Origin of the sequence: Acidobacterium sp. S8 (genome assembly GCF_009765985.1) — a bacterium.
Classification (GTDB): domain Bacteria; phylum Acidobacteriota; class Terriglobia; order Terriglobales; family Acidobacteriaceae; genus Alloacidobacterium.
This window is the reverse complement of sequence record NZ_LMUM01000037.1, coordinates 572,960-630,630: the sequence shown is the minus strand read 5'-3', so window position 1 is coordinate 630,630 and position 57,671 is coordinate 572,960. Positions and strand designations below refer to the sequence as shown.

The 57,671-nt window shown below is 53.9% G+C and carries 44 protein-coding genes, 1 tRNA gene and 1 pseudogene (1 of these 46 cut by a window edge); 23 read left to right on the top strand and 23 right to left on the bottom strand.

The annotated features are described in order from the left end of the window. On the bottom strand, positions 1-881 hold the 5' portion of the coding sequence (locus tag GSQ86_RS21395; RefSeq protein WP_158752184.1) for an ROK family transcriptional regulator. It extends 334 nt beyond the left edge of the window; only the first 881 of its 1,215 coding nucleotides appear in the window; the start codon lies at positions 879-881; its stop codon lies beyond the left edge, outside the window. Between the two features lie 191 nt (positions 882-1,072). Here GSQ86_RS21395 and GSQ86_RS21390 point away from each other — a divergent pair, with 191 nt between their 5' ends. From GSQ86_RS21390 to GSQ86_RS21380, 3 genes are read left to right on the top strand one after another with little or no spacing between them, the layout of a single operon-like run. After that, positions 1,073-2,176, top strand: coding sequence for an SIS domain-containing protein (locus tag GSQ86_RS21390; RefSeq protein ID WP_158752183.1), 1,104 nt, complete (start codon positions 1,073-1,075; stop codon positions 2,174-2,176). Between the two features lie 31 nt (positions 2,177-2,207). Then, positions 2,208-3,584 (top strand): sugar porter family MFS transporter, encoded by a 1,377-nt coding sequence (locus tag GSQ86_RS21385; RefSeq protein ID WP_158752182.1) that lies wholly within the window; start codon positions 2,208-2,210, stop codon positions 3,582-3,584. 60 nt (positions 3,585-3,644) lie between these two features. Beyond that, the gene (locus tag GSQ86_RS21380; protein ID WP_158752181.1) at positions 3,645-4,664 is read left to right on the top strand and encodes an ROK family protein; all 1,020 of its coding nucleotides are present in this window, start codon (positions 3,645-3,647) and stop codon (positions 4,662-4,664) included. Positions 4,665-4,724: 60 nt separating this feature from the next. Here GSQ86_RS21380 and GSQ86_RS21375 read toward each other — a convergent pair whose 3' ends face one another. Then, the gene (locus tag GSQ86_RS21375) at positions 4,725-6,206 is read right to left on the bottom strand and encodes a sugar ABC transporter ATP-binding protein (RefSeq protein WP_158752180.1); all 1,482 of its coding nucleotides are present in this window, start codon (positions 6,204-6,206) and stop codon (positions 4,725-4,727) included. A 150-nt stretch (positions 6,207-6,356) separates the two neighbouring features. Between GSQ86_RS21375 and GSQ86_RS21370 the strand changes: the two genes are divergently transcribed. Together GSQ86_RS21370 and GSQ86_RS21365 are read left to right on the top strand one after the other, a co-directional pair. Continuing rightward, positions 6,357-7,367 (top strand): ABC transporter permease, encoded by a 1,011-nt coding sequence (locus GSQ86_RS21370; protein ID WP_158752179.1) that lies wholly within the window; start codon positions 6,357-6,359, stop codon positions 7,365-7,367. 2 nt (positions 7,368-7,369) lie between these two features. Then, the gene (locus GSQ86_RS21365; protein ID WP_158752178.1) at positions 7,370-8,341 is read left to right on the top strand and encodes a substrate-binding domain-containing protein; all 972 of its coding nucleotides are present in this window, start codon (positions 7,370-7,372) and stop codon (positions 8,339-8,341) included. A 102-nt stretch (positions 8,342-8,443) separates the two neighbouring features. Here GSQ86_RS21365 and GSQ86_RS21360 read toward each other — a convergent pair whose 3' ends face one another. Next, positions 8,444-11,971 (bottom strand): TonB-dependent receptor, encoded by a 3,528-nt coding sequence (locus GSQ86_RS21360; RefSeq protein ID WP_158752177.1) that lies wholly within the window; start codon positions 11,969-11,971, stop codon positions 8,444-8,446. Between the two features lie 386 nt (positions 11,972-12,357). Between GSQ86_RS21360 and GSQ86_RS21355 the strand changes: the two genes are divergently transcribed. From GSQ86_RS21355 to GSQ86_RS21345, 3 genes are read left to right on the top strand one after another with little or no spacing between them, the layout of a single operon-like run. Beyond that, positions 12,358-15,096 carry a GH116 family glycosyl-hydrolase gene (locus tag GSQ86_RS21355; RefSeq protein ID WP_158752176.1) on the top strand — a complete coding sequence of 913 codons (2,739 nt, stop codon included), beginning with the start codon at positions 12,358-12,360 and terminating at the stop codon, positions 15,094-15,096. Continuing rightward, on the top strand, positions 15,093-16,178 hold the full coding sequence (locus GSQ86_RS21350; RefSeq protein ID WP_158752175.1) for a GTP-binding protein: 1,086 nt from the start codon (positions 15,093-15,095) through the stop codon (positions 16,176-16,178). Before GSQ86_RS21355 ends, GSQ86_RS21350 begins: the two co-directional genes overlap by 4 nt. 35 nt (positions 16,179-16,213) lie before the next feature. Then, entirely contained in the window at positions 16,214-16,921 is a 708-nt protein-coding gene (locus GSQ86_RS21345) for an MIP/aquaporin family protein (protein WP_254062536.1), read from the top strand. A gap of 30 nt (positions 16,922-16,951) precedes the next feature. Here GSQ86_RS21345 and GSQ86_RS21340 read toward each other — a convergent pair whose 3' ends face one another. The 6 genes from GSQ86_RS21340 to GSQ86_RS22890 form a co-directional block, all read right to left on the bottom strand. Further along, the gene (locus tag GSQ86_RS21340; RefSeq protein WP_216841245.1) at positions 16,952-18,145 is read right to left on the bottom strand and encodes a glycoside hydrolase family 172 protein; all 1,194 of its coding nucleotides are present in this window, start codon (positions 18,143-18,145) and stop codon (positions 16,952-16,954) included. 122 nt (positions 18,146-18,267) lie between these two features. Continuing rightward, complete coding sequence (locus tag GSQ86_RS21335) at positions 18,268-19,023, bottom strand: DeoR/GlpR family DNA-binding transcription regulator (RefSeq protein WP_158752174.1); 756 nt, start codon at positions 19,021-19,023, stop codon at positions 18,268-18,270. Between the two features lie 259 nt (positions 19,024-19,282). Beyond that, complete coding sequence (locus GSQ86_RS21330) at positions 19,283-20,923, bottom strand: fucose isomerase (RefSeq protein WP_158752173.1); 1,641 nt, start codon at positions 20,921-20,923, stop codon at positions 19,283-19,285. Positions 20,924-20,933: 10 nt separating this feature from the next. Beyond that, positions 20,934-22,433 carry a rhamnulokinase family protein gene (locus GSQ86_RS21325; protein ID WP_158752172.1) on the bottom strand — a complete coding sequence of 500 codons (1,500 nt, stop codon included), beginning with the start codon at positions 22,431-22,433 and terminating at the stop codon, positions 20,934-20,936. Then, on the bottom strand, positions 22,430-23,353 hold the full coding sequence (locus tag GSQ86_RS21320; RefSeq protein WP_158752171.1) for a class II aldolase/adducin family protein: 924 nt from the start codon (positions 23,351-23,353) through the stop codon (positions 22,430-22,432). Before GSQ86_RS21320 ends, GSQ86_RS21325 begins: the two co-directional genes overlap by 4 nt. A 44-nt stretch (positions 23,354-23,397) precedes the next feature. Beyond that, the gene (locus GSQ86_RS22890) at positions 23,398-23,649 is read right to left on the bottom strand and encodes a hypothetical protein (protein WP_174239995.1); all 252 of its coding nucleotides are present in this window, start codon (positions 23,647-23,649) and stop codon (positions 23,398-23,400) included. Here GSQ86_RS22890 and GSQ86_RS24030 point away from each other — a divergent pair. The 6 genes from GSQ86_RS24030 (at position 23,594) to GSQ86_RS21290 (ending at position 34,877) form a co-directional block, all read left to right on the top strand. Then, positions 23,594-24,469 carry a sensor histidine kinase gene (locus tag GSQ86_RS24030; RefSeq protein ID WP_371720729.1) on the top strand — a complete coding sequence of 292 codons (876 nt, stop codon included), beginning with the start codon at positions 23,594-23,596 and terminating at the stop codon, positions 24,467-24,469. The genes GSQ86_RS22890 and GSQ86_RS24030 overlap by 56 nt on opposite strands. Continuing rightward, on the top strand, positions 24,466-27,222 hold the full coding sequence (locus GSQ86_RS21310) for a glucosidase (RefSeq protein ID WP_158752169.1): 2,757 nt from the start codon (positions 24,466-24,468) through the stop codon (positions 27,220-27,222). The genes GSQ86_RS24030 and GSQ86_RS21310 overlap by 4 nt, the downstream gene beginning before the upstream one ends. Before the next feature lie 142 nt (positions 27,223-27,364). Next, entirely contained in the window at positions 27,365-28,576 is a 1,212-nt protein-coding gene (locus GSQ86_RS21305; RefSeq protein ID WP_158752168.1) for a DegT/DnrJ/EryC1/StrS aminotransferase family protein, read from the top strand. A 447-nt stretch (positions 28,577-29,023) separates the two neighbouring features. Continuing rightward, a complete protein-coding gene (locus GSQ86_RS21300; RefSeq protein WP_158752167.1) occupies positions 29,024-30,292 on the top strand; it encodes an efflux RND transporter periplasmic adaptor subunit in 1,269 nt (422 codons plus the stop codon). A gap of 2 nt (positions 30,293-30,294) precedes the next feature. Next, the gene (locus GSQ86_RS21295; RefSeq protein WP_158752166.1) at positions 30,295-33,480 is read left to right on the top strand and encodes an efflux RND transporter permease subunit; all 3,186 of its coding nucleotides are present in this window, start codon (positions 30,295-30,297) and stop codon (positions 33,478-33,480) included. Positions 33,481-33,482: 2 nt separating this feature from the next. After that, positions 33,483-34,877, top strand: coding sequence for an efflux transporter outer membrane subunit (locus tag GSQ86_RS21290; RefSeq protein ID WP_158752165.1), 1,395 nt, complete (start codon positions 33,483-33,485; stop codon positions 34,875-34,877). A gap of 198 nt (positions 34,878-35,075) precedes the next feature. On the opposite strand, the gene nhaA is transcribed toward GSQ86_RS21290, so the two are convergent. Then, a complete protein-coding gene (gene nhaA, locus GSQ86_RS21285) occupies positions 35,076-36,440 on the bottom strand; it encodes a Na+/H+ antiporter NhaA (protein WP_158752164.1) in 1,365 nt (454 codons plus the stop codon). A gap of 543 nt (positions 36,441-36,983) precedes the next feature. Between nhaA and GSQ86_RS21280 the strand changes: the two genes are divergently transcribed. The 6 genes from GSQ86_RS21280 to GSQ86_RS21255 all read left to right on the top strand — a co-directional run bounded on the left by GSQ86_RS21280 (position 36,984) and on the right by GSQ86_RS21255 (position 41,164). Next, entirely contained in the window at positions 36,984-37,466 is a 483-nt protein-coding gene (locus GSQ86_RS21280) for an ATP-binding protein (RefSeq protein WP_158752163.1), read from the top strand. Then, the gene (locus tag GSQ86_RS21275; RefSeq protein ID WP_158752162.1) at positions 37,457-37,789 is read left to right on the top strand and encodes an STAS domain-containing protein; all 333 of its coding nucleotides are present in this window, start codon (positions 37,457-37,459) and stop codon (positions 37,787-37,789) included. The genes GSQ86_RS21280 and GSQ86_RS21275 overlap by 10 nt, the downstream gene beginning before the upstream one ends. 42 nt (positions 37,790-37,831) lie before the next feature. Further along, the gene (locus tag GSQ86_RS21270; protein WP_216841244.1) at positions 37,832-38,632 is read left to right on the top strand and encodes an ABC transporter permease; all 801 of its coding nucleotides are present in this window, start codon (positions 37,832-37,834) and stop codon (positions 38,630-38,632) included. Positions 38,633-38,649: 17 nt separating this feature from the next. Further along, the gene (locus GSQ86_RS21265) at positions 38,650-39,504 is read left to right on the top strand and encodes an ABC transporter ATP-binding protein (RefSeq protein WP_158752160.1); all 855 of its coding nucleotides are present in this window, start codon (positions 38,650-38,652) and stop codon (positions 39,502-39,504) included. Then, positions 39,501-40,472 carry an MlaD family protein gene (locus GSQ86_RS21260; RefSeq protein WP_158752159.1) on the top strand — a complete coding sequence of 324 codons (972 nt, stop codon included), beginning with the start codon at positions 39,501-39,503 and terminating at the stop codon, positions 40,470-40,472. The genes GSQ86_RS21265 and GSQ86_RS21260 overlap by 4 nt, the downstream gene beginning before the upstream one ends. Positions 40,473-40,534: 62 nt before the next feature. Then, positions 40,535-41,164: an ABC-type transport auxiliary lipoprotein family protein gene (locus tag GSQ86_RS21255; RefSeq protein WP_216841243.1), complete on the top strand. Its 630-nt coding sequence runs from the start codon at positions 40,535-40,537 to the stop codon at positions 41,162-41,164. Positions 41,165-41,531: 367 nt separating this feature from the next. Here GSQ86_RS21255 and GSQ86_RS21250 read toward each other — a convergent pair whose 3' ends face one another. From GSQ86_RS21250 to GSQ86_RS21210, 9 genes and pseudogenes are all read right to left on the bottom strand, one after another. Beyond that, entirely contained in the window at positions 41,532-41,777 is a 246-nt protein-coding gene (locus GSQ86_RS21250; protein WP_216841242.1) for a hypothetical protein, read from the bottom strand. A gap of 383 nt (positions 41,778-42,160) precedes the next feature. Continuing rightward, entirely contained in the window at positions 42,161-42,442 is a 282-nt protein-coding gene (locus tag GSQ86_RS21245; protein ID WP_158752156.1) for a hypothetical protein, read from the bottom strand. Between the two features lie 99 nt (positions 42,443-42,541). Next, a complete protein-coding gene (locus GSQ86_RS21240) occupies positions 42,542-43,483 on the bottom strand; it encodes an HD domain-containing protein (protein WP_158752155.1) in 942 nt (313 codons plus the stop codon). Positions 43,484-43,626: 143 nt separating this feature from the next. Next, positions 43,627-44,421: a formate dehydrogenase accessory protein FdhE gene (gene fdhE, locus GSQ86_RS21235; RefSeq protein ID WP_158752154.1), complete on the bottom strand. Its 795-nt coding sequence runs from the start codon at positions 44,419-44,421 to the stop codon at positions 43,627-43,629. Then, complete coding sequence (locus GSQ86_RS21230; protein WP_158752153.1) at positions 44,414-45,073, bottom strand: formate dehydrogenase subunit gamma; 660 nt, start codon at positions 45,071-45,073, stop codon at positions 44,414-44,416. The genes fdhE and GSQ86_RS21230 overlap by 8 nt, the downstream gene beginning before the upstream one ends. Further along, positions 45,066-45,965 (bottom strand): formate dehydrogenase subunit beta, encoded by a 900-nt coding sequence (gene fdxH / locus GSQ86_RS21225; protein WP_158752152.1) that lies wholly within the window; start codon positions 45,963-45,965, stop codon positions 45,066-45,068. Before fdxH ends, GSQ86_RS21230 begins: the two co-directional genes overlap by 8 nt. After that, positions 45,962-48,481, bottom strand: a pseudogene (gene fdnG / locus GSQ86_RS21220) (formate dehydrogenase-N subunit alpha); the annotation flags it as partial. The gene fdxH and the pseudogene fdnG, both read right to left, overlap by 4 nt. A 12-nt stretch (positions 48,482-48,493) precedes the next feature. Then, on the bottom strand, positions 48,494-49,069 hold the full coding sequence (locus tag GSQ86_RS21215; protein ID WP_158752151.1) for a hypothetical protein: 576 nt from the start codon (positions 49,067-49,069) through the stop codon (positions 48,494-48,496). Between the two features lie 147 nt (positions 49,070-49,216). Beyond that, a tRNA-Sec gene (locus GSQ86_RS21210) sits at positions 49,217-49,310 on the bottom strand. Positions 49,311-49,372: 62 nt separating this feature from the next. Between GSQ86_RS21210 and selD the strand changes: the two genes are divergently transcribed. From selD to selB, 3 genes are read left to right on the top strand one after another with little or no spacing between them, the layout of a single operon-like run. Further along, on the top strand, positions 49,373-50,440 hold the full coding sequence (gene selD / locus GSQ86_RS21205) for a selenide, water dikinase SelD (protein ID WP_371720728.1): 1,068 nt from the start codon (positions 49,373-49,375) through the stop codon (positions 50,438-50,440). Further along, positions 50,437-51,900 carry an L-seryl-tRNA(Sec) selenium transferase gene (gene selA, locus GSQ86_RS21200; protein ID WP_158752150.1) on the top strand — a complete coding sequence of 488 codons (1,464 nt, stop codon included), beginning with the start codon at positions 50,437-50,439 and terminating at the stop codon, positions 51,898-51,900. The genes selD and selA overlap by 4 nt, the downstream gene beginning before the upstream one ends. 4 nt (positions 51,901-51,904) lie before the next feature. Beyond that, on the top strand, positions 51,905-53,827 hold the full coding sequence (selB, locus tag GSQ86_RS21195; protein ID WP_158752149.1) for a selenocysteine-specific translation elongation factor: 1,923 nt from the start codon (positions 51,905-51,907) through the stop codon (positions 53,825-53,827). 110 nt (positions 53,828-53,937) lie between these two features. Here selB and GSQ86_RS21190 read toward each other — a convergent pair whose 3' ends face one another. The 4 genes from GSQ86_RS21190 to GSQ86_RS23200 all read right to left on the bottom strand — a co-directional run. After that, a complete protein-coding gene (locus GSQ86_RS21190) occupies positions 53,938-54,507 on the bottom strand; it encodes a YSC84-related protein (protein WP_254062534.1) in 570 nt (189 codons plus the stop codon). Positions 54,508-54,779: 272 nt separating this feature from the next. Beyond that, positions 54,780-56,237, bottom strand: coding sequence for a DUF3011 domain-containing protein (locus GSQ86_RS21185; protein ID WP_158752148.1), 1,458 nt, complete (start codon positions 56,235-56,237; stop codon positions 54,780-54,782). 376 nt (positions 56,238-56,613) lie between these two features. Further along, complete coding sequence (locus GSQ86_RS21180; protein ID WP_158752147.1) at positions 56,614-57,177, bottom strand: hypothetical protein; 564 nt, start codon at positions 57,175-57,177, stop codon at positions 56,614-56,616. A 259-nt stretch (positions 57,178-57,436) separates the two neighbouring features. Beyond that, on the bottom strand, positions 57,437-57,671 hold a 235-nt coding region (locus GSQ86_RS23200), incomplete at its 5' end, for a hypothetical protein (protein ID WP_216841241.1).

The following is a 57,671-nucleotide window of genomic DNA, read 5'->3' as shown; positions in this document are numbered from 1 at the left end:
GGTTTCGTGCCATGCAGCACTTTTCCGTTCCGCTCATACCAACTCTTCAGAATTCCTGAGCTGGTAAGAACCGTTTCGAGTTCTCCAAACTCATGAATGGTGGGTTGTCTTCGCGAGATCGAAGGAAGTCGAAGATAAGCAATCTCTCCGGCAGACCATTGAGAGCCATGATGAATTTTGCCGCCGAGGAAAATACCCGCGCCGACATTGGTCCCAATATTGATGAGGACAAAATCTTTTTCTTGCTGCGCGGCACCGCAATATTGTTCGCCCTGTGCAGCAAGGTTCACGTCATTTTCCACGATAACCAGACAATTCGTGATCTTTGTGAGCATCGCGCGCAAAGGCACGGAACGCCAGCCCTCCAACGTGCTGATCGAGAGTATATTGCCGGCCTCGACGTTCGTGATCGCCGGCACACCGACCACCACAGCCAGTAGTTGTTCCTTGGTTTTTTTCTGTTTTCGGAAAAGAACTCTCAACTCTTCCGCGATGTAAGCGCAGATGGCCTCCGGCGTAGTCCGGCGTTTTGCGAGTGAGAATTTGTGTGTAGCGAGTTCGCTTCCGTTCAGATCGGTGAGGAGAAAGGAAATATTCTCCGCAGAAATTTCCAAAGCTAACAGACATCCCCGTTCCGCCTTGAAACGGATCATATCCGGCGGCCGTCCACCGCTGGACTCACCTTCCCCCAAGTGTTCGATAAGGTTATTTGACAGCAAGTCTTTTACTACGTTTGTGACTGTCGGTGCGCTGAGCCCGGACGCACGCACGAGGTCGGCCCTGGAACAGGAGCCGCACTCGCGCAGCAGCTTCAGAATGCTCTGTGCATTAGTGTGGCGCAGTACGGAGGGCCTGCCAATTGGAATGTTTTTTTTCTTCACTGAATACTTGGAAACAGCAGCAGTCTCACGGTTACTATAAGCTAGCCACGCTCACACAGTCACCTAAGATTGCCGCAGCAGATCATCGTTCTCCAAAGCCTTTTCTGTGTAAACAAGCTCTTGCTCCGACATACTTCTGGATGATAGTAAATAAACATTAGGAAGTAGAGCCCCTCCACGGCTCAGACAGAATGAGCGAAACAAATCAGCAAGCGCCCCGCTGGATTGGCGGAATCGAGCCTCCGAAAGAACTGCTCAAAGCCAGCGGAACGCAGATCCTCGAAATTGAATGCCGTGAACAGCCTCAAAAACTTCACGAACTGCTCCAGGCTTATCGCAGCGATCCGGTGATTCGCGCAGAGCTGAAGAAGCTCAGCGAGCTCGCCAGGAGAAAGGGACCCGTCCTCTTCATCGGTATGGGGGCGTCCTATTGCTCTTCCTTTGGCGGATCTGTTCTCTTGCAGACACACGGGAGGCTTTCATTCTCGGAAGATGCCGGGGAATGGCTCCATTATGCTAGGCCAATATGGGCAGATGCGGCATTGTCCGTGCTTCTCACTACCTCTGGCGAGAGCGCAGAACTGGTAGAGCTATTCAAAGCAGGCGATGATGAGCCGCGCGGATTGATCTGCAATAATCTGGCAAGCACCTGCTGGAAGCTGGCAGAAAATAAGCTTCCGATCATGGCTGGCCCTGAATATGGCAACGCGACGAAGACTTACACGAACGCCACGGCCGCCGCCATTATTCTGTCATCCGAAATACTCGGTCGCCCCTGGCAGGAAGAAGCTGATCGTGCGGCGGAGGCTTTCACGGCTAATCTTGATCCGGTCTTCGCTTTGCGCGGTGAGATTGAGGCTTTTTGCAGGGGTGCAGCCAACATAGAGATCATCGGCCGTGGCGCAGCGTACGGCGGGGCTATCATGAGCGCGCTCTGTATCCGCGAAATGAGCGGCCACCGCGCCGCGGCGCATACGGGCGCGGGTTTCCGTCATGGCCCGAACCTGGATGTGGATGCTTCACATGTAGCGATCATCTTCGCTCTAGGAAGAGTTGCCGGGCTCGGAGTCAAACTCGCTGAAGAGTGTAATCGCCGTGGCGGAAAGGTCGTCCTCGTTTCTACTGAGGATCACAAAGCGACCAGCCAGTTATTTCCTGTCCGCATCACTACGGTCCCCGAGCCTTGGGAAGGCATCACTTCCCTGCTGGTGCCGCAGGCACTCACACTTGGCATGGTAGAGAAGTCAGGATGCCGTCTGCCGCCGCGGTTTCAATATGGAGTGATGGAACAATGAGCATGAGAATTTTTGCCGACTGAGAGGGAACTTGTCCGATTCGGAAACTGTTCCACAAACACACGTTAGACGAGGCTTTATTGGGAGAGTGTCCCTCATCGCAGGGCTTGGTGGCATTCTCTACGGATTCGATATGGGGATCATCGCGGCCGCGCTGATTTTCGTGCGCGAATCCTTTGCGCTTTCCACGCAAATGGAAGAGTTAGTTGTGAGCGTGGTGCTCGTCGGCGCAATGTCTGGAGCGCTTGCTGGCGGCAGTATCGCGGATCGTATCGGTAGGCGCGCCACATTGTTATGGGGCGGTTGTATCTTTCTCGTCGGCTCACTTCTTGCTCCCCTATCGCCGAATGTTGCCACATTGATCGTGGCCCGTGGGCTATTAGGAATCGCTATCGGCTTCACCTCTGTCACCGCACCCGTTTATGTATCCGAACTGGCGCCGCCGGCATCCCGAGGCATGCTCATCGGGCTATATCAATTCGCGCTTACGTTAGGTATTGCCTTCGCGGATCTGGCAGGTTACTGGCTGGCCGGGCAACATGCATGGCGATGGATGTTTGGCATCGGAGCCGTTCCTGCCGCTCTGTTCGTCGTGCTTATTCTCACTCTTCCCGAAAGCCCCCGATGGCTCTTTGCACAGAATCGAATCGCTGAGGCACAGTCCGTACTGCGCGCCTACACCGATGAAGCCGGCGCGGCACTCCTTCTCGAAGATATCCGCTTCGCTTTGCAGATAAAGATGGAACGCCGCTGGAGCGTGCTATGGAGTCCCACAGTTCGCAAGTCTCTCGTGATCGCTGTCGGCTTCACGGTCCTGCAGCAGGTCACCGGCATCAACACCATCATTTATTACGGACCGCAGATTTTTTCGCGCGCTGGCATCGCCTCGGATAAGAATGCCATCTTTGCCACTCTGCTAGTTGCGGTCACCAATGTGCTGGCAACTATCATTGCGCTGGTGCTGGTGGACCGAGTAGGGCGCAAACCGTTGCTTTACGTCGGAGTCGGAGGTATGACTGTTTCGCTCTTCCTGCTGGCATATTCATTCCATAATCAAGCAGCATTCGGAGCGGCGCCGGGGGTTGTAGCCACCATCTGTCTCATGATCTACATTACGTGCTTTGCATTCAGCATGGGGCCCATCGCGTGGATTCTTGTTTCCGAGGTCTTTCCTCTGCGAGTGCGTGGCCGCGGCGTGGCTGCGGCATCAATTGGTTCCGGCGCATCCAACTTTCTCGTCTCGCTTACCTTTCTGTCTCTCATCAAAGCCGCGGGGAACAGCTGGACCTTCATCATCTATGGAATCTTTTGCATCATAACGTTGCTCTTCGTACGCTTTGTCGTTCCCGAAACCAAGGGCCGTGAACTGGAAAGCATTAGTTCCGTACCCAATGCGATTGCGCAATAGCTGAGACAACAAAAGAGCTACGATCAGAACACCTCTAACGATCAGGGATAGCGTTTAAGAATGAACCAGCAACAGAACGGCGGCATACTCACTGTGAACCAAAAGACCTTATCAACGACGGATACTGGCTATGTCGTCGGCGTGGATATTGGAGGAACAAATCTGCGCCTCGCACTCGCCGATCTGAACGGCATGATTGTGGCAAAGCAGTCATCCTCCGTCGCCGGATTCAACAGCCTAGATGCTGTCATGCGTCTCGTTTGCGATGGCGTGGAGCAGCTACTTCAAGAGGTCTCTGCACCACGCCATGCGCTTAAGTCTATTGCCGCTGGCGCGCCCGGAATTACTGACGTCAGCGAAGGCATCGTCATTGCAACTTCTTATCTCCTGGGCTGGCGCGATGTTCCTCTGCGTGCTCTGCTTGAAGATGCGCTCAATGTACCGTCAGCAGTAGACAACGATGTAAACCTCGCCGCCATCGGGGAAAACTGGGCAGGCGCGGCAAGAGATGTGCAGGATTTTGTATTTCTGGCCATTGGTACCGGCCTTGGATCCGGTATTGTGCTGAATGGTCGTCCTTTTCGCGGGAACAATTGGGCTGCTGGCGAAATCGGCTACATGCGAGTGCCTGGAACACCAGATACTCCACGTGAACCTGGCAAACCTGGATCTCTCGAGAGCATGATCGGGGGCAACGGCATTAAAGTGCAGTGGCAGAATCTGTGGAGCGCGCAAAATACCCCTCTCGCCAGGGATCTGAATGCAACACAGATATTTGATCACGCGCTGGAAGGCGATCCTCTGGCAAAGGCCCTTCTCCAGCAATCCGCGCACATGCTGTCACTTGTCATCCACAACATGTTCCTGGTGCTGAATTGTCCGCTTTTTGTACTGGGAGGTGGAGTAGGCTCGCATCCAGCACTCTGCCATGCCACTCGTATCATGCTGGAGCAGTTGAACATGCGGAGACCGCCCCAAGTGGTGCTCAGCATGTTGGGACCGGATGCACAATTGATAGGTGCGGTGCGCTTTGCCCTCGATATTGCAGAATCCCTTCGAATAAAAGTCGAAGCAACATAAAGGTGCAGTTCACTCGTCGCTCTTGCCACGACTACTGTGGGCGCGCCTGGGCGATTATGTCTATCTTTGCGTGGCGGCGGTCATAATACACTCCTGTGTTGTCGCTGCCGGCAGCGTGGCCGTGAGCCTTCCGTTATTCAGCACGAGAATGCGGTCGCAGCAGCGCAGGAGTTCAGGCAACTCGGAACTTACCAACAGCACCCCCTTACCGCGTGCAGCCAGCTCATCGATCATGCGATAAATATCCTGCTTCGCAGCAACATCGATGCCACGCGCAGGATCATCCAAAAAGAGCACATCGGGATTCAACAGTAGCCATCGCGCAAGCAAGGTCTTCTGCTGATTTCCTCCACTCAGGCTCGCAACCGGATCGGTCAAAGAGGTGAACTTTAGCGCGAGTCGCGTATGGATCGATTGCATCTCCCGCTCTTCCAGCTTCTTATCGATAAATCCCAGGCTCTGCATACGCGGTAGAACCGCCATCGTACCGTTCTCGAGGATGCTCATCTGCATCATGAGCCCTTCGAGCTTGCGGTCTTCAGGAACCAGTCCCATCCCGCGACGCATCGCATCCGTCGCCGAACGCGGATGGAACGCTCTGCCGTCCAGCTCCACTGTTCCAGCCGAAAGGCGATCAAGCCCGAATAGAGCTGCGCCCAGCTCGCTTCTGCCCGCTCCAACTAAACCGGCTATTCCTAAAACCTCACCACGGTACAGATCAAAGGAGATTCCTTTTAGTTTTTTCGTTGTCAGGCCCGAGACAGACATCAATACCGAATCGGAAAGATGACGATGCGACCGTGCACTCGGGTCGACCTTGCGGCCAACCATCATCTCAATGACTTCCTGAACGTTTGTTTCGGCGATCTCTCGCGTGTCGATCGTTACCCCATCGCGCAGCACAGTGATGCGATCACAGATACGAAAGATCTCATCCATCTTGTGAGAGACATAGACAATCGCAACGCCACTTGCTTTGAGCTTTTCGATCAGAGCAAAGAGCCGCTCGACTGCATCGTCCATCAGCGAGCTTGTCGGTTCATCCATCAGAATAATGCGGGCTTCCATGCTGAGCGCTCGGGCAATTGCAAGAAGCTGCATTTCTCCGATCGATAGAGAAGAAACCATGCGCCCGGTATCCAGGTGATCCAGCCCGACCTGCCGCAGATAAGGAAGGCAGAACACCTTCATCCTGCTTTTGCTGGTAAAGGCGTCTTCACGAAAGCGCGTATTCCTAACCACCATATTCTCGGCGATGGTTTGGTGCTGAAAGAGATCCAGCTCTTGATAGATGATGCCGATGCCGAGCGTTTGCGCGTCGAGCGGCGTTCGAATGGCCACGGGCTGGCCTTCTATCTTTATAGTTGCCGTGTTCGCGCGCGTCGCGCCGGCAACCACCCGGGCAAGGGTGCTTTTTCCCGCGCCATTCTCCCCCATCAAGGCATGAACTTCTCCGGCTCGCAGAGAAAAACAGGCATTTTTCAGTGCGTAGATGCCCCCGTAATGCTTGCTGACACCTTCGACGTTTAATAGATCAGTCATCGCTAAGTGATCTCCACGGTATCAAGAACGGCGCGCGATGAGCAACGGTGAATCAATATAAAACTATATAAATCAATTTGCACCGAAACAGGTATACTGAGTGCCGAAAGAGGCTTCCATCAACGTGCAGCGCTTCCAGGAGCAAGATACGTGCCAGAGATAAAATCCCTGGTCCAGAGGATGAATCCATTCGGCCCGCGGTCCAGTTTTGAGGCACGGAGTTTTCTCGCCCTGCTGGGAATCGTGGCATTAGCGGGTATCACCAGTCCCGTCACTTTCAGCGGTTCAAATATCTTTTTCCAACTAGGAAACCTGACCGACGTTTTGCGACAGATTTCGCTGATTGGAATTATCTCGCTGTCAATGACTTTCGTCATTCTGACTGCCGGCATCGATCTCAGCGTCGGCAGTCTACTCGCCTTTTCGAGTGCGGCAACTGCGATGTGCCTGACACGTTATTGGGTTGGCACGTCATTCGCTCTGCATCTGTTTCTTGCTATTGGGACCGCAATCGCATTGACGACAGCTTTAGGCGCACTGAATGGACTGGCAATTGCGAAGCTTCGAGTGCAGCCATTCATCGTGACACTTGCTTCGATGATCGGTGTGCGTGGCCTGGCAAAGTGGGGAAGCAATAACGAGAACATCGACCTCGGCTTCGGTACGGATGCTGCATCCCGATTCGCCGCCATCTTTCGCACAAAGACACTGGTCATTGGTTCCTATGCAGTGTTGGCCGGAATCTTTGGCATCCTTCTCACGCGAACGGTTTTTGGTAGATATGTACGTGCGATCGGAGACAACGAGAAGGCGGCTCATTACACTGGGTTGCCGATTCAGTCGGTGAAGATATGGGTTTATGCCCTTTCTGGGCTGCTCACTGGGTATGCCGGCGTCCTGTATGCCGCAGCCAATCATCAGGGAAACCCAAATGCCGGCACGGCGTATGAGTTGGACGCGATCGCCGCAGTTGTCATCGGGGGTACGCGTCTTTCAGGGGGCAAAGGATCAATCCTGGGAACAGTTCTTGGCACATTGATCATGGGTGTGCTGACAAATATGCTGCGCCTGAACAATGTAGACAGCAATGTCGAAATGATGATCAAGGCCATCATCATTGTGCTTGCCGTAGTGGTGCAGAGAGAAGGAAAAGCTGCCTAGTGATGAATCGTAGAGAGTTTACTACGGCCTTCGTCTCCTCTTTGTTGATCAGCGGATGTCGTACAGCGAAGCTGAAGGGCAAACGTGTCGTCGCGTTCAGTAACGCCAACAACGCCGAGCCGTATCGTGCCGCCCAAAGATCGCTTATGCAACGTCTGGTTGCGCAGCATTCTGACATGGCACTTGTCGTTGCAGACGCGCAGCAGGATAACAATAGGCAGATTGCGCAGGTAGAAACATTTATTAGGCAAAGGCCAGACATACTTATCGTTGCGCCCAATGAACGCGCCGCCCTGACGGCAGTCATGGGCGATGCCATGGATGCGAAGATCCCCGTCATCTGTCTGGAACGCGATATTATGCAGCCAAACTATACGACCTACATTCGCGCGGACAACGAAGAGATCGGCAGAATGGCGGGAGATTTCATTGTTAAAAGCCTTACTCATCGGTATGGGACGCCTAAGGGGAACATCGTTGCCCTTAGAGGATTGCTCGGCGTCGAAGGCGAGATACATAGAGACAGCGGGGCGTGTGAGATATTCAAGTCTTATCCGGAAATTAAAATTGTGGCAGATCCGGTGGCAAATTGGAATCAGTCTGAAGCGAAAGACCGAATGACTGAAGTATTGCGCGTCGAACCGCAGGTCGATGTGGTCTATGGACACAATGACCCTATGGCAATAGGTGGCTATCTTGCTGCAAGAGAGTTGGGCCGCGATAAAGGTATTACGTTTGTCGGCGTCGACGGTCTAGGCGGTCCATCCGGTGGAATTAAGAAAGTGATGGATGGCATTCTGCAAGCGACCTTCATTTATCCACTTTGTGTAGATAAAGCGATAGAAATTTCGCTGCGTATTCTCCATGAGCCTGGCTTTACGCCAGACAAAACTTACACGATGAAGTCGACGATGGTAACTCCGGAGAACGCTCCCACACTGTACAAGCAGGCGATCGATCCCGAAGCGCTCTAATATTAAGAATGCTTTTTCAGAAAAGCAAAATTGGTAGTCTGCAAGAGAATTCCAGAAAAGAAAGCGGGTTAGCATGCGTTAACTAACCCGCCGCGGAGTGCGTTACCAGATCAGCTTGAGCGCCAGCTGTATCTGTCTGGGAAGGTTTACCTGGCTGTTGACGATTCCTGTAGTTCCGTCCCCCAACGTGGTGTCGGGAGGACCAAACACTGGATGGTTGAAGATATTGAATGCCTCTGCGCGAAATTCACCTGAAAGATTTTCATAGATAGGAATTTTTTTGATTCCTGACAGATCAGTTGAAACAGTGCCTGGAGACAGGAGTCCGCTAAACAGGCGAGGCGAGTTGCCATAGGTAAACGGAGCTGGCTGACTGAAGGCGCTGACGTTGAAATAGTTATCGAGCTTGTCGGAGACCTTCCCGCCTTTTGCGGGAGAAGTCCCGTCCCAATTAGCTCGTTGCGATCCGCCATAGTTATACAGTGTGTTCGTTGCTGTATAAACTCCCAGCGGAGTTCCGCTGATCAGCGATGTAATTCCGTTCAACTGCCAGCCGCCGACAATGTAGTTGGCAACGTTACTGTTGTTCAGGAATCGCTTACCCTTGCCAAAAGGAAGCTCATAGATACCATTGACGGTAAGAACATGAGGCGTGTTGAACTCGGCAACGGACCACTCGGCACGCAGATTGTACCAGTCCTGCGTTCCCCCTCCGGAAAATGCGCCACCGGGAAATCCTGTTTCTGATGATGGTAAATTGTCCATCAGTTTTGAAAACGTATAAGAGCCCGAGAGGCTGAAGCCGTCAGCAAACCTTCTTTCAACCTTCACCTGCAATGCGTTGTAGTCTGACGCTCCGAAAAAAGAACTGTTGCCTAAGGTAACGCTACTGAATTGCGGATATGGCCTTAGAAGTTGGCTTCTAGCAACAGTCGGACTGCTGAGAGAACCGCTTGTAATCTGTCCATAAAAGGGATTCTGGACTTGCGTATTCAAATCATCTCCCATAGCCAGATACTGGTCAGGCATCTGATTTGGGTTAAAGTCGCCATAAAGGTGAACGCCTCTGCCGCCAGCGTACGCGATATCCAGCACGAAATTTGCACCTACGTTCGTCTGCACATCCAGATTCCACTGCTGGGCGTAAGAAACCGGACGATTCCGTTGCATACCTACAACCGACTGACCAAGCTGAGTTGCGAGACCGAGTGTACTGTTCGTCGGTAATATAAAGCCCTGCGGGAACGGATTGGACAATGTATTCAGCGGTGTAACGTTATCGAGCGTACCCACCCAATTCGTTGAAGCTAAATAACCCGTATTCGGTACAGAGTTACCATTGAATCCAGCTCCACCAAGCGGGGCAAAGAAGATTCCATAGCCGCCGCGGATCGCTATGCGATCTGTAGCAGCATAGGCGAAGCCTAATCTGGGCTGCACTTCTTTGCGGAATGGATTGAATTCATAACGGGAGAGCCCATTAGTGCCGGGGAATTCCAGGCCGCCGGTCAATTGAGGAAGGGTGGATACCTGCAGCGGAGATACGGCGGTGGAGTTCCAGTCGGTGAATCGATTAAACCGCTCCACCCAGGGAGCACTGTAGTCGTATCGAATGCCAAGGTTCAGCGTCAGTTTCGGATTCAGACGCCAATCATCCTGAAAATATGCCCCGTAGTATTTGCTGGAAAGGTATTGGTTAGGACCGCCGCTACTTGTATTGCCTGAGCCTGTTCCCGCGAGCATGGATGCCAGACCGACGCCGGATCCAGCCGAAGTAATCGGATTCGGCCCCTGTGTGAAGTTTGGACTGAAATTGAAGGATGGACCGGCTGGTTCATAACGTGGTGTAGCGAGCCACTGAATTCCAAAATTTCCTCCCATTTTGAATGTGTGGGAGCCGTGGACCAGCGTGAGGCCACCGTACTCATGCAAATCGGGATAAACATCTCCGAGGGTATAGCAACCGCCGCCCATGAGGCCGCCACCGATATTTCCCAATGATAGATTCAGTCCTAAGCCGCTGACACCAACACTGGGAAAACATGGCGTGTATGACTGCGCCAATGTGTCGAAGTAAGATGGCAGGCCGACAACGGTGGGACTGACATCATATCCCGGAATTCTGCGTCCGATGTAGTACCGAACGTAGCTGCTGTTCAGATCGAGTACAGCATTTGGAGTAAACGCATTGGTATAGTCGACCGTAATTTGCTGTTGCCGAAGAAAATCATTTCCTGCAGTGGGATTGCTGATCACATAATTTGGCGATGAACTTCCGTAAAGATTAGGCCGCGTCTGACTTGTATCGTTAATCGAGTAGCGTCCAAAAAGCTTTTGTGTCGGGGTAAAAGCGTGGTCAATACGCAGTGAAAAAGAGTTCTCATGAATCGGTGAGCTGTAATTTGTGTAGTAATTGTTTGCTCCCGTGACCGAGTCGCCTGGCTGGTTGGGCAACGGCAGATAGGCCAATAAAGCGGCGGCGACTGGATCAATCTGACCCGAAGGTATTTTGTTTCCTGGATACTGCGTCCTTATATACTGACCGGGATTGGCAGGGTCAGGGACGGTTGAATATGGGTTATAAATTGGGATTACCTGACCCTGGCTGTTATAGGTGCTGGAGAAATCTCCCGTGCGTTGCGCTGCGGTCGGCAAAGTTCCGACAGCGGAGCCTGCCTGAATCCAGCGAATTCCCTCATAAGCTATGAAAAAGAAGGTCTTATCTTTACGTATGGGGCCACCAAGCGTGGCGCCAAACTGATTGAATTGAAATTTCGCTCGCGCTAAGCCCGCGCGATTCGAGAAGAAATCGTTTGCGGCCAAGCCAGTGGTACGGAAAAATTCCCATGCCGACCCATGAAATTGATTGGTGCCGGACTTCGTGATTACATTAAAAGCGCCCCCGCCTGTATTCGAGAACTCAGCACCAAGGTTGTTGGTCTGCACCTTATATTCCTCAACAAGGTCAACGATTGGGAAGTAACCGGGGCCTGTGAAGGCCGGTTCAGAATTGATGCCGCCATCCAGAAGAAAGGTATTTTGGTTCGGGCGCGAACCGTTGATAGAAATGAACTGATCGTTATATTCATCGAAGGCAGCCTGGGAAAAACCGGACGGCGCGATCACTCCGGGCACCAGCGAGGCAAAGCCATAAGAGTTGCGTCCATTCAAGGGCAGATCGACTACTGATTTATTCCCAATCACCTCGCCAAGAGAGGATGTCTGCGTTTCCAGTACGGGCGGGGCACCAGTAACGACTACCGACTCGGTCACGGCGCCCACTTCAACGGCCAGGTCTACCGTCAAGGTCATCGCCACATCAAGCTGAACATTATCTTGAATGAATTCTTTGAACCCCGCAGCTTTTACCGAAAGTTGATACATAGCGGGTTTCAGAATTGGAAACGAATAATAGCCAAGATTATTTGAGGTGGTTGTGGCCGATTGGTTTGTTGCCTTGTTCAGAAGATGGACTTCTGCGCCAGGCACCACGTTCCCTGTCGAGTCCCGAACTGTTCCGACGATTGTTCCTGTCGCGGTCTGGGCTTCTAAAGAAGGGCTGGTACTGAGAAACGCGATCGCAATAACGGCAAGCGTAACTGTAAGCAGTTTCGTAAGATTTCTGCGCATGTAGTCCTCACAAGAAACTTCTTTTCTTTTTCTATTGGCTCGAGGCCACGCTATCGAAAGAAATCGACGGCGAATTTTGAACCAGATAAGAATTAGAAGAAACAAGATGAAACTGTCAAGGTATTAATTGAAATATTAAGAACGATTGTGATATTTATTGAACCTATCGCCTCAGGTTGATGGCAAAAACATACGCTCGAGAGCGGACGGCTTTCGAGCATCCGTCTCAGGAAAGCGAAATTGAGAACCCTTTAAATGGCAATTTGAATGAATTTCCGAGAAGATGAGCTGGACGAAATTGGGGCGATTTAACTCCGCACCACAATAATTCACATTCACTTTGCAGCAATATTAAGGTTGTACACCAGAGCCCAGATGGAGCAATTATGAGCCTTAAGAGTACGCTGCCACGCCGGCAGTTCCTGAAGCAAGCCGCCGGAGCTGTGGGAGCCGCCACACAGATTGGTCCTTGGTCATCCTTTGCCCAAACAACAGAAGCCACGTCCACCCAAAGCGTTTCCGCCATTGATGCTCTCAACGGCGGAACAGCAGCAGACATTTCTTATCCCCGGATATTTCGCGGCAACGGATTGAAGATGATCTCGTTTCCGCTGGGTGGTGTGGGAGCGGGAAGTCTTGGACTCGGCGGACGGGGACAGCTTCGGGATTGGGAGATATTTAACCGGCCCGCGACAGGAGCTTCACCTTCATATGCATTTCCAGCGATCTGGGTTCAATCAGGCAATGAAAAGCCTGTCGCACGCGTTCTCGAGGCACGCATTCTTCCTCCATATGAAGGTCAGGATGGATTAGGCTCAAAGAACTCGCCAGGTTTGAGCCGGCTGCAGGGGGCGACATTCACTGGTGAATATCCTCTCGCGCACATTGACTTTGAAGATTCGCAGCTGCCAGTTCACGTTGAGCTCGATGCGTTCTCACCCTTCATTCCTCATGACCCCGATGACTCAGGGTTGCCCGTAGCGATTCTGCGCTATCGTGTGACCAATCCCGGCTCTCGTCCTGCCAAGGTTGGCATTGTATTTTCAATCGACAATCCCGTAATCAGCAACGCCAATAAGGAAAATGAACAGAAACGGGTGAACGAATATCTGACCGCAGGCGAACTTGCAGGATTGAAAATGAGCAATCCCGGTCTGGATAGCAGCGACCCGATGTACGGGTCCTTCGTACTCGCAGCCGTACCGGAAAGAGACCTGACCATAACGCATTGGCGTGGATGGCCTAAGGGCAGATGGTGGAACTCTCCGTTGCTTTTCTGGGATGCATTTTCTGCTGAGGGACAACTTGGAGCGGAGTCTGATCCATATGGCTCTGTGGGCGCTCTCTGTCAGCACCGAACAATCGCACCCGGCCAATCCGCGCAATTTACTTTCCTGCTGGCGTGGCATTTCCCCAATCGCACACCGGCATGGTGTGGATGGACTGCTCCGTCGGGGAAAGAAAAAACCGTTATCGGCAATTTTTATGCGACTCGCTTTCACGATGCATGGGAGTCCGCGCTCTTCACAGCTAAAAATATGGAACGGCTCGAAAATCGCACACGGGCTTTCGCGGAGGCTTTCAGAAAGAGCACATTGCCAGCCGTTATCAAAGAGGCTGCCAGCGCGAATCTTTCTACTCTGGCATCCACCACCTGCTTTCGCACTGCGGACGGCGAGTTTCACGGATTTGAAGGCAGCGATGACACGATCGGTTGCTGTTATGGAAATTGCACACATGTCTGGAACTACGAGACTGCAACTGCGTTTCTCTTTCCATCGCTGGCCCGTTCCCTGCGGAAGGCGGCTTTCGGCTTTTCCGAAGGCGATGAGGGAGCCATTCGAGCGCGCCAGGTTCTCCCTGACGGAGAAACGCGCGACGATATTGTTGCCACCGACGGACACATGGGTCAGATCATGCATGCTTACCTGGACTGGAAACTCTCGGGAGACGATGCATGGATGCAGGCGATGTGGCCCCGGGTCAAGAAAGCAATCGCTTTCAGCTGGGTTTCAGGAGGATGGGACCCCCACAAAAGAGGCGTCCTAGACGGCGTACAAAACAATACTTATGATGTGGCATTCTTTGGCCCGAATCCCATGTGCAGCATTTATTATCTGGGCGCGTTGCGCGCATGCGAAGAGATGGCGCAGGCTGTGGGGGATACTTCCTCGGCCAAAGAATATCGCGATCTTTTTGAGACCGGCAGCGAGTGGATCGACGCGAACCTGTTTAACGGCGAATTCTACATCCAAAAAATTCAGCCCTATAGAAAAGATGAAATCAATCCGGTTCTCCAGATTGGCTCAGATGGTTTCGATCCCGAACGCCCTGAATATCAGGTAGGCGAGGGCTGTCTCATCGATCAGCTTGTCGGCCAGTATCTGGCTCATGTCATGGGCCTCGGACTTCTTGTATCGCAAAAAAACATCTCGACTACACTGCAGTCAATCTACAAATACAACTACAAACGTTCTCTTGTAGATCACGATACTGTCCAGCGAACGTTTGCCCTGAACGATGAAGCTGCGTTGGTCATCAGCGATTATGGAACCGCCCCTCGACCACGTATACCGTTTCCTTATTTTGCCGAGGTAATGACGGGCTTTGAACATTGCACGGCCGCGCTGATGATCTACTCCGATATGCCGAATCAGGGAGTCGAGTGCATCCACAATATTCGCGCGCGCTATGATGGCGAAAAACGCAACCCCTGGGATGAAGCAGAATGCGGCCATCACTATGCTCGCGCAATGGCTTCATGGACCAGCGTAGTCGCGCTGAGTGGTTTTCAGTTCGATGGACGTCAATCATCTATCATCGCAGTGCCAAGAATTCCTCACAAAGAGTTCGATTGTTTCTGGTCAACTGGCACAGGCTGGGGAACATTCTCTTATCAGCCGATTGCAGGAGGTGGCACACGCTTTACTCTTCGTGTACTCGCTGGAAAACTTCCCTGCCGATCCTGCGAAATCTCTGGGACTGGTACCGCCGTAGCCGCTCGCAGCAATGGCAAAACCTACAAACATTCCGCCAGCCAGCGGGACGGTAGAACTACCTTTCAGCTTAATGAACAACTTGTCATAACCGAAGGTAACGACCTTCAGCTAGAGATGCACGCATGAATCAGCACGCCTCGGTGTCAAAGCCCTGGATTGTTGTCGTCGGTGGATTTCTTGGTGCTGGAAAGACAACTCTCTTGCTGTCCGCCGCGCAGGAATTGGAAAAACGTGGCTTACGAAGCGCTTTGATCCTGAACGATCAGGGCGACGCGCTGGTCGATACCGAACTGTCTGCACTGCATGGCCTGAACCACGGAGAAGTAACGGGTGGTTGTTTCTGCTGCAGGTTCTCAGACCTTATTCATGAGATCGATGCTCTGCGCCAGCATTCCCCGGATGTGATCTTTGCGGAACCGGTAGGAAGCTGTACCGATATTTCGGCCACTACGCTGCTGCCTTTGCGCGAATACACCGAAACCTACCGGCTCGCCCCCTTTACCGTTTTGGTGGATCCTGCGCGTGCCAGAGAACTGCTTCGCGAGGATGGCGAAGCTAACATGAAATTTTTGTTTCATAAGCAGCTACAGGAAGCCGACATCCTCTGCTTCACGAAGTCCGATCTGAGTCAGGATTATCCGGAGATTCCGGGCCGTTCTGTGCGGCAAATAAGTGCGAAAACCGGACAGGGCGTGGCCGCGTGGCTTGATGAGGTCCTTTCCGGCAATCTTTCCGCCGGAAGTAGAGTTCTTGACATCGATTATGAGGAGTATGCTCGCGCCGAAGCAGCGTTAGCGTGGCTGAACCTTCATGTCGACATTGAATTGACAGAAGCTGCCTCGCCGGCTGTTGTTTTGGGCCCGTTTCTGGATCGTTTGGATTCCGATTTCACTGCCTCAGGCATCATAATCGTTCATTTAAAAGCGATTATTCAATCGGCCGCCGGATTTGTGAAAGCAGCTATTTGTGCGAACGGAGAAGAACCAGCTGTCGAAGGGACGCTCGACGCGTCACCCTCCCTGAAACATAATCTGCTTCTGAATCTTCGCGTTTTGGGAAAAGCGGAACTAGTTCAGAAAATCGTTGAGCGAAATCTCGACTCCATAGACGCACATTTCAGTGATCTAGAAATCAGTTGCTTCCATCCATCGCCACCGAAACCGGAACGCCGCGTAACCGATGCTCCACATGCATTGCGGGTCTCCTAATTAGAACGCTACTCGGAATCTACGAGGTAAAGAAGTTGCTCACAGCAAGTTTGTGGAAATGTGCGACGGCTGAAGCGATCGGTACAGGGATGCTCGTGGCTGCCGTCGTGGGTTCGGGCATCATGGCTGAGCGCCTGTCAAACGGAAATATCGCGATTGCATTACTGGCAAACACAATCGCTACTGGAGCTGCATTAGTTGCGCTCATCCTCACATTCGGACCTATCTCGGGAGCGCATTTCAACCCGGCAGTTACGCTCGCAGATGCTACCCAACATGGCCTGCCATGGCGAGCCGTTCCTACCTACATCCTTGCGCAATGCATCGGAGCTGTTACCGGCGCCCTTGCTGCGCACGGCATGTTCGGGCTCCCAATCATCTCCCTGTCCACGCATATTCGAAGTGGACCAGCACAGTTATTCAGCGAATTCATTGCTACGTTCGGCCTGTTAGCCGTGATCTGGGGCTGCTCACGAACGCAGATATCGAGTATTCCTTATGCGGTAGGCGCATACATCACAGCAGCATACTGGTTTACGGGTTCGACTTCCTTCGCGAACCCAGCGGTCACAATTGCACGATCGCTGACGAACACTTTCGCGGGGATTCGTCCTCACGACGTATTCGGATTTATCTTTGCGCAGCTTGCTGGTGCCGCTGCAGCGACCTGGCTCTTCCGCTGGCTGAGTCCGAATATTACAGCAAACGCCAAGCAGATTGTTGTTCCTACAGAGCAGTCTTAGGAGCGCACCTTTGTTGAACGCCGCCATCTGTCAACGCGGCCAGCGCTCCGATAGTGGCGGAAATGCGGGGAACGGCGTATGCGGTTCCTTCTGGTACCAGTACGCGACAGATGCAACATCATCCGCCAGAGGTTGGTACTTCCCATTTGGCCACCAGCCCAAAGCCTGAATTGTGACCTTCAAATCCTTATGGAAAACAATGGGGTCTGCAATATGCCAGCGGTACAAACTCCATTTCGGCACACCGAGCCCGTTATTTTTCGCCTTGAAGTCAAGAACGTTCCCGACATACGGCGTTGAGTAAATGGCGGGAAAACCCCAGTCGGCCCCAAAATAGTCTTCCGTTCCGGTTCCCACAATCGTTGGATTCTCAGCGTCTCCGTCGATGAAGAACTTTACCTCGCCTTCTCCGAACCATCCATCTGACAATTGTGTCCATGAAAGGAAGGTGCCGACGTATCGGCCTTCACCTTTGAGGCTATCGAGAATCGTGTAAGACGGATTGGTGCGGCTTGTCGTGGCTCTTCGCCACTGGGCATGGAAGTACCCTTCATTCGCGGCTATCGGCCCTTCTTTGTAATCGATCTGGAAGGTTAGAAGCGGAAGTTCCTTGTCCCCGTCATTGGTGAAAGTGATACGCGCATGCTTGCGAAACGGCATCGGCCAATAGCAATTCATCGAAGCCTGCGGTACGTCTACAACCGCCGCTGAATTCACAGGCGCGAACAAATCGTGACCGATGGCAAAGAAATCCGTCATCGGAGTTTCTACCGACGGCGTAGTCTCGTTGTCCCAGTAAAATCGGAGTACGCTGGCGCGCCCCACCCCTCGAAAATCAGCACTGGAGGCCATCCAGATATGTTCGATTGTTCCCGGGCCGTCCACATCCATGATTGTGACCGTACTATGGGCGGCGACCTTAATGAACGGTCTCACTTTCCAGCCTTTTCCCAGATCTGAGGCTGCAATTGAAAACGAGAGGTCCGGATCGGCCGGATTCGGTGTTGCCATGGCGCCTTTGCCTTTTTGCCCGGTGGGATTCTCAGGGGATACCATGCGTGAATTTACATCCGGCGTAAGAGTGGCCAGCGACCCCATATCAGAAGCCGAAGTCTGTGAGAATCCCGTGTTGCCGCAGGCAAGAAAGGTGCCCAAGGCCACCAGAATGGCAATAGGAAGTTTATAAGTGTGTCGGAAGCAGGAGCGATGCTGTGACTTTCCCATAAGATTGCCTCCTTATATGGAGAACTCTTATAAGAAGTCAAGAATTTTTATGATTTATTTTGAATTCAAAGATTCATTACAGGGAAAGTAACGGTCAGGAGCAGTTGAAATCGGGAGAGAGATTATGCAATGAGACACTCCACTTGGTTCTCGCGCAGCATTTCCTGGAATTCGCGAGAGATTTTGCTGTCCGTTACTATCTGGTCTACATCGCTCAGGCTCGCAACGTGAATCATTGCGTCGCGACCGAATTTTGAATGGTCGGCTACGATGATGACCTTGCGGGCCGCTTTAATCATCGTGCGAAGAGATTCCACGATCAGACTGTTGGAATCGCTGATGCCCACGCTTGTGATACCCCGAATTCCCATAATGAGGATGTCTGCGGAAACGCTGTTTAGCATCCTCTCGCAAATAGGTCCGAGTTGCACGCCGAGCCTTGGAAAAAGATAGCCTCCGGTGAGTGTCACCTCCACCTGCTTGCTGTCCCAGAAGATTTGCGCGACCGGAATGGAGTTGGTGATGATCTGAACGGATTTGCCGATCAGGTTCTTGGCCACTTCGGCGACAGTGGAACCACCGCCCATAATCACCGTCTGGCCGTCCTCCACGAGGGAGGCGGCAACCTTCCCGATGCTCGTTTTTTCATCGTGAGAACTGATCGAGAGACGCCCGAAATCCATGACCTCATCTCTGGTCTGGAGCGAAATCGCGCCCCCATGCACTCTCCTCAACACTCCCTTCCGTTCCAGTTCCATCAGGTCACGACGGATGCTTGATTTTGAAGCATTGAAGCTTTTACACAGCTCCTCGAAGTTCACAAATTCCTGCTTTGTGAAGAGTTCCTGCACCTTTAATATGCGTTCTGCCTGCCTCATGGTGGCGATTATAGCCGTTGAAAGAAGTGAAAATGAATTTTATTGGAGGATAACGGACAGGTAGACAACCAGGAATTCCACCTATGATCCGATCCGACATGGATCACGAATCTGGGGTGGATTCCGTCGCCGGATTGAGCATAGCGATCATCGTCGATCGCGTTCTCATCAATCAACGTGGAATATTGCCTCGCAGCGGTTTGTACCACGCTCATCTTCGTCTCCATTGAATCTTCTTTTTACAGATCGGAGTTCCCTGCTAGATCCCGCACAAGTTCACCTGAAGTCCCAGCTCCGCCATCATGGCCGCCTTTGCAGCAAGAGCTTTTTTAGCATCTTCGAGACTTGGCGCATAGGCTACGTTCATATGATTTGCGCGATGTCGCGCCATGAACTGATCGCGGTTCACACCATGAAGAACGGCTTGCATGATGGGCCATTGCGAAGTCACCGACTGCCATCGACGCTCCGTCTCGGCCTCGGGTAGTTCGACGACGGTCGCCAGTCCCATGTCCACGTGCAGCTTTCCGCCTTCCACAAACACGCGGCTCCAAACGATGGTTCCCGGCTTGCATATTCCCTTCAGCGTTCCGCCGCCCAACCGGAAATACATAGGCGGCTGCCGCTCGCTTAGTGCCTGTTTATATCCACCTTTGAAGTGCGATGCGGGTGCCGCGCCCGATATCTGGAAGAGCCAAACGAAATCGTCGATCCCTTCTCCTTTATAGTGTTCGCCCCAGCGCACGTCATGGAGTGTCGTTGCCGGATCAAATCCCATCGCGTCCCACACTCGATTCGTGACCAGAGCATCCAACCCGGCACACTCATCCACCTCATTGAAATGAGGGAGCGCCTTTCCTGCGAATAGCTCCTTGCCGTTTTGATCAAAAGCGGGTGGACGCTCGACATTGTTCAACAAACCTTCGACTAGATCAGAGGCAGGCGTTAAATCTTTTAATCCCTGCTGATACTGAATGCCGATAGCATCGCATCCAAATGCGTCGGCTATCCGCAAAGCGGCGATGTACATCTTGCACTGTTCGAGGATTTGACGGTCAGTAAGTTCGGTCTCTTCATTCATTCCTGTGCGGAAAGTCATCCCCGCCTTATCGAGCCACGTCCGAATCGCTTGCGCCTCTGCGTCGGAAACATCCCGCATCGCAACCACCAGCGCCGACTGGCTCAATCGTTCCTTATATATCCCAGCCGAATTCAACAGATAGTCTTCAACGATCGCGTTCGACATTCCCATACAGCCTTCATCGAAGACACCGAAGATGGCCTTACGGGCCTGAAGGGTTTTCGCGAGCGCAACTCCCAGTTGCGTCTCTGGTTTTGGCAAATCTTCGATATCGAGAGCGCGCACGTGGCTCAAATCATGCTGGATTTTTTTCTGCTTTAACCATTGCCGCAACCCATCGCGGAAAAATTTGTCATCGAAGTTTTTGCTCCAGAGGGTACTGAACGCTACGCCGGCTTTATGCAGACAGCCATTAAGATTCAGCATGCCAACCAGGCCGGGCCACTGTCCCGACCAATTGGCGACGGTAAGAATAGGGCCGCGATGGCTCTGCAATCCAGCCACCACATTGTGACTGTATTGCCATACGGCCTCCGCGACAATGACGGGTGCATTGGGATCAATCGTCGCAAATACGTCCATACCCATGCGCTGGTTGTAGATGAAGCCATGCTCCAACTCCTCTATATAAGGGTGGGCTCGCCTTATGGTGATACCTTCCTGTTTGAAGGCTTCGATCAGCTGTTGCTCCATTGCGGCCTGGGCCGGCCAGCAAACTTTATTCGCCGATTGGCGCAGGTCTCCGCTCGCCACCAGCAGCACTTCTTTTTCAGCAATCGGTGACGGCGCTTTCACCGCGGGGATCGTATACGACGACATGGAATTCTCCTTAATTCTCTCGGGTCATATCCTTCTGCAAATGTTCGCATCGCATGTAGGCTTCATCCCAGGCATCGCTGGTATGTGGTTCGAATGAGCAACACTGAACGGAATCTGCGAGCGCAACTCTGGCTGCCGATAAATGTGGCAGATACCCGGTGGCGACCGCTTGCATCATTACGTTTCCGAGTGCAGACGCCTCGGCAGGGCCACTTATGACCAGCCGATTGCAGGCATTCGCCGTCATCTGGCAGAGAAACGTATTGAGCGAACCGCCCCCGACAATCCGGATCGTTGCGATCTTTTTCTGAATGAGAAGCTCTAATTGCTCAATAACGGATCTATATTTCAGGCTCAGGCTTTCAAAGGCACTCCGCGCAATCTCACCAACGCTGTCTGGCACGAATTGTCCCGTTGCCCGACAATATTCCTGGATAGCTTTGGGCATGTCGTCCTGTACTTGAAAGCATTCCTCATCTGGATCGAAAAAGCTACGCAAAGGCTTTGCCGCAGTTGCCGCACGAATCATATCAGCCCACCCGAAGTCGTGACCCTGTAGTTTCCAGCGACGCATGCACTCCTGCAGAATCCAAAATCCGGTCACATTCTTCATCAGCAGCACTTTGCCATCGGCGCCGCCTTCATTGGTAAAGTGCAATTCTCTTGCGTTTTCGGAGAGGTTGGGCTCGGCTATCTCCGTTCCAACAAGGCTCCATGTTCCGCTGCTAATGAAAACGCTGTCTCCATCCATATGAGGAATCGCCGCCACAGCGCTTGCAGTGTCATGTGAAGCTACGGAAAGCGCCGGAATCGGGCTCACAAAGCCGCAATCGCGCAGCACGCTTTTGCTCACTGATCCAACAATCGTGCCCGGCATGATTACTTGTGGAAAAAGCGACGTCGGGATACCAGCCTTGAGAAGAATCTCTTCCGACCAACTACTCTTCGAGAAGCTGTATAGCTGCGTCGTAGTCGCCTCGGTATATTCAACATTCTTTTCACCGCTCAAAAAATATAGCAGCAGATCCGGAATCATGAGCAGGGTGTCAGCCTGTTGAAGTTGAGGATCCCTTTCCAACACCATACTGTAAAGCTGAAAGAGTGTGTTGATAGCCATCGTCTGCGTGCCAGTCGCCGAAAACGTATCGCGCTCAGAGAATAACTGAAAAAAGCGCTCGACCACGCCTCGCGTTCTTCCATCTCTATAATGAACCGGATTGCCGATGAGGCGACCGCGCTTATCGAGAAGGCCGAAGTCCACGCCCCACGCGTCGATGCCGATGCCTTCCGGCGAATCGTCATAGCGGGCGTGATACTTTTTCAAGCCTTCCTGCAGATGACTCCAGATTCCCAGCACATCCCAGTAAAGGCCGCTATCGAGGCTTACTCCGCCATTGGGAAAGCGGTGTAACTCTTCAAGCGAAAATTGTTTGCCATCCCACTGGCCGACCATCACTCTGCCGCTGGATGCTCCCAGGTCAGCAGCTATGAATTTCGCTTTGTGGATCATGCACCCTTTTCGATGAAGGCACGTACCTGGGCAGCCAATGAGGCGACAAGCTGTTCGACCTCTTCCTTCGTCGGTTGAATTGAAGACAGCGAGCAGCCGCTTTCTGTATCACTTTCGAATATTGTAGTGCTGTCGGGGGGCAAAGGAAGGCGCGCATCTGGAAGACCAAGCCGCCGCTTGATGGCAAGCAGATCAGCGATTTTATCTGGCGGGATCTCCGGCAGCGGAGATTTAAGTTGCGATGCGATCATGACAGTCTTGCAATAGGTATCCACAACCTCGACATACCACTCTGCATGAGTCACCGTATCAGCCCAGCAAACGACGCCGTGATTCGCAAGAAGAATGGTGTTGTGCTGTTTCACAATCGGAAGAATAGTACGTGCAAACTCCATCGTGCCCGGAGTCTCGTACGGCGTCAAAGCAAGCGGACCGACGAATACCTCCTGCTCCGGTACAAGGTTACCCGGAGGGACAACGCCCGCAATGGCATGAGCTGTGGCATAAGGCGGATGACAATGAATAACGGCATTTGCAATCGGCACTGTCTTGTAGATTTCGAGATGGAGAAGCATTTCACTGCTTTGCGGCCTGGTTCCAATAATCTGACGATTCTCCATATCGATCAGCGAAAAGTCATCCATCGTGAGATCGGCTTTGCTGCAAAGAGTTGGCGTGCAAATGACGTACTTTGAGGACAGCCGTGCGGAAATATTGCCGCCATTGCCATCCACATATTGCCGTTCCCAGAGCTTTTTCCCGGCCCGTATGATCTCTTCTTTGATCTCAGTCGCAACCGACGAATGAAAGAGCTCGACAGGTTCATGACTATGAGGAAGCCCACTTTCATTTGCCTCGAGACAATTCCGGAGGGCTTTGCGGATAATATCGGAAATTAATTCTTGTTTTGAAGTATGCATTTGCCGACAGCCAAATGACACACTATCGTCATATTATTTCATTGTCAATCCATTTCGATCCAAAATAGATCGTTTTGCGGCACCTTGGACCAAGCGAGCACCCAGTGATATCGAGTCGGGTCGACTGCGTCACATTTTTGCCATGCAACCGGATTGCGCGGAAGTCGTCGAATAACTTCCTGACCTTCCCTGTACATTACGGTCAGAAAGTAGTTGTTGCCGCTGTTCAGATCGATCCAGATGCTTGGAGCAATCATCTGGTTGGAAGTAAGCGCCGTAATGAGGTTTGAGACCACCTCTTTTTTCGGTCAGTCTAAGCTCGCTGGCACGCATGCGGTCGATAGCGATGCGCAGGGATGGATAGACGGGGTCTGCAAATGCAGGACCATCCTTTTAGTCTCAGCACTTGTAGATGAAGTTTTGAGCTTGCTCGAAGTCACCATGGAGGAACGTCATATCTCCGTCAGCCGCGAGAGTGAATTGATTGGACTGGCAAAGGTACAAGCAAATCGAAGTCTCTTGCGTACCGCATTTCTCAATGTCCTTCACAATGCCCTCAAATTCTCCCCGAATAACTCAACCCTGACAATCTCCTACTCTCGTTCAGAAGCTCCTGCTCCTATGCTGCTCATTGCTTTCCAGGATGAAGGTCCCGGAATTGCGTCTGACGATCATCAGCGAGTGTTTGAACGCTTCTTCACCAGTACCGCGGAAAGTGTCTCTTCGAAGAGCGGATCCGGCCTGGGCCTCTCTGTTGCGAAGCTTGTCATCGATCGAATGGGGGAGATATCAGGTTTGATGAAAAGACGCGAGCCGGAGCCAAATGCATCATCACTCTACCTGTTTCTGATTGATCTATCGATTGAATCTGGGAATGAAAAGTCGAGTCCGCCATGGAAGGGGCGAAGTCAGTCGAACACACTAAAGGTGGCTACGGATGAGGAGATGGGGAACAATGACCCGCGACCGAATGGGCAGAATTCGTCGAATCCATCATCGAACATATTCATCCCCCCCTTGTTGCGATCTTTGGGCAGATCGGGAAATAATGGCTCCTGCCTTGCCCGATCGAATTGGCGTTTTGAATTGGGCGACCGCCAGAGGAGAGATCGATGACCAAGGAACAGCGCCGACTGGATGAAGCCCGCTCGAAAGAGATCTCGTGGAAGAAGTGGGGTCCCTACCTAAGTGAACGGCAATGGGGAACCGTGCGAGAAGACTATAGCGAGGACGGGAACGCCTGGAATTACTTCACGCACGATCAGGCGAGGTCGCGAGCGTATCGCTGGGGTGAAGATGGTCTGGCAGGCATTTCCGACAATCACCAGATTCTCTGCTTCGCGCTGGCTCTCTGGAACGGCAAGGATGCGATCCTTAAGGAGCGTCTCTTCGGATTGACGAACAGCGAAGGCAATCACGGCGAAGACGTGAAAGAGTACTACTTCTATCTCGACAGCACACCCACACACTCCTACATGAAGTACCTCTACAAGTATCCGCAGGCGGCGTATCCATATTTGGACCTGATTGAGACAAATCGCGATCGCGGACGCCAGGCGCTGGAGTATGAGTTGCTCGACACCGGCGTCTTCAACGAGAACCGTTACTTCGACGTATTTGTTGAATATGCCAAAGCCGGATCGGACGACTTGTGCATAAAAATCAGCGTTGCTAACCGCGGCACTGAAGCCGCCACGCTGCACGTGTTGCCGACCCTTTGGTTCCGCAATACCTGGTCATGGGAAAAGGACGCCGTCAAACCTATTCTGGCAGAGCAGCAAATGAACGGTGTGAGCGTGATCTCGACTCATCACAGCGAACTGGTCTCTCACGAATCGTTTCTCGACTACAAGCTCTACTGCGAGGGGGCGCCACCGCTTCTGTTCACCGAGAACGAGACCAACAACGCGCGACTGTTCGGCGGCCAGAATGCTTCGCCCTATGTCAAGGATGGCATCAACGACTTCGTCGTGAATGGCAATACTCAGGCGGTAAACCCGGCGAGGACGGGGACCAAGGCATGTCCGCTTTACGTACTGAACATCGGTCCGGGAGAGACGCAGGTTGTGCGTCTGAGGCTAGCACACCCGCTTCGGGATGTACCGGAAAAGCCCTTCAACGATTTCGACGAGATCTTCGCCGAACGTAAGAAAGAGGCGGACGAATTTTACCGAAGCATCACGCCGCCCGCAGTCATGGCCGATCCGGATCGTGCTCTTGTTATGCGGCAGGCGTTGGCCGGCATGCTCTGGAGCAAGCAGTATTTCTATTACGATCTCAACAAGTGGCTGAAGGAACATAATGTCGGACCAGGATCAGCCGCCGAGGCACGCCAGAAGGTGCGAAACAGCGAGTGGTTCCATATGGACAATGACGACATCATCTCCATGCCGGACAAGTGGGAGTACCCCTGGTATGCAGCATGGGATCTCGCGTTTCACATGCTGGCGTTCCAACAGGTGGACTCAGATTTTGCGAAGTCGCAACTCGACCTGATACTCCGCAACGATTATCTTCACCCCAACGGGCAGATGCCTGCCTACGAGTGGAATTTCAGCGATGTCAATCCGCCAGTGCATGCATACGCCACCATGCAGATTTACCTGACGGACAAGGAGCGAAACAATGGTGAGGGAGACCTCCAGTTCCTCGTCTACGCATTCTCCAAACTGTTAGTCAACTTCACCTGGTGGCTCAACCGCAAGGACCGTTCGGGAAACAATGTATTCGAGGGCGGTTTCCTTGGTCTGGACAATATTGGTGTGTTCGACCGCAGCTCGCCGCTGCCCACAGGCGGATATCTGGAACAGGCGGACGGGACTGCATGGATGGTGTTCTTCAGTCAGCAGATGCTGCGTATTGCGGTAGAACTCGCGCTGCATTTCCCGGCCTTCGAGGAATTCGTCAGCAAGTTCTTCGAGCACACCATGTGGATCGCAGGAGCGATGGACCGCATGGGCGAGTGTCAAGATAAGATGTGGGACGAAGAGGATGGTTTCTTCTATGACGTGCTTCGTTTACCCAATGGTCAGGCCGTCCGCCTAAAAGTGCGATCCATGGTCGGTCTTTTGCCGCTGGCCGCGGTCGCGATCTTTGAGGAAGACGTTCTCGAGAAGTTACCGACAGCCAGGAAACGTATCCGGGAATTTATGGAACGCCATCCCGAACTGCAAGCGAACCTTCATATGCCAAGCACCCCGGGTCTCGCAGGCAGGCGCATGCTCGCTACTGTGAACGAAGACAAGCTGCGCCGCATTCTGGCGAGAATGCTCGACGAAAATGAATTCTTCGGTCCGCATGGCATCCGCGCGCTCTCGCGTTATCACCTCGACCACCCCTTCGTTTTCGGCCTTAGCGGCCAGGAGTATCGCGTTTCCTACCTGCCAGGCGACTCGGACAGCGGGATGTTCGGCGGGAATTCCAACTGGAGGGGGCCAGTCTGGATGCCGGTGAACTTCCTGCTCTATCTCTCCCTCCTACGGTTGGGTGCCTATTACGGCGACTCGTTCAAGGTGGAGTGCCCGACCGGTTCGGGAAAACTCCTGACTTTGTTCGAGGCCGCCCAGGAGTTAGCTGAACGGCTCATTGGCACATTTGTCAAGGACAGTGCCGGGCGCAGGCCTGTGTTTGGAGGGACAGAAAAATTCCAGACTGATCCCCATTGGCGAGAAAACATCCTTTTCTACGAGTACTTCCATGGCGACAACGGCGCCGGTATCGGCGCGAGCCATCAAACGGGTTGGACAGGCTGCATCGCCCGGATCATCCAAGCAAACGGAGCTTTTACCGCCGATCAACTTAATGAGAAGAATCTTGAGCACGTTGCCATCAGAATGGGCAGGGGTATGAGTCCTTCAAAGGAACGATGAATGCGTCCCTTTGATTATGCCTTCGCTAGAATCGCGCCAGTTGGAGCTACTGGCGTGTACTGATGAAATGGTGATTATTTTTTAACTAAAGAGTTGTCAGACCTTCTTCCGTCGCGATGTCGGAGGTAATCCATAAAATATTTTGACTGAAACTCAATTGGCAATCGAAGGTGGCGAACCTCTTCGCAAAAATCCATTTGCTCCGTGGCCATCCTTCACTCCGGAAGAGATAGCTGCAGCTACACATGTTCTCGAATCAGGCAGAGTCAATTACTGGACCGGAGACGAAGGCAGGCAATTCGAAGCGGAGTTCTCTGCCTTTACAGGGTGTAAGCATGCAATTGCGGTGGCCAACGGCACCGTTGCGCTGGAACTTGCATTGCAGGCACTCGGCATAGGTCCCGGGGATGAAGTCGTCGTTCCCAGTCGTACATTTATTGCCTCCGCCAGTTGTGCCGTCATGCGCGGAGCAAAGCCGGTGATCGCCGATGTCGACCGCGATTCGCAAAATATCACAGCCGATACCATTCGGCCTGTTCTCAGCCCGCGCACTCGCGCTATTGTCACCGTGCACCTTGCGGGATGGCCGTGCGATATGGATCCGATTCTCGATCTTGCTCGCGAATATCGCCTAAAGATCGTTGAAGACTGCGCACAAGCACCCGGAGCTACTTACAAAGGGCGCCCCGTAGGTTCCATGGGCGACGCAAATGCGTTCTCGTTCTGCCAGGACAAGGTCATGACCACCGGCGGCGAAGGCGGCATGCTGACGACGAACGATTCTGATCTTTGGTCCCACGCGTGGGCATTCAAAGATCATGGCAAGAGCTATGAGGCTGTATATCATCGGTATCATCCGCCTGGATATCGATGGCTGCACGAAAGCTTTGGCAGCAACTGGCGAATGACGGAACTGCAGAGCGCCATGGGCCGTGTGATGTTGCGCAAGCTTCCTCAGTCCATTCTGACGAGGCAAAAACTGGCTACGATATTGACGGAGCGTTTCTCCCAGATCCCGGCCCTCCGCGTAATTACGCCGCCCGATCATCTGACGCACTCGTTTTACAAATATTATGTTTTCCTGCGGCCAGAATACTTACGTGAGGACTGGAGTCGGCAGCGGATAGTGGATGCTGTCAATGCGGAAGGCGTACCTTGTTTTGTTGGGAGTTGCAGCGAGATATACCTGGAACGAGCTTTTCCTGCGGACCTTCGGCCAATCGAAAGGCTTCCTGTCGCCAAAGAGTTGGGTGAAACCGCGCTGATGTTTCTAGTCCATCCCACTCTCAGAGAACGCGACATGGAGGACACGGCCGGCGCCTTAACAAAAGTGCTGGCGTGTGCCACCCGCTAAGACAAAATATTCTTAGCGATAAAAGCCATCGTGAGCAAGGGCTGATGCCATAGCTATGGCTACGTTAGCGCTTCTGGCGGCTCTGCTTGGTCGGAAGAAGAGAATATCGTTCGACTTCATTTGTATAGCACGGGCATATCAAATGTACCGAATGCTCGGGGCGACTGCGTTCACGATGGTTGACATGAATCTCAGCCTGAACGCTTGTCCCCTACGAAAGTCAGCCCGAAAAATGCTCAAATAACACGCAACATTTAAGTTGTCGACTGACAGTCGGACGCGCAGACTGTCATTTCTGCCAGTTTGCTATGACGGCGTACCAGCATACCTTAGCTGCGTAGGCAGCCGTTTGGTGGCTATCTCCTGAATTGTCGAACTTGCCATGCGTGAAGGAAACCTCTGCATAGGTTCGGCATCCTCGGGAGCAGGTCAACGAGGAGTGTGTCAATGCAGACCAAGCGCGAATCTCAACTGAATGGGCTATACACGGCAGATTCGAAACAACTTGAGACCGCAATCCCTTTGGCGGAGAATGCGCTCTGGAGTTTAGTCACCCTCGGAGCATTCATATTCGTGACGCTCGTCGGCTGTGCAAAGGAGCCGGAACTTCCCAAGGCAACTCCTCCCGAAGTCCAGGTGGCGACAGTCATCCAGCAGAATGTTCCGAATTATGGCGAGTGGGTCTCACAGCTGAACGGCCCCGTGAATGTCGATATCACTCCCAAAGTGCAGGGCTACCTGCTGCAGCAGAATTATCAGAACGGATTCTTCGTCAAGAAAGGTGAGCTTCTATTTACGCTCGACCCGCGACAGTACGAGGCCGCGGTGGAACAGGCCAAAGCGCAGGTAGGCATCGCCGAAGCCAATCTCGCCAAGGCCAGCAACGATGTCCAACGCGATACTCCTCTGGCAGCTCAAAGAGCGATCGCGCAGAGGGACCTCGATACCGATCTGACCAACCAGGAAGCCATGAAGTCGCAGGTGCAAGCCGCGAAGGCTAGCCTGGCGAATGCGGAGCTGAATCTTACCTGGACAAAAGTCTACTCCCCCATTGAAGGTATCGCCGGAGTATCGAGTTCCCAGATCGGCGACCTGGTTGGAACCGGCACGAAGATGGTGACCATTTCGCAGGTAAATCCAATCTGGGCATACTTCAATCCCAGCGAAAGCCTTTTTCTAAAATTTGCTCCAAAAGTAACGGCCTACATTACTGGAAAGCTCGGCAGCGGTTCGCGTCCGCCTATGCCGGTTGAGTTCATCCAGTCTAACGACGTTCCTTATCCCGAGAAGGGAAGGATCATCTATGTGAACCGGCAGGTCGGTACAGGAACGGGCACCATCCAGATGGCCGCCGAGTTTCCCAACAAAGGCGCTACTCTTCGTCCGGGTGGCTTTGGCCGCATCCGGATCAAGATAGGTGATAGCGAGAATGCATTGCTGGTTCCGCAGCCGGCCGTAATCGAAGTGCAATCGCAGTACATGCTTATTGTGGTCACGCCTGATAACAAGGCGGTGTTTCGACCCGTCAAGGTGGGAGATCGCGTAGGGCCGAATTGGATCATCACCGAAGGATTAAAACCCGACGAGCGAGTTGTGGTTGAAGGCACGGAGAGGGTACAAATGTTCGCTGCCGCTGCGCCCCAACTGGCAAAGGAAGGCATCCCCGTCAATGCCAAGCCCTACGTTCCAGCCGCGGAAGCGGGCGGGAGCAACTGACCATGGCGAAATTCTTTATCAATCGCCCCATCGTCGCGATGGTCATTTCCATCCTGATGGTGCTGGTCGGCGTGGTCGCAATGCTCGGTTTGCCCACAGCACAGTTTCCTAATATCGCCGACCCGATGATCCAGGTAAAGGCCACCTATCCCGGCGCGGATGCTCAAACGATTGCGGAGTCGGTCGCAACACCCATCGAGCAGCAAATGTCAGGCGTCAGCGGCATGAACTACATGTATTCGCTGAGTGCCAGCTCCGGCGGTGGAATGAGCCTGTACGTTGACTTTCAGTTGGGGACAGATACCAATACCGACCAGATTCTGGCGCAGATGCGGAGCGGACAGGCCAACTCGCAACTGCCCTCCGAGGTGACGCAGCAAGGCGTAATTGTGCAGCCCGGAACGACCGCACCCTTCATGCTGCTGAATCTCTACTCACCTAGCGGCACGTATGACAACATCTTTCTGGCCAACTACGCCACCATCAATTTGCAGTACGCGCTGACGCGCATTTCAGGCGTCGGGCAGGTACAGATATTCGGCGCAGGACCTTACGCGATGCGCATTTGGGTAAACCCGGATAAGCTGGCGAGCCTGGGGGTGACGGTAACTGATATTACGAATGCCGTAAAGGCCCAGAACAAAGTCAATCCCGCAGGCCAGATTGGCGGTGAGCCCGTTCCTTCCGGTCAGCAATTTACTTACAATGTGCGCGCCCCGGGGCGCCTGCCCACCGTTGAGGAGTTTGGCGAAATCGTAGTCCGCGCTGAACCTGACGGCTCAATCCTTCGGTTGAAGGACGTGGCTCGCGTGGAACTGGGATCGCAATATTATTCCTTTCTCGCGCGTATGGGAGTGGCAGGGTCGGGGAAACCTGCGCAGCCCGCAGCGCTCATCGCGCTCTACCTGACTCCGGGCAGCAATGCGCTGCAGACGCGAGCCGCTGTACTCAAGATGATGGAGGAGGCAAGCCGCAGATTTCCCCAGGGCCTGGATTACACTGTCGCCCTCGATACGACGCTCGCCGTCAGCGCTGGCATCAATGAAATTTACCACACGCTGGGAGAAGCTCTTATTCTTGTGATCCTGGTCGTGTACATCTTCCTCCAGGGTTGGAGAGCAACGCTGATTCCGTTGCTCGCCGTCCCCGTTTCGTTGATCGGAACCTTTGTCGTCTTTCCTATGCTTGGGTTCTCCATCAATACCCTTTCGCTCTTCGGACTTGTCCTTGCGATTGGGCTGGTCGTTGACGATGCGATTGTTGTCGTGGAGGCAGTAGAACACCATATCGAGCATGGGCTGTCACCCCACGACGCCGCCCTCAAGGCGATGGAGGAGGTCTCCGGACCCGTAATTGCCATTGCACTTATTCTGGCCGCAGTGTTCATTCCCACGGCCTTCGTTCCAGGTATCACCGGCCAGCTTTATAAGCAGTTCGCGGTTACGATCGCGATTTCGGTGCTCTTCTCCGCGTTCAACGCCCTCACCCTCAGCCCTGCGCTTTCCGCGTTGCTGTTGCGACCCAAGAAGCCTGCACGTGGGCCGCTTGGCGCTTTCTTCCGCTGGTTCAACCGTGTCTTCGGGCGCGCCACTGACGGTTACGTGAATGTATGCAGGCATATGATCCATAAGGCCGGCCTGTCCTTTCTCCTGCTTGCCGCGCTCACCGTGGGTGCCGGTTTCTTCGGCAAGCAGATCCCAGGAAGCTTTCTCCCCGATGAAGACCAGGGATATCTCTACGGCGGCTTGCAGTTACCCAACGCGTCGTCGCTCGAACGCACGTCGGAGGCCTCGCGGCAAGTCGAGAAAGCCATCATGGAGACGCCCGGCGTTCGGTATGTCAGTTCGGTTGTGGGATACAGCATGTTAAGCGGCGTCAACGCTACTTATAGCTCTTTCTTCTTCATCTCCCTGAAACCGTGGGAGGAACGCAAGACTCCGGAAGAGAGTTACAACGGAATTAAGGCGCATCTGCAACGGGTACTCGGTCAACGCACAGAGGGGCTTGCATTCTCGTTTCCGCCTCCCGCGATCCCGGGTGTAGGCACTTCGGGAGGCGCCACTTTCATTCTCGAAGACAGGTCCGGCGGCAGCATTGATTTTCTTGCAAAAAACGCTCAAATCTTTGTGTCCGAGCTTCGCAAGCGTCCTGAGTTGTCGGGAGTATTGTCCACGGCGCTGCTCAGTGTCCCCCAGGTCGGAGTAAGGGTCGACAACGCCAAGGCGATGACGCAGCAGATTCAGCTGAGCGATCTGTACCAGACTGTGCAGACGTTTATGGGCGGTTCACTGGTGAACTTCTTCAACCGCTTCGGCCTGCAGTGGCAGGTGTATGTTCAGGCCGATGGCGACTTTCGAACCCAGGCAGAAAATCTCGGCAAGTTTTATGTCAGGAATGCCTCAGGCGACATGGTCCCATTGAGTACGCTGACAACTACCTATCCACGCAGTGGCGCGGAATTTGTCATGCGCTACAACCTCTTTAATTGCATCCAGATTAATGCCTCGGCAGCGCCCGGTTACAGCTCCGGTCAGGTTATGGCGGCGTTGGAGGATGTCTTCCATAAGACAATGCCCAGCCAGATGGGTTTCGACTACTCGGGCATGTCGTACCAGGAGCAGAAGGCCGCGCAAGGTGTTTCGCCGGCTGTCGTTTTTGGCCTGGCGTTCTTCATCGTCTTCCTCATCATGGCCGCGCAATATGAAAGCTGGACGCTGCCTTTCAGCGTGCTGCTGGGGGTGCCCATCGCGGTTTTCGGGGCTTTCCTTGCACTCTACTTCCGCCACCTGGACAATGACGTGTATGCACAGATTGGGCTGGTCATGCTGATCGGTCTGTCGGCAAAAAATGCCATCCTCATCGTCGAATTTGCCAAGCTTGAGTACGACAAGGGCACGCCGCTCATCGAAGCGACTCTGATCGGCGCAAGGCTGAGGTTACGGCCAATCCTGATGACCGCATTTGCCTTCATTCTGGGTTGCGTGCCGTTGTGGGTGGCTTCCGGCGCGGGCTCAGTTTCGCGCCGTGTGCTGGGAACCGTGGTGATCGGCGGCATGCTAGCGGCCTCGGTCCTGGCTATCTTCTTCATACCCGTCTCGTTCGAAGTTGTGGAACGGCTGTCGCACTGGGGGAAGAAAGAAACGCCGCCAGCTGGGTTGCCAGCCGTCTCGCACACGGAGGGAGACTAGCCATGATCGCCAGACATCGGCTCGTTGCGATCACCCTTATATTCCTGACCGGATGCACCGTCGGTCCCAATTACAAGCGTCCAACGATTGCCGCTCCTGATGCCTACCGCGGGCTCGCTCCGGACGCTGCGCCGCAGACCACTGCATCCATCGCTGACGAAAAGTGGTGGACCGTTTTTGACGACCAGTCCTTGCAAGCTTTGATCCGCGAAGCAATCGTTCAGAATTATGACGTGCGAATTGCTGCGACCCGTGTATTACAAGCGCAAGCCTCCCTGGGCATTACCCGTGCGGATCAGTTTCCGGCCATCTACGGTGGTGCGAGCGCGGCCAACACCCGTCTTCCTCAGACGAAGCTCTTGTCGGCAACAAATACCAGTTCTAACCAGGTAAACCTTTCTCTGGCTTGGGAGTTGGATTTCTGGGGCAAATATCGCCGGGCCACTGAAGCAGCACGCGCTAACCTTCTGGCCACGGAGTGGGGTCGGAAGGCTGTGATCTGGAGCTTAGTCAGCAACGTAGCTTCAGCGTATTTCCAGTTGCTTGAACTCGATGCCGAAATGCAAATCTCTCGAAATGCACTCGTCTCCCGCAACGAGTCGTTGCGCTTAGTGCGGATACGGGAAAGCGGCGGCACGACCTCCATGCTCGATGTTCGTCAGTCCGAACAACTGGTCTACGCTGCGGCGGAGAACATTCCTGCCCTGGAGCGGAGCATTGAGCAGCAGGAAAACCTCATAAGCATTCTTTTAGGCGATAACCCGAAGCCCATTACGCGCGGAAAGCCTCTTGTTGAAAACCATTTTCCTTCGGTTGTTCCTGCAGGATTGCCTTCCTCGCTACTGGAGCGGCGACCTGATCTGCAATCGGCCGAACAACAACTGGTTGCAGCGAATGCGCAGATCGGTGTGGCGAAGGCGGCGTATTTTCCTGACATTAGTCTGACCGCTGTAGCCGGCTACCAGAGCACAGCCCTCACGAGTCTGTTTACCGGGCCGGCAGGTCTGTGGACCTTCGGCGCACAGCTCGCGCAACCTATCTTTACTGCAGGAAAACTACGCGCCAATGTAAGGTTGACCGAGGCGCAACAGCAGGAAGCCGTTCTGTTCTATCAGCAGTCCATCCAGCAAGCGTTCCGTGAAGTTTCAGATTCGCTGATTGCGTACCGGAAGAATCAGGAGTTTCGTGCGCAGCAGGAATTGTTGACGGCAGCGGCCCAGGATGGGGTCCGGCTCGCGAACCTTCAATATAATGGAGGTGTCACTAGCTACCTCGAAGTCCTCGACAGTGACACGCGTCATTTCAACGCGGAAATTTCCCTGGCGCAGGCGCAACTCAGCGAACGGCTGGCTCTGGTACAGCTTTATAACGCTCTTGGAGGAGGCTGGCAGCAATAAGCTTCAGTTCGCGCGGAAGGCGCAGCAGTTCGCCAACAACATCGGCATTTCTCAGTACCGGTAAGACTGAAGCTCGGCGCAATAACTACTTCGTACCCGCGACTCTCCAACGAATTCATTGATAAGAAGGACCGCCATCGTGACAGCTACTTCATTATCTTTGGTTTGGAGAAAAGGTCAGACTCTCTCTCTTCAACATCATGCGCCCCGATCTACTGTTGTTTCTATCGTGTCTGATTTTGCCCTGACGCGCAGAGTGAAATATCCCAGCAAGCCCGCAACCAGTGAGGCACACAGAACCGCAGTCTTGGCATTCAACAGTTGGGATCCTTCATCGAATGCAAGGGAGCTGATAAAGATCGAGACTGTAAAACCGATGCCGGCCAGGAGACCAACAGCGAACAACTGACGCCATGCAACGTGACTTGGAAGAAAGGCAAGACGGCAGCGAATCGCCAGCCACGAGAACGCAACGATGCCGACCGGTTTTCCCACAACCAATCCGAGAATAATTCCCCAGGCAAGACGGCTTGTAAGCAAATCGCCGAATGCTCCCGCGGAGAACGTAACTCCAGCATTCGACAACGCAAACAAGGGAAGTACCAGAAACGCAACCCAGTCCTCCAGCAAACGGGTAAGACGTTCTGCTGCGGACTCGGTTCCCTGTATCAATTCCTCGAAGGCGCCAAGCAGATGTTCTGCTGTTTTGTCGTCTCCGTCAGACAAAGCAGTTCTGAATCGGTCAAGCATGTCGGACGCGATCTCCTGAAAGTCGGACATGGACAAACCCCGCGTGGTAGGAACCATGAATCCGAGGATCACGCCTGCAATTGTGGCGTGAAGTCCGGACCGCAAAATGGCGACCCATACTCCTACGCCGAGCAGCGAATAAATGATTGGCTGCTTCACTCCAATCTTTTGAATGCCAAAGATAACGGCCAGCAGAAGCAGAGCAACGAAGAGAGATTTTCTATCCAGCGATCCACTGTAGAAGAGTGCAATTACGGCGATCGCGCCAATATCGTCGGCGATGGCGAGAGAAAGCAAGAATATCTTCAGATTCGGCGAAATGCCTTTTACCATGCTGAGCACGCCGAGCGAGAATGCGATATCCGTAGCCATCGGAATGGCCCAGCCGTGTTCGCCCACCTTGCCCTTGTTCAAAAGCGTAAATAACAGAGCGGGCACCAGCATCCCGCCGACTGCGGCGAACAATGGTAAGGCAGCCCGGCGCACATCCGCGAGCGCCCCATGCTTTATTTCATGTTTGATCTCCATTCCGACGAGAAAGAAGAATATGGCCATCAGAGCATCGTTGATCCAATCATGTACAGGCAAGCGAAGCTTTGAAAGTGTAAGTTCCATTTCCCAAACGTGATGATAGGAGTCGCGCCAGGGAGAGTTGGCCCAAGCCAGAGCGGCAATTGCCGCTGCGAGCAACAGGAAGCTGCTGATTCCCTGAATGTGAATAAAGCGCTGGATCGGCAGCACCACGGTGCGGGTGAGTAACGACTCACGAAGCTTTATTTGAAGTGCTCCGTGTGTCCGAGGCGGTATAGGCATCTTGTCGAAACCTTATATCAGGAGCGTTTGTGGTAAGGGTCTCAAGTCTAGCATCCTAACGCTGTGTGAGGAAGATTGGAGTGCGTGGCTGTACAGCGAGCAGATTGTGTTATTCACCTTGTTCCAACTGACCAAGCATTCGAATTTCTCAATCCGAAGGCAAAGCAAGCGACGGAGCCAAAGACACTAAAAATGGTATCCCGAACGATTCGCGCCATCTTGTTCCGAACATAAGCCAGACTGCCGTTCCAGACCTGTCGCTTTTCCTTATCGCACCTAGCATATTTATCAGTTTCCCAAGATCCATCCTGTCTGTAACATGCAGCCAGAAGCGTGGCTTCCCCGAAGGGCTCTTGGATCCTTTCGAATGGTTACTGCGCTTTAGCGCAAATGCACTGTTTAAGAACGGAAGGGCCGGCTGTTCTCAAGTACAACGCACAGAGACAACACACCTGATGCGCCTGCAATACGATTCCTTGATCTATCGCGAAGCAGGGTGTGCCGATTCCCGAAATGATCGTCATAGATTTGGAGTGTTCTGACGTGAGCCGTAACAGCCTACTGCTGAAAATGGAATTGCGGAGCGACCCAAGAATGCTCTGCGTCGTACGGGCGGCTTTGGGACAGCTCGGGGAATCAGCTGGGTTTTTGCCTGAGGAGGTTCGTTCGATGGTGCTTGCGGTGGACGAGGCGATGACCAACGTGATACGCCACGCCTATCACGGACGGATCGATCAACCGATTGAGGTTGACTGTCGCCACAGCCAACTGCTCGACAACGGCGTTCTTCGAGATGCTCTGGAGATTGTCCTCAAGGACAAAGGCGTGCGAGTCAAGGCTGAAGAGTTGCGTGGCCGCCCTCTCGACGAAGTACGTCCGGGGGGCCTGGGATTACAGTTTATTCGAGAAAGCATGGACAGTGTGCGGTTCCGCCACCAGAAGGGAACGAACCGTCTACACCTTGTGAAGTTTCTGAGACAGGCAGAACCGCGGCAGGAAGCGGAAGGAGGTGTGGTGTGCAATTAAATACGCGCCGCTCTACAGGGCTGGTGGTGATTGACGTTTCCGGGGAAATAGACCTCGCGAGTTCGCCGCAACTTAGAACTGCTTTGTTGCGCGAGATAAAGGAACTTAAGACGCCCCGTGTCGTTCTCAATCTCAACGCTGTAAGGTACATCGACAGTTCGGGGATTGCCTCACTTATCGAAGGCCTCAAGGCATCGAGGGATGCCGGAACACGCTTTGCTCTTTTCGGCCTAAGCACTATGGTGCGCGAAGTGATGCAACTCTCCAAGCTGGTGAAAGTCTTCGAAATCTACGACAACGAAGAGCAGGCCATTGCGGAATAAGTTGGCAGCCTTCTCAAACATCCGGCTGCTCTCGAGATGACGATGGAAGAATTATTAGCTCAAGTCGGTGGCACTGTATCTGGAGGTCTCCAGTATGTGGGGGCACTCGCAGAGCTCTCGGGCCGCGCAGCTTATTTCACCTTCATAGGTCCCTTTAGGGGTAAGCCGCTACGTATTCAATCATCCGTAACCCAAGCCATGGAAATAGGCGTGCGTGCGCTTCCGATTCTTTCGCTCATCACATTCTTTATTGGGTTGATCCTGGCACTTCAAGGCGCATACGAACTCCGCACTTTTGGCGCGCTGAATCTGGTGGCGACCGCGGTTGCTCTGGGGATGACGAGAGAGCTTGGTCCACTGATCACTGCCATTCTCGTGATCGGTCGTTCAGGATCAGCGTTTGCTGCCGAAATCGGAACCATGAAGGTCACCGAAGAGCTTGACGCCTTGACGACCATGGCGATCGGTCCGGTTCCGTTCCTGGTGACTCCAAAATTTATCGCCATGATAGTTATGGTGCCTTGCCTGACGATCTGGGCGAATTTCATGGGCATACTTGGCGGAGCAGTGTTTGGTGTGGCAGAAGCGGACTTTACAGTTGGACGCTATATTCAGGCCTCACTGGACGCGCTTTTCTTACGCGACATCATGACTGGTCTGATTAAGAGTCTTATGTTTGGAGTTACGATTGCCGCTATAGGCTGTCACGAAGGATTGTCGACTGGCGCCGGGGCCGAACAGGTCGGACGCTCGACCACCCGGGCTGTCGTCATGTCTATTTTTCTTGTTGTCATGGTAGACGTAATCTTTACTGCAATCTTTTTCTTTATGGGCCCCCAGTAAGAACTACAGTATTTGTCATGCAACAGGTCGATGAGATTGGTCCATCCACGGAAACGATGATCTCTCTGCGAGACCTCCGCGTAAGCTATGGCACGCGAGAGATTCTGCATGGAATCACCTTTGACGTGCAGCGGGGAGAAACACTGGTCATTCTTGGAGGCTCGGGTTCCGGCAAGAGCACGCTATTGCGCACACTTGTGGGATTGGAGAAGCCGACATCCGGCGAAATCTGGCTGAAAGGAAAGAATATTGCGGCAATTTCAGCAACTGAAATGGATCAGATTCGGAAAAAGCTCGGCATGTCGTTTCAGGGCTCAGCGCTATTCGGTTCTTTGTCGGTTGGTGAAAATGTCGCCCTGCCTCTTCGCGAACACACGAAGCTGGAACAATCGACGATCGAGATCATCGTGCGGCTGAAGCTGGAGCAGGTGGGTTTGTCAGGCTTCGAGAATTACATGCCATCGCAGCTCAGCGGCGGAATGAAGAAGCGAGCAGCGGTCGCTCGCGCCATGGCAATGGATCCGGACATTCTGTTTTTTGATGAACCGTCGGCTGGGCTGGACCCGATCATCGCCGCCGGGCTTGACGAGCTGATCCTGAAGCTGAAAAAAGCCTTTCATATGACCATCGTCGTGGTTACGCACGAATTGGCAAGCGCCTTCCTCATAGCAGATCGCGCGGTTGTCGTGGACAAAGGCCACGTCGTGGCGATTGGGACGATGGACGAAATGCGTGCCAGCATCCATCCGCGCGTACGCCAGTTTCTCAATCGTGCCCCTGACCCAGACGTGTCGGAGGAAATGGATTATCTGCAAATGCTCACCGAAGACAATCGACCGGGATCCAAGTCGGGCGACAAGAGAGGTGCATGATGGATGGAAAACGTGAGCAGGTGTTTGTGGGACTGTTTGTCCTCGTTGCCGCGGCGTTGCTTCTGGTCACTGTCTTTACTCTGAGCGGACTATTCAACCGCTCGGCGACTAAGTATCATGCCAAGTTTGCCTTCGCGGGCGGACTGGAAGAAGGCGCGACGGTTCGCTATTCAGGAGGCCCGAAGGCCGGCCGAGTAGAACATATACAAATCGATCCCAATGATCCTTCCCTCATTGACGTTGTCTTCAGCGTGAGTGGGAGCGTGCCGGTAAAAACTGACAGCCACGTCAAAATCGAGAGCCTCAGTCCACTTGGGGACAATCATCTGGAAATTGTGCCGGGCAGCACTAGCGCTGCTCTGGCTCCAGCCGGATCATTGCTGACATCCGATCCTTACGTCGACTTCAACGCTTTGACGGCTAAGATCAACGATCTCGCTCCAGATGCTCAGCGGCTCCTGGTGTCTCTCAACGACCGCACAGCAGATTTTAAGGTAACCATCAGCCGCGTGAACGATCTTCTAAATGATCAGAACCGCGCAAATCTTGCCGGAACCATCGCCGGGGCAAGAGGCATGATCGCTGAAAACCGCGCGCAGGTTAAGTCGGCCTTACAAAACCTGAATGCGGCCAGCCAAAGGCTCGATCCGTTGCTTCAGAATTTACGGGAGACTTCCGACGAGGCAAATAAAACTATCAATCATGTCGACGCGTTGATAGGACAGAACGGCCCGGATATTCGTCAGGCGATCCTTGAATTGCGCAGGTCGTTAGCGACGATGAACAGCGTCGCGGATCGTTTGGATCATACGCTCGAAGTGAACTCAGACAACATTAATGAGACGCTCGAGAATATTCGTCAGGCAACCGAGAACCTGAATCAGCTCAGCGATTCGCTCAGGAATCGACCATCCCAGTTGATCCGTTCAAGCAGCCCGCGCGACCGAAAGCCAGGAGACCCGAAATGATCGTCGTGAACGCCGATATCAAGGCAGATCGTAAGAGTAATCCAAGGGGAACAATGGTAGCCATGCGTCGACGAATCGGCCGAAGGTCGGGAGCAGCGCTGGCTGTCGCGGCATTTGGAATTCTCAGCGGCTGTGGCGGGGCGTCGCGTCCGATCAAGTACTACCAACTTAGTCTCCCTGGCGTGATCGCTCCGGCAACAACGACGCCGCCAGTGCCCGTGACGATCGTAGTTCGACGGCTGCTGGCTTCGACCCTTTATCGCGACAGGCGCCTCGTCTACAGTGTCGGCAACCAACAGATGGGGACCTATGAATACGAGCGGTGGGTAGGGCCTCCTTCAGAGCTGATCCAGGGGGTTTTCCTCGGGGAATTGAGGGCTTCCGGGCACTACTCGGGTGTTTATACCCCCGAAGGAAAGGCCGGCGGCGATTACGCTCTACACGGACGCTTATATGAGTTTGCGGAACATGATTCCGGCAGCAACCTGGTAGCGAGACTTACGATGGATCTCGAATTGAGTGATACGCAAACCGGCGCAACAGTGTGGCGACGGTATTACACGCACGATGAGCCGGTAAGTGCAAAGACTGTTCCGGATGTGGTCGCGGCTCTAGACAGGAATGTTCAGTTGGCCGCGAATGATGTGGCCGCCGGCCTGGAGCAATATTTTGCTACGCACCCGATCAAGTAGTTCGGAATTATCTCAAATCCAGAATCCAGTTCGCCCTCGAACGGAAGTAGGTTGGGAAGCTGAAAGATGATCGAACATGGCTAAAGAGAGCTTGTGCTCGTCGTCGACGATGCTCCTCCCAACAATTGCGCGGGGGCGAAATTGTTCGGACCGACTCTACAGGCGGGCACCTTGAAGCGTGAAATTCGTTGAGTACAGACAACTGACCCGGAGTGGAATAAGTGGTTTATCACAATGCAGCACCTAGTAGAGCACCGACCTGGGAAACGAACTGGCCGGGACTAAGGTTCCGTGGAAAGCCGTATTGACGGTTACGGCATGCCGCACCTCATTGCAACGCTAACTAATCGGCCGGGACTGCTTCGTATCACGCTTTATAGTCTTCGGCAAGATTCGAGCGCGCCTCTAAACCTGCATCGAGAAAGCTTTGGATTCGTAATTTGGCAGCTTTGGTCAATCGATCTTTGAATGCAATGTCGAACACATCCTCAAGCGATTGGTACGAGCCGCCCTTCACTTGAGATTGGAAGTCATCTCCGAACACTTGAACGTCGTATTCATTGCGACCGGGGTCATGTGCACTCTGCCTGAGATTGATTTTCGCTGTTGCCATGCCGGACAGGCCATCACTTTCCCGGCTACGATAGGGGGGCCTTAGCCAAGGCTTTGTCTTTGATTCCATATTGGTAACCAATAGAGAGAGATATAGAAGCTAATCGCTATTTTGTTATCAAGGGGAACGGCATACAGCCGATCAAATGCAAGAAAAGGCGGCAATATGATGCTGCAATCAACGCTGTTTTGAATCAACAGCTTATCCCGCAGATGGCACCCTTATGGGGCCTAATGGAGCATATCATATACCCCCCATTGACAAATGACAATTGCGGAATCGGACCCAACCCGGATTTGTAATGGGGGTCGCTCGTGACTCCCGGTAAATCGGACCAAAGCTGTGACATCCAAAACCAGCCGATCTTCCGAGGTTCGGTTCAACTACAAGTCATGCGACATCTTGTGAATGCGCCTGGTCAAGCGGACGATTTGCGGCCAATCCTGCTCAACAAAGCTTTGCGCATGCGCCAGGCTGTTACGTAAACTCTCAATCTGCCTGCCGACTCGCCGCGCCAGACTCTGACTGGGAATGCCGATAGCAGCCAATTCTGACGGATCTGCAATGAGGATCTCTATCTTGTCGGCTAACTGAAGACAATCGATCAGATGGCACTTCTCCTTACGACGTTCACGTTCGGCGAGGAGCTGTCTGGCTTTGTCCATTCTTTGCTGCGACAAGAGCCTGCTCCAACTCTCGCCAGTCCATTTCCGTCTAATTCGTTCTGTAAACTCAAGCTCCGTAAAGGTGAGAATTCCGAATAGCTACATTCGCCCTACCGGCTTTTGTATATCAATTCGCGAGATTGCTCCGATAACATTCCCTAGTTCCGTCACAAAGCACCAATCATGTCGTGTCAGAACTTCAATGACATCCGTGAAGGTGCTTGTTGTATAAAGCAATTGGCTAGCCGCAAACTCCCGTCCCCAGCTTTTACCAACACCCTTACTCAAGCTGGCAATCTCCACAAATCCCCATTGGGTTCCATCTCGCTGGAGTCCCGCGACTTCAATGCCAGCTACGGTCATTGCTTCGAGAATCTCGGTCGCCGTGCGGTTTGAATCAAAAGTGATCAAAGGTTGAGTAATATCTTGCGCGGTGAATGAGTCCTCCAGCACTCGCAAGGTCGCGATGGGAATTTCAAAACGCCGCGATTGTGGCATCTGTGGGCTTGACCTGGCAGGTTGAGTGCTGGAAGCGTACTTATTCAGATCGCGTTTCAGTCTCGTTAGAAGCCTAGTATTGCCTCCGTTAAGCACAAGCGCCAGCTCATTCGCTTCTGCCGCGTATGTGCGGAACATTGCCCAGTCGTTCTTGTAGAGGTCTCGACTAGTGTCGATGAGATCAGCTAGTTTTACCGTCTTTGCGGCATCAGAAACCTTGGCGAAATGCTGTTTGGAAAGTGCAAAGCTGGCGGCGCGATGACCACGCGCAGGGTCGCTGACAACGGTGACTTCGTAAACAAGCTTCGCGACCTGAACACCAAATTGCCGCTCCACGTCATCAATCGTGACCCCGGTGTCTTCCACAATATCGTGCAGCCACGCAGCGGCAATCATTTGTTCATCCCCACTGGCGGATGAAACGATTTGGGCTACGGACTTTAGATGGGCCTCGTGGCTTTGCAGTGCTGGATTGCGCTCTACGGCGATCCGCTGGTGACCGCTATTGGCGAACATCTTGGCGGCTTTGATCAGCTCGCTCATTGCGCAGAGCCATTCTAGCGGAGCGCACTGATGTGCCGCTCGACTGGGCTTCTAAATTGACTCAATAACATCGATGAATCGAGCGTGGGATGAAGCTATAAGACTTATGCAAAAGGGGAGAATAAAAATCTTTACGCCGGCACTTACAAATTGAAGAAATGTCTCCCAATGGCCTGATAACCTTGCTCGAAGGCCCAGATATTGACCGCGCTCGAAGCGACGTCATCAGGTACGGGCAGCGCTTCGGCGTCCTCTGTCATATCGATGGATTTCAGATAGCCGCCGCATGAATCACATGCCTCGACTCGGATATGCGCCCAGGCATCGAAGCTGAAAACCGGGAGCCTGGACGCTCCCTGCTCTCCGCAGCGCAGACATCCAAGACGCGAAACCGCCCATTCGCTTGAGCAAAGAGAGCACAGAGCCGACCGCCGAGTGCCCAGGCCCTCTTCTCGCGCGATCGAACAGAGGATAGGAAAGCCGCAATGCGGGCAGCGATCCGGTGTTGTTTCCATCTCCCTGTGGGGCACGACGGAAATCTCAGTGGCAAAGACTTCCAAGGCAAGCCGCGCCGCAAAATCCCGGGGGTACTGGAACTCCTCTACCTGATTCCACAGATCTTCAAGCAGATTCAGCGATTCCTCCGGCGGCTCCATCTTCCCCTTCGCGCTCACCTCGCGCGCGGCGAGCGCGAGGAGTGGACGAAGTGCTTCTCCATTGAAATAGCTGAGAAGAGCGCAATCGCTATCCGTGTGGGGAACATCCAGTGTCTCGATCAGGATGGAACTGAGTCTCGCCTGGAGCGAAACCAGCTCAATGTACCTGGCCAGCAGCGGGTTCACCGTCTCAGCATTCAGTTTCTCCGCGCGCTCACGGTAGTCGGCCCAGATTCGTTGTCCCCGCGCAGAACGCCATACAGGATTGAGACAGCTAGCCATCGGTATGTTCCTTTGTGACCCGGACGAGCCAGAGACGGTGATGATGGTACGCCCAGGCTCGCGTAACTTCCCCCGTGACGATCTGGCCGAACCCGCCCTTCACAAGAAAGATTCCCATGTAGAGGTGGATCATCAGCCCGCCGATGCTGACAAAGGCGCAAGCAGCATGAAGGATGATCGCGAGGAACTTGATCCATTGCAGATTCCAGGGTACGTACTCGGGCCACCACAGGACCATGCCCGAAATCACCAAGCCTACACCCGATGTCATCATCATCCAGAAGAAGATCTTCTGGCCAGCGTTCCAGCGGTCAATCGGCGGCAGGTCGTCGTCATGGTTGGTGATGTACGCTTCCATGTTTAGCATCCAGCCTTTGTCAGCCTGGTTAAAACGCAGGTCGCGCCGCCACATCCACCACATATAGACGAGGAATACAAAATAGAACACTCCCAAAACCGGGTGAAAAAGGCGCATCGAGGCCGGGCCGCCCAGGACCGTCGACATCCAGAAGAGAAAAGGAGTATGCAGGGCCAATCCGCTCAAGACCAGGTAGACGCAACTGACCGCAACAATGAGATGAACGGCACGTTCGTGAAACGTATAGCGACGAACATGCTCCGGATCTAATTTGCGCCACCGGATTTTAATCATCGGGCTTCTCCGTGCCATGACTCTCTTCGTCGCCGGGATCAGTCTTCGGGCCGAAGAGGAAGAAGTGAGCAATCATCCCGACCAAGCCGCCTACCATCGCCAGGTTGCCCAGCCACTTCAGCGGGCTTTTCCACAGGCCGATGGTGGCCGGGACTCGAGGATCTTTCGGCAAACCACCGTACTGCTCTGGACGGGTCACGTCGTGCAGGACATAGATCACGCCGGTACCCCCAACACCCGGAGGATCATAAACCCCGGCGTTCTCGTATCCGAAGTGGTCTCGCAACTGCTCCGCTCTCTTGTGGGCGACGTGAAGCATCTCTTCTTTTGCTCCGAACTGCAGACACCCGGTGGGACAGGACTTAATACAAGCCGGCTCAAGGCCATTCTCCACGCGGTCGGAACAAAGAGAACACTTGAAGACTTTCTTCGTCGCCGGATTGAACTTCGGCACGTTGAACGGGCAACCGATTGTGCAGTACTGGCACCCGATGCATTTGTCGTGATCGAAATCAACGATCCCGTTTTCGTACTGGACGATGGCACCCTCTGCCGGACAGGCCGCCAGGCATCCTGGATCGGCGCAATGCATACAGCCTTGCTTTCGCAGGAGCCATTGCAGTGTTCCGTCTTCGTGCTCGACCTCGTTCATCTTGATTAACGTCCATAGATTCCAAGATGTATCCGGCATGGTCTGGTGGTTGTTTTGAAAGACCGTATCGGCAAAGGGGAGATCGTTCCACTCCTGGCATGCAATCTCGCATGCTCTGCAGCCGATGCAAGTGGTCACATCGATGAGCTTGGCGACTTTTTCCTCGCGGACGGTTCCTGTGCCCGGCACGGGTCCAGCGTGCGCGGAGATCCTCTGGATGCGACGTGATTCTGCGCTCATAGTTTGTCAACCTTTTCGACCTTTACGAGAAATGTCTTGTACTCAGGGGTTCGCGTATTGGCGTCGTAGCTGGTTGGCGTGATCAGATTGACGAGAGTGCGCGAAGTTCGTCCGGCGTCTTCAGCAATTCCGCGGAATCCCCAACTAAAAGGAATGCCGACCTGATACACATGTTTTCCGTTCACCTGGAGCGCCGGGAGCCTCTTGGTGACCATTGCCTTGCAAATGTGCGCGCCGCGTGCACTGGAGATGCGGATGAAATCGCCGCCGTCGATCCCAAGCTCCCGTGCCATCTGCTCATTGATCTCGGCGAACGGTTCCGGCACCAACTGAACGTTGGCAGGGTTATTCTTGGTCCAGAAGTGATAGGTTTCGGTGAGACGCATGGTGAAGGCGACCGCCGTATAGCCCTCGGCGGCTGTGCCGAATTTGTCGAAGGATGTCTCTACTTTCTTGCCAAGGGGATTGGTCGGTACAGCCGGGTGAAGAGCATTTTCCACCAGGCTCTCGATGGGTTCATAATGCTCTGGGAATGGTCCATCTACCAGTGACGGCAGCGGCGCGAAGAGACGGCCGACTCCCTCGTTAGCCATGATAAAGGGTCCCATGTGCTCTTTAGGCGCGGAGGTCACCATGAAGTCGGGGACATCATGACCCTTCCATCGACCCGCCGATTCATCCCACCACACCGGGGCTCGTCCTGGATCCCAAGGCTTCCCCTGCGGATCGCAAGAAGCACGGTTATACAAATTACGACGGTTCATCGGCCAGCTCCAGGCCCAGTTCGGATGAATTCCCATGCCTGACGGATCTTCCGTGCCGCGCCGCTTCGTCAGGGCACCCCCTTCCGGCCACGAGCCACAGTAGATCCAGCATCCGCATGCAGTAGAGCCATCGTCGCGGAGCCAGGCGAAACCCGGCAATTGTGATCCTGCCGGGAGCGTGCTGCCTCCTTCGGTCACGGGTGCAAGCGCCCGTCCGTTCAATTCTTTAGCTAGTTCTTCGGCGCTCGGCCGCTCCGGGTCCTCGTAATCCCACGAAAGATTCAGAATCGGGTCCGGGAAAGCGCCGTCTTCGGTCTTGTACAACCGGCGCACCTGCCAGAATATCTGCGCCAGAATCTCTAAATCGATTCGCGCATCGCCGAGCGGTGGGGTCGCAGCGTCTCTCCACTGCAGCAGACGGGATGAATTGACCATCGTCCCCGACTTTTCGGAGAAACCGGCTCCCGGCAGGCGATATACAGTGGTGTCGATCTTCGCCTGTTGCTCCGCCGTGATGCCTGGGGCACGCCAGAACTCACTGGTTTCATCCGGAAAAATCTCGCAGACCACAAGCCAGTCGAGCCGACTCAAGGCGGCGAGGGTACGATCCACCGATGGTGCCAGCGCGAGTGCGTTCATGCCAAAGCAGAATGCGCCCTTTACCTTGCCTTTCACCGTCTCTTCCGAAATCGCCCACCAGCCGCGCCCATCCGGGCGCTTGGGCATGTAATCGTAAGCCCATTCGTTCGCCGCCGTCGCGGCAGGACCATAGAGAGCCTTCTGGAGGGAAACGGCAAATCGAGGAGTGTTGGCCCAATAGTTCATTGACTGCCATTCGCTCGGCTTGGAAGGGGTAGGAGTCGTGCGTTTCATCCAGGTGGCGAAGTTGTCGTCGCCAGCGGTCGGCGGCTTCAGATAACCTGGCAAGCTGTCCCAGGAGATGGCGAGGTCCGTTGCTCCCTGTACATTAGCGTGTCCCCGCAACGCATTTACGCCTCCGCCCGGACGTCCAATGTTGCCGAGGAGGAGCTGAAGAATAGCTCCGGAGCGAATGATCTGCGTGCCGATGGAGTGGTGCGTCCAGCCCAGCGAATAGATGAGAGTGCCGGTTCTGGTCATGTCGCCGTTGCGGCGTATCCCTGCAAACTCTTCCGCAACCCGCGCAAACTTAGCCTGAGGAACGCCGGTGATTCGTTCGACCATCTCCAGCGTATAACGTGAATACTGCTGGCGCAGAAGTTGAAATACGCAATGTGTGTTCTGCAGGGTAGGGTCGGCCGCGACATTTTCCGGCAGGTGGCCCGGCGTCCCGGCTCCTGACTTCGGCTGGTAGTTCCAGGTGGTCTGATCGTAGTTCGACTTCGCCGCATCGAATCCGGAAAAGAGACCCTCGTCCGCACAATGAAAGTCCTCGTTCACGAGGAAAGACGCGTTCGTGTAGTTGAGCACATATTCGCGTGCATAGAGATTGTTCTCGATGGCGTAGCGAATCAATCCGCCGACAAAGGCAAGATCACTGCCCGCCCGGATCGGCACGTGGAAGTCTGCCGTCGCCGCCGTTCGTGTAAATCGCGGATCAACGACGATCATCCGCGCATTGCGCAGCCGCCTTGCTTCAATGGCCCACTTAAAGCCGCAGGGATGGTTCTCCGCCGGATTCGCGCCGATGATCAGCATGACATCGGTATTAGCGATGTCGTTCCAGCTGTTAGTCATGGCCCCTCGGCCAAACGTGGTTCCCAGACCGGGAACCGAAGGGCCGTGTCAAGTACGCGCCACGTTTTCGTGGCGCACAACCCCCAAAGCTGCCATTGTTTTCACAACGGTCCAGCAGAATTCATTCGTATCAGTGGCGCCGCCAAGAAACGCGATGTTCTCGCATCGGTTGACAACCCGCCCCTGCTCATCCTGGTGCATAAACCCAGAGTCGCGTGTAGTTTTCACCTTGCGCGTGATCTCATCGAGCGCCTGGTTCCACGAGATGTCTTCCCAGTCGGACTTGCCCGGCCGTCTCACCTGAGGCTTGGTCAGCCTCCGCTCGTTCACGCAATCCTGTTGGAGCGAAGCGCCCTTAGGGCAGAGAGTGCCACGGTTAATGGGGTTATCTGGATCGCCCTCAACATGCACAACCTGAGGGATCACATTCTTTGCCCCATCGGTCATTGTGTGGATAATGACACCGCAGCATACGGAACAGTACGGGCAGTTCGAGCGGGTCTGGGTTGTCTTTGAAGTTTTTAGGGTGCGCGCTTGCGCTATCAGAGGCTGGACGTCCACTCCGAGCCCGACCGCACCTGCTGCAGCCATCGAGCAAATGAAATCTCTGCGAGAAACTTGCATTCAGCCTCCACAGCAGAATCCCGGGACAGAGAATCATTCCGAGAGGAATAATCGGCTCCAAAGCTACCACAAAATTAAGAGAATGATGCCTGTCAAAAGCGACAGTATTCTGAACTTCTCAATAGTCTTAGTCTGGTTTGGTTGGAGTGGCGGAAGCGCGTGTGAGTCGAACACACCGTCGCCCGTAAGGACGACCACCGGTTTTGAAGACCGGGGGGATCACCGGAGCCCAGGCACTTCCATCGCAATCTATACTACGTGGCCGGGACCTCGATCAACCGGGATTCAAATCAGGACACTTTGTTGGAAACCTCTTATCCCATCCGTCTGACACAGCAGGTAAAAGCCGGCGGATGCGCCAGCAAACTCGCCCCCGGATCCCTCCGGGCGGTTCTCGAAAGGCTTCCGGCGCAACACGATCAAAACCTGCTCGTTGGATTTGACACATCCGACGACGCCGGCATCTATCTGATCGCGCCGGACGCAGCTCTTGTGCAAACCGTCGACTTCTTCACACCTCTGGTTGACGATCCGTTTACCTTTGGTCAAATTGCGGCTGCCAACGCACTCAGCGATGTATATGCAATGGGTGGGCGGCCATTGACCTCGCTCGCAGTAGTTTGTTTCCCGCAGGATGGAGACATGGAAATCCTCGAACAGATTATGCGTGGCGGTCTGAATAAGATGTCCGAGGCCGAGTGCGCCGTAGCCGGTGGACATACCGTGCGTGATGCGGAAATCAAATTCGGCTATGCCGTAACGGGAATGATCGATCCGGCGCGAGTCTTCACAAATGCAGGAGCTATTCTGGGAGACGATCTCATTCTGACCAAAGCGATCGGGACGGGAGTCATTACAACCGCTCTGAAACAGGGGAGGGCAGAGCCGCTTTGGGTAGAAAATGCAATACGATCCATGACGGCGCTCAACAGGACTGCGGCGGAAGTCATAACGCAGGTCCGTGGCGTTCACGGCATGACGGACATCACAGGCTTTGGGCTGATGGGGCACGGCCGCGAGATGGCTATGGCGAGCGGCGTCACTTTGGAGATTGAAGTGGAGACTGTACCCAGGATGGATGGCGCCCTTGAAGCAATCCGTTTAGGTGCAATTCCGGCGGGTTTATTGGCGAATCGGGACTTTACTGAGTGCGTCATCGCTGAAGCGCCAGGGAGCCATATCCCGGACGAGCTGCGGACACTAATGTTTGATCCGCAGACCTCGGGCCCACTACTTATTTCTGTCGCGGCGGAGAGCGCCGAACTGCTCCGCAAGGCGCTTCGCGACGCCGGAATCGCCGCGGAGAGAATCGGCCGCGTTGCGGGGGTTTACAGGCCGGAAAGCGGCAATCCGGCGATCGTATTGCGATGAAGAACGATGAATACAGCAACGAATTCTACCGGCTCCTGCCCTCTGTTAACGACCTTCTATTAACTCCAGGAGTGAAGGCACTCCTTTGTTTTCACTCACATGACACTGTCGCATCTTCGATACGGGATGCCTTGAGTCGCATTCGAGAAGAAATCTCGGATGGACAACACACTCGTACAAGCATCAAGGAGCGCCTAGCGTCTCTGGAAGACGGTATCGTGGATGGGCTCGTGCGCAAGGGGAGATATTCGTTGCGGCCCGTCATCAACGCAACTGGCGTCATACTTCACACGAACCTTGGAAGAGCATCACTTAGTCAAACTGCACTCGATCATATAGTTGAAGTCGCGAAAGGCTATTGCAATCTCGAATTCGACTTGACCTCTGGCGAGCGAAGCAGCAGAGACGTACACGTCGAGTCCTTGATACTTCGCGTCCTGGCGAAGAAGACAGGCGCAAACGAGCCTTCGAATACCCATCGAGCCCTGGTCGTCAACAACTGTGCTGCCGCCACGTTCATTGCCCTGAACACTCTGGCCGAAGGCAAAGAAGTCTTGATATCAAGAGGCGAGCTTATCGAGATAGGCGGGGGCTTCCGCATTCCCGAGATTCTCCGAAAATCAGGCGCCACCCTTCGCGAGGTCGGAACGACAAACCGTACCAGTTTGAGTGATTACGAGCGGGCCATTTCACCAGATACCGGATTAATTCTGCGCGTGCATCAATCGAATTTCAGCATGCACGGATTCGTCACAAGGCCACAGATTTCGGAATTAGCCGCGCTGGGAAAGCGATCGAATGTGTCGGTCTTCGAAGATCAGGGCACAGGCCTTATCTTTTCTCTTGAGGCGCATGGCATTCTGTGCGAACAAAGCCTTCTCGAAGGTTATCGGCAAGGCTCGGACCTGCTAGCCGCCAGCGGGGACAAGCTCCTGGGCGGCCCCCAGTGCGGTTTATTGATTGGGAGGAAGGATCTTATCGAGCGCATCCGGCAAAATCCTCTACTGCGGACTTACCGTGTGGACAAGCTGACTTATGCGGCTCTTGAAGCTACGTTGCTCGACCACGTTTCCGGCGCTGCGGACTCGATTCCGACACTACGCATGATCGGCCTCGATGCAGACGAGATCAAGATTCGTTGTCACTGGATAGCCAGCAAGATTCCCGCAGAAAATCTATTTGTGGATGTTGTTCCGACGGTGAGCGTTATCGGAGGAGGAACGACTCCCGATGCCAGGTTATCGAGCTACGCGTTGTCGCTGCGTCACGCAACATTGACCGCAGATGAGCTGCTCTCCACTCTCCGCCAGTCGACTCCGCCAGTGATTGGAAGAATCAGCGAAGGCAACGTGCTGCTGGATCTGCGTACCGTGGACGCAGACTTAGATACGTCACTGGCGACTCTTCTCAGGGGCCATCACGTTGCAATGCGGACGTCGGTTCAAATGTCGGACAGATAGGCGCATGCTTTCACACGAGACAACCCGACCGCAGTCCATCGTGATCGGCACAGCGGGCCATATCGATCACGGAAAAACCACACTGGTCCGCACGCTCACCGGGGTCGATACCGACCGCCTGCCGGACGAGAAGCGCCGCGGCATCACGATTGACCTCGGCTTCGCTTCTCTTGAAACAAAAACTCACAGCGGCCTGCCGCTGCGGTTGAGCTTTGTCGACGTTCCGGGTCACCATCACTTCATCCGAAACATGCTCGCCGGCGCAGGTGGGATTGACGCTGTGATGCTGGTTATCTCAGCTGAAGAAGGAGTGAAACCGCAAACGGAAGAGCATCTGGCGATCTGTGAAATGCTGGGGGTTCGTGCGGGCCTTACTGTTGTCACAAAAATCGATCGGATCAGCGCTGACCATCTCCAAAGGGTTTGCGATTCAATCCGGGGATTCCTGAGCAGTACGTTTCTAAATACCGATGGAGCACCTGTCGTCCCTGTATCCGCACATTCAGGACGAGGTTTGGATCAGCTGAGATCCGAACTTGCATCGCTCGCAACCTCCGTTCCGGCTAGAAACTCCGACGCGCTGCCCAGGCTGCCCATAGATCGGGCATTCGTCATGAAGGGCTTCGGCACAGTGGTGACCGGCACTCTGCTCGCGGGATCGTTCGAGTGCGGACAAACACTCACGATCGAGCCGGGGAGCCGCGCGGTAAGAGTGCGTGGCATTCAGGTCCACGGCCATACGGACCGAGTGGCATACGGCGGCTCGCGAGTCGCTCTGAACCTTGTCGGCATAGAGGCCTCAGAGATACACCGCGGACAGACTGTCTTGGATACAGGCACGCTAGCCGCGACCGACTTAATCGATGTCGAAGTCACCATGCTACGCAGCACGCCAAAGCTCAAACATGGCTGCCGTGTTCATTTTTATGCTTTCTCTTCAGAGGCTCTCTCGACAGTGTCGCTGTACCAACATGAGCCTGTCCCGCCAGGCAGCGCCCGCCTGCTGCGCCTCAGGCTTGAGAAGTCCATCGTCCTCGCGCCAGGCGACCGGTTTGTGCTCCGTCAGCCATCGCCTGCGATGACAATCGGCGGTGGACGCATATTGGATGCGCAGCCAATTCCAGGTCTGCGGAAGTCCGAATGCATGAAGTGGCTGGAGCAGTTAAGGAGTGCTCCTATCGCGGGACAGCTTTTCCTGCGAATCAGCAGGCGAGGCCTGCGCGGGCTACATCTGTCTGGGTTGTCTGCAGAATGTGGCTTAACCGCCGAGGCCATTGCCACGCTGACAAATCCACTTATCGTCGCTGGAAAGCTAGTGCAAACCCAGGACGATCTTCTTTTAACGATAGAAGGCCTTGAGAGCGCCGAATGTTGCGTCATGAGCGGGCTTGCCCACCGAATGAAAGGTACCGCGAGCTCTTCGGTCAGGCGCTCGGAACTGAGAAGTCACACCAGACTCAACCCCGCGCTCTTTGACTTCGTGCTGGAACGACTGGAACGCGAGCGCAAACTGCGGGTTCAGCAGGACTGGGTCTTGCCCTTTGATTCCGATGGCCGACCTTCGGAAAAAGATCGCAACCTACTGTCGTCGATTGCCGAATCCTTCGAAGCCGCCGGACTCTCTACTCCATCCGCCGCAGAAGTCGCAAATAGACTCGCCATCGATTCCTCTGAGTTGCGGCGACTCATGATTCTGCTCTTGCGCGACAAAACGCTGGTAAAGATGGGAACGGAAGAGCTCTATTTCCATCAAATTGCTCTTACAAAGCTGCGATCACAAGTCGCCGAGTTTCGAGGTCAGACCATCGATGTGGCGCGGTTTAAACAGTTGACGGGTCTGTCGCGCAAATACGCCATCCCGCTCCTTGAGTATCTTGACCGGGAGCGGGTCACTCGTAAGGTTGGCGAGTGTCGGCTGGTGCTGTAATGTGCAGATCATCCACCGCAAAAAGATATGGGACATGTAGCGAATCAATCCTCAGCTACCACCATGCGCATGTGGGGCTAATTCTTGTGACTTCACGTCCCAACCAGGAGCTATGATTTTTTGTTGAGGTCGTCGTCCTTATAGTATTTGGTGCCTTGCAGGGTTATCTGGAGAGCGAGACCGTTCTTGGTAATTTGATAGATCCAGACACCCGGGGCAAACTCTTCCGCCCCCGAGTAAGCTCCGCCCTTGTCGCCTGCCTTGGCCGCAGCATCCGCTTGTCCTGAACCCGACCAGCCGGAATCGAGGAATTGAGACAACGCCTTATCGTTTTCGAACACGAAGATTAGCCGATAATCCTTGACTCCCACACCCAGACCTGCGCCGGCCGAAACCATCTTCATGAAGGTTTCCTGCTTGGAACCGGTGGCAACGGCGATGCCTGAGCCACGCGCCGTGCTTACTAGCAAGAGGTTCGTTCCCATGTTATCGAAAACGGCGTATCCGGCAGACTTTTGGATAGCCCCCTGAGCTGAGGGCTGCAGTTTGTATAGGTCCTGCAGAGTTTTATCAGCCATCTTGCGAGTCTTGGTTCGTTTTTCGTCCGGTGAAGCGGCGCCAGCGAAACTTGTAGCCAGCAGAATCACTGCGAGGCTTGAAGCGATCATTCTGAGTTTCATCGGTGTTCTCCTTATCTTCGAGGAGCTGATTGCAGGTACATCACGGCGTCAGGGCTGGCCTGTAACCCTTCCTCACCGCTACAGTGGAACAGGACATAAGATGTTTTGCGACTGTCAGAACTGCTAGTTGTTGCACACGACGTGTGCAGCGCTTCCGGCCGCGTCGTAAGCGAGTTTTACTGCAGATCGAGGACACCTCAAATAGAAACGGGTACATTGCAAAGAAACGCACGTGAACCGATCGCTTCTGAAGTGGAAGCCGCCAACGGGGTTTATTGCAGATGCAGCGTCTTCCAACTGAAGTCGTAGCGGAAGCCGAGAGCTGCTGCGTTGTAACCTCCCATTCCCTGAGCGTCCGTGGTATCTCCCAGCCGCGATTCAAAAAATGCGTAGCCTGATGGCGAGATGTGCCATTCGGCACCGAGAATTGCATATCTGGTCTTGAAATCCGGGTTGATGAGAGCACTAAGGTCGAAGGGTATGTAGTCCTCAAAGCCGCCTACAACTGCAAACTTTCCGAACTTAACCCTGGAATAGATCTCGACTCCGTTCGCGGAAAATCCGACCGCTATTGTCTCCGGTCCGCCTGTGGGATCAGGAATGAATGCCAGATCGCCATTGTTTTGGCGCACGTAATCGGCACCCCATTCAAGGTTGCGCCAGGTGCCTTTACCTCCAAAGGCCCAGTAATCCGTGCCGTCGCCATGGAGTACCGTATCTCTAAGCGTGGAATTGAAGTAGGTCTTGTTGTAGGCCCCACCGATCTTCAGTCCCGGAATCGGTGTTGCCTGCAAAGAAAAGCCGAAGCCGTTAAAGGCCTGCGAGGTGTCTCCAGTTCGCAATTGTCCCTGTGCTCCGAAGTCCAGGACATTGGCGAATTTGAGATGATAGAGAATCGTTTGGTCGGCGCGGCCGGTACCTGACTGACCGCCGTCTGTGCCCGCAACGTAGGTGGCGGTGGATACCCCGCCGAAAACGTTGAAGCGATCCGTTGTATAGCTTGTTATGTCGTAGTGGGTTGAGTTCTGCTTGCCAAAGGTGAGACTTCCAAATTTGTCAGAAGCAACACCAAAAAAACCGAGGCGAGCGCCGAAGACGGGCTGCGTCGTTTGCTGCAGCACGCCGAAACCAGACTCTGTGGTCGCACCGGCGTTGAACGTGGTTTCGCTCTGAACGAGGTTAATTCCCCATTCTGTAGTGCCAATTACTCTAATGGGTCCAAACGTTGTGAAATTAATGCCGACGCGGGTGGCGTTGTCCTGTACTTCCGCTTCTCCGTTAGCTGGAATGGATATGATGTTGCGAAGACTCCCATAAGGCTGGAAAGCGCCGGTGTATTTCTGTGTGGGATTCGTCCCCGTTGTAGTAGTTTCAATCGCCGCTTGTTCTTGCTCGGACTCAACCAGCGCTGCTGCGGTTGCGGTTGCCGATGGCGCATCTGCGCGGTGAGTACTTCCCGTGCCGAAGTCACCGCCGCAACCTTCCGACACCCAGACCCCCTGGTCGTCGTAGCCCCAGTTTCTGCCGAGGAGGCAGGGCGCCTCGCCTGTTGGTCGCAGCATCACGATGCCCGCACGAGTATCGGCCGAGCACTGTTGTCGTGCTTTGCCTTGAGAGACACAGCTAACGACGGACGATACCGATGCCTCCAGAGAGTTCTGTTGAGCATTCAGCACTGCAGCGCAGCCCAGAGCCGTGGCTGTAAATACAAAATAGCTTTTTAGGTTCATGCTCCTCCTTTCACGGGCCCGTACCGTCGTCATCTGACGGCAGCTTTCCAGAGAGGAAGCCGATCGCCTCACATGCGTGAGCTATGTGCAGGGAGATGTGTTGGCCCACATCACGTAAGTCCTAAAGGCCTGCCTTTAAGAAACCACCGTTCGGAGCCCGTCGTACGGCATGGTATTCGGAAGCTAGCTGATTGTCGCCTCGTAGAACTAACAGTGTCACCGGCGCAGAAAGGAATCAGGCAGCTCGACGAATGGACGCTCTCACGATTAAGGGACGGGGTGTACTATGCCCGGTATTGTCCAGAGGTTGCGGCATACGGATGATTGACAGTTCTTCACCCTTCTCCCAAGAGAACTGCTGCGGCCGCATCTTGCCTCACGATGATTTGTTCAAGTTATCGTCTGGTGAATACTTAGTGCTCTTGGCAGCGATATTCAAGACCACCCCCCTGCCATTGAGCTGATACATCCAGATGCCGTTGGAAACTGCCGCCGCGCCGTGCATGGGTCCGCCCTTCTCAGCAGAGGTTTTGGCGGCTTCTGATACCTGCCCTCCGGACTCCCAGCCAGAATTCACGGAGTCGTTGAACACTGTCTCGTTGTCGAATACAAAGACGTACCGAAACTTCTTGACTCCCGCGCCATGACCCTCGTGGATCTCAAACATTCTCATAAATGTTTTACCTTTCGTCTTGTTGTTGACGGCCATGCCTACGCCATTTCCGGGCGTATTGCTAAAAACCGCATACCCATAAGATTTTTCGACGGCTGTCTTCGCTGAAGGCTCGGCCTTGTAAAGGCGTTGGAGCGTATCTCGAGACATCTTTTGGATGTTCACCCGCTTATCTTCTTTGTTGTTAACGAAGGTGTCCACCGGAAGCACACAAAACAGAGATGTGACTACGAACCGAGACCCGGTGAGGAAGCGATTGACTGTCATGGGTTACTCCTTGGATTCCATGAGGTCGTTGTCACAGGTTGCCGCTCTGCCAACTCGGGAATGGAGAACATCGATCACGGAGCGATGGCCGTAGAGTCAACAGAGTTACGCACAGAGCTCAGATTCGGAACTGTCAAAACGGACAGACTAGACGTCGGCCCAATACGCAAGTCATCCGAGTCACATTCAGAATCGCGAGGACTACTTCCTGCGCTAATTCTGTGTCTGACAGTTTTGACAGTAGCGAGTCAATGAGCGCTCAGCCATACAATGTGCGGTTGAAGTTCCTCACCCGTATAGCTTCGCGCTGGAGAAGAACCAGCCCGCTCGGTCCAGGCAAGCTTGGGGAATGCAATATCCCAGAAAGGTAAGTCGACATGTCTGCCACTTTGATCATTAACGCTTTTCGTGTAACAACCTTCTTCTGTGTTGCAACTTTGTCTTTGTGTTCGGTTGGCTGCGGAAAGAAAGCGCAGCCCAATACAGAGACACCG

Coding starts and splice junctions, on each gene's coding strand:
- GSQ86_RS21390 (WP_158752183.1), top strand. CDS start 1,073: ATGAGCGAAACAAATCAGCAAGCGCCCCGCTGGATTGGCGGAATCGAG.
- GSQ86_RS21380 (WP_158752181.1), top strand. CDS start 3,645: ATGAACCAGCAACAGAACGGCGGCATACTCACTGTGAACCAAAAGACC.
- GSQ86_RS21375 (WP_158752180.1), bottom strand. CDS start 6,206: ATGACTGATCTATTAAACGTCGAAGGTGTCAGCAAGCATTACGGGGGC.
- GSQ86_RS21365 (WP_158752178.1), top strand. CDS start 7,370: ATGAATCGTAGAGAGTTTACTACGGCCTTCGTCTCCTCTTTGTTGATC.
- GSQ86_RS21360 (WP_158752177.1), bottom strand. CDS start 11,971: ATGCGCAGAAATCTTACGAAACTGCTTACAGTTACGCTTGCCGTTATT.
- GSQ86_RS21355 (WP_158752176.1), top strand. CDS start 12,358: ATGAGCCTTAAGAGTACGCTGCCACGCCGGCAGTTCCTGAAGCAAGCC.
- GSQ86_RS21350 (WP_158752175.1), top strand. CDS start 15,093: ATGAATCAGCACGCCTCGGTGTCAAAGCCCTGGATTGTTGTCGTCGGT.
- GSQ86_RS21340 (WP_216841245.1), bottom strand. CDS start 18,145: ATGGGAAAGTCACAGCATCGCTCCTGCTTCCGACACACTTATAAACTT.
- GSQ86_RS21335 (WP_158752174.1), bottom strand. CDS start 19,023: ATGAGGCAGGCAGAACGCATATTAAAGGTGCAGGAACTCTTCACAAAG.
- GSQ86_RS21330 (WP_158752173.1), bottom strand. CDS start 20,923: ATGTCGTCGTATACGATCCCCGCGGTGAAAGCGCCGTCACCGATTGCT.
- GSQ86_RS21325 (WP_158752172.1), bottom strand. CDS start 22,433: ATGATCCACAAAGCGAAATTCATAGCTGCTGACCTGGGAGCATCCAGC.
- GSQ86_RS21320 (WP_158752171.1), bottom strand. CDS start 23,353: ATGCATACTTCAAAACAAGAATTAATTTCCGATATTATCCGCAAAGCC.
- GSQ86_RS24030 (WP_371720729.1), top strand. CDS start 23,594: ATGCTTGGAGCAATCATCTGGTTGGAAGTAAGCGCCGTAATGAGGTTT.
- GSQ86_RS21310 (WP_158752169.1), top strand. CDS start 24,466: ATGACCAAGGAACAGCGCCGACTGGATGAAGCCCGCTCGAAAGAGATC.
- GSQ86_RS21300 (WP_158752167.1), top strand. CDS start 29,024: ATGCAGACCAAGCGCGAATCTCAACTGAATGGGCTATACACGGCAGAT.
- GSQ86_RS21295 (WP_158752166.1), top strand. CDS start 30,295: ATGGCGAAATTCTTTATCAATCGCCCCATCGTCGCGATGGTCATTTCC.
- GSQ86_RS21290 (WP_158752165.1), top strand. CDS start 33,483: ATGATCGCCAGACATCGGCTCGTTGCGATCACCCTTATATTCCTGACC.
- nhaA (WP_158752164.1), bottom strand. CDS start 36,440: ATGCCTATACCGCCTCGGACACACGGAGCACTTCAAATAAAGCTTCGT.
- GSQ86_RS21270 (WP_216841244.1), top strand. CDS start 37,832: ATGGAAGAATTATTAGCTCAAGTCGGTGGCACTGTATCTGGAGGTCTC.
- GSQ86_RS21265 (WP_158752160.1), top strand. CDS start 38,650: ATGCAACAGGTCGATGAGATTGGTCCATCCACGGAAACGATGATCTCT.
- GSQ86_RS21260 (WP_158752159.1), top strand. CDS start 39,501: ATGATGGATGGAAAACGTGAGCAGGTGTTTGTGGGACTGTTTGTCCTC.
- GSQ86_RS21255 (WP_216841243.1), top strand. CDS start 40,535: ATGCGTCGACGAATCGGCCGAAGGTCGGGAGCAGCGCTGGCTGTCGCG.
- GSQ86_RS21250 (WP_216841242.1), bottom strand. CDS start 41,777: ATGGCAACAGCGAAAATCAATCTCAGGCAGAGTGCACATGACCCCGGT.
- GSQ86_RS21245 (WP_158752156.1), bottom strand. CDS start 42,442: ATGGACAAAGCCAGACAGCTCCTCGCCGAACGTGAACGTCGTAAGGAG.
- GSQ86_RS21240 (WP_158752155.1), bottom strand. CDS start 43,483: ATGAGCGAGCTGATCAAAGCCGCCAAGATGTTCGCCAATAGCGGTCAC.
- fdhE (WP_158752154.1), bottom strand. CDS start 44,421: ATGGCTAGCTGTCTCAATCCTGTATGGCGTTCTGCGCGGGGACAACGA.
- GSQ86_RS21230 (WP_158752153.1), bottom strand. CDS start 45,073: ATGATTAAAATCCGGTGGCGCAAATTAGATCCGGAGCATGTTCGTCGC.
- fdxH (WP_158752152.1), bottom strand. CDS start 45,965: ATGAGCGCAGAATCACGTCGCATCCAGAGGATCTCCGCGCACGCTGGA.
- GSQ86_RS21215 (WP_158752151.1), bottom strand. CDS start 49,069: ATGCAAGTTTCTCGCAGAGATTTCATTTGCTCGATGGCTGCAGCAGGT.
- selA (WP_158752150.1), top strand. CDS start 50,437: ATGAAGAACGATGAATACAGCAACGAATTCTACCGGCTCCTGCCCTCT.
- selB (WP_158752149.1), top strand. CDS start 51,905: ATGCTTTCACACGAGACAACCCGACCGCAGTCCATCGTGATCGGCACA.
- GSQ86_RS21190 (WP_254062534.1), bottom strand. CDS start 54,507: ATGAAACTCAGAATGATCGCTTCAAGCCTCGCAGTGATTCTGCTGGCT.
- GSQ86_RS21185 (WP_158752148.1), bottom strand. CDS start 56,237: ATGAACCTAAAAAGCTATTTTGTATTTACAGCCACGGCTCTGGGCTGC.
- GSQ86_RS21180 (WP_158752147.1), bottom strand. CDS start 57,177: ATGACAGTCAATCGCTTCCTCACCGGGTCTCGGTTCGTAGTCACATCT.